Origin of the sequence: Flavobacterium sp. NPDC079362, from assembly GCF_050267765.1 — a bacterium.
In the GTDB taxonomy this organism is placed as follows: domain Bacteria; phylum Bacteroidota; class Bacteroidia; order Flavobacteriales; family Flavobacteriaceae; genus Flavobacterium; species Flavobacterium azizsancarii.
Genome location: NZ_JBNNFM010000024.1, coordinates 1 through 57,671, shown reverse-complemented (window position 1 = coordinate 57,671; position 57,671 = coordinate 1). Strand labels below are relative to the sequence as shown.

Genomic DNA, 57,671 nt, shown 5'->3' with positions numbered 1-57,671 from the left:
GACCCACCATGTCTCCATTAGCAAAATTCAAACAAACAAAATCAACTTCACCTTTATTCAATTCAGGAACAAGAGCAGCGGTAAGTTCAAAAGCACTCATTTCCGGTTGTAAATCGTAAGTGGCTACTTTAGGAGAGTTTCTTAAAATACGTGATTCGCCTTCAAAAGGAGTTTCTCTACCACCGGAGAAGAAAAACGTAACGTGCGGATATTTCTCAGTTTCGGCAATACGAATTTGTTTTTTACCTGCTTTTTCTAAAATCTCACCAAGAGTTTCAGTGATATTATCTTTATTGTAAACTACTTTTACGTTTTTGTACGTTTCGTCGTAGTTAGTAAGCGTTACATAATACAAGTTTAACTTGTGCATGTTTTGCTCGTGAAAGTCTTGTTGCGAAAGCGCTTCTGTAAGTTCACGACCTCTATCAGTTCTAAAATTAAAGAAAATCACCACATCGCCTTCAACAATTGTAGCTAATGGTTTTTCTTGTTCATCAACCATTACAATTGGAGCAATAAATTCATCAGTAACATCGTGAGCATAACTGTCAAGCATACTTGCAACTGCATTTTTAGAAGGAGTTCCAATTGCATTTACAACTAAGTCATAAGCTAATTTTACACGCTCCCAACGTTTGTCACGGTCCATTGCGTAATAACGGCCAATGATCGATGCAATTTTTACAGGAGTATCTTTAATATGTTCTTCTAAATCATGAATGTATTTAGCTCCTGATTTTGGGTCAACATCACGACCATCAGTAAAAGCATGAATAAAAACATCTTTTAAACCATATTCTTGAGAAGCGTCAATTAGTCCGCGTAAGTGAGATGTGTGAGAGTGAACACCACCATCAGAAACTAATCCTAAAAAGTGCACTTTCTTATTGTTTTCTTTAGCATAAGTAAAAGCATCAACCAGTACCTGCTCTTTTGCAAGTGTTTGATGCGCCACCGCTAAGTTTATTTTGGCTAAATCCTGATATACAATCCTTCCGGCACCAAGATTCATGTGACCCACTTCGCTGTTTCCCATTTGACCTTCAGGTAAACCAACATTTAATCCGTCAGTTCTAAGTTGTGCGCTTGGGTAATTTTGATAAAGACTGTTTATAAAAGGAACGTTTGCATTGTCTATTGCAGATACTTTAGGGTCAGGAGATTTCCCCCAACCGTCTAAAATCATAAGTATTACTTTCTTGTTCATCATTTTTAGTTTTTTACAAAGATAAGCCATTTCTAAAATTTGAAAGAATGCATTGTTACAATTATGCTTAATAAAATGAAGTGTATTAAAAAATAATAAATTGATTATAGAAGTCTTTATTTTTTAAAATTAATTCAGCACACACCGCCATTCTAATCTTGTTTTTAATCTTATTTATAGTTATTGAATATTTATTCTGGCAAGAAAATATAATCATTGATAAATAATGTTGTTGATAAAGCAGCATTTGTAGTACTCGAAAGCGAAGTGTAAATGGAAATAAAAAGAGGAAAGATTACTTAAAATAAATTTTTATTAATACCCATTATAATAAAATTATACTTTTAATCGTTACAAATATTAGTTTTTCAAATTTTTGCAGTTTTTGCTGTAATAATTCATATTCGTTATGTTTTTCTTAGGAAAATGATCAAAAACGTTTTGATTTTTATGATAAGTAAATATCTTACAAAAATATTCGTTTTTTCGTCTAAATGCTAATTAAATACTTTGATTTTGTTAAAGTTTAATCAAAAAAGCCCTGATTTACAGACATATATTTGGTCAAGTATATTTTTTTTATACTTTTGCCTTACCCAAATTTATTATTAACCTAAAGAAATTCAATGATTTACAAAATTTATCCACTATTGGTGTTTTTGCTGTTATCTTTTGGTAAAGATTCAAATAACACCCCAGACATTAAAGAAGCATCGACTAAAAGTATCGCTAAAGTAGAGAAATTTACAGTCGAAGCTAAAATCGAAAATGTTTATCATACCCTAAAGTCCAACAATTTTAATTTGCCAGAACTTAGAACTTTTTCAGAAGCCTTAAAAGGGTTTTATCTGTTGAAAGAAAGAGGAGTTGTTCAAAAAGATATTTTGACGTTAATAGACTTTAGTCTGTCATCAAACATCAAGCGTCTTTGGGTAATTGATCTCGCAACTAATACTGTTTTGTTTAATTCTTTAGTTGCTCACGGAAGAAATACCGGAGAAGAATTTGCATCTGATTTTTCAAATTCAAATTCATCTTATAAAAGCAGTTTAGGTTTTTATGCAACAGGAGAGATTTATCAGGGAAAACATGGTGCTTCATTGCGATTAGACGGTTTAGAAAGAGGTGTTAACGATCATGCCCGCGAAAGAGCTGTTGTAATACATGGTGCTGATTATGTTTCGGATTCTTTTATAAGAGACAATAAGCGATTAGGCAGAAGTCAGGGTTGTCCGGCAATTCCGGTTGAATTGACTGATGAGATAATCGAGACTATAAAAAATAAATCGTGTTTGTATATCTACCATCCATCAAGAAGTTTTGCGATGGAAGAAAAGCTAATTTCTTAATTTAGCATACAAATCCGAATCCAGATTATAAATATCAGCTCTGAAAATGAGCTGATTTTTTTTGCTCCATGCCGTCCAGTACCATTGATATAAAGCGTATTTTTTTGTAATTCTGATACTTGTCGTCTTTTTTGAAGCGATTATAGTATCAATCCTGTCTTTTGACCATTTTTCAGAATCATCTAAAATATGTTCTGCCAGTTCCAACGGATTTTCGACACGAACACATCCTGAACTTAATGATCTGTTATTTCTTCCAAAATTGTTTCTGTGGTTGGTATCATGCAAATAAACGCTATGGTTATTCGGGAAAAGAATTTTCATTAATCCCAAGGCGTTATTGTAGCCGGGACTTTGAATATAACGATAATTTCCGGGTTTGTTTTCATTCCACGAATTTGGATCAACAACATTTCCGGCAGTATCATAAATGGTAATGTTTTTATTCGCTAAATAGTTACGATTTCGTTTCATGGCCGGAACAACATCTTCTTTTAAAATTGTTGGCGGAACAGTCCATGTCGGGTTAAAAACAACAGTTCGTAACGTCGATGTTATAATAGGAGTCTTCCTTTTGCTGGTTCCCACAACAATATTTCGAACCAGAGTAGTATCCTGGCTTTCGACAACATTTAGGCTATAGTCAGGGATGTTAATGATGAAATAATTTTCGGCTAATTCATTGGTGTACCATCTCCAGCGTTCAATATTGGCAATAATTTGCTGCTTTCTTTTTTCTTTAGAATAGTTTAAGGCATTTATAGTTCCTATACCTATAACTCCATCAGAAGCTAAGCCATGTCTTTCCTGGAATTTTTTGACCGATTCGAATGTTTTTTGATCATAAATCTTCGTCAGGCTGTCTTTTGCAGGCATGTCTTGCCAATAGATAAGTCTCTTTTTTATGTTTATTAAAGCCGAATTAGTGTCTTTTAAGGTTATTTTTTCTGTGGCCTCAATAGTTTTGACGTTGTCATCCGGAAAAGTATTTATAATTTCAAGCGCCTTTAACAACTGTTTGTAAGTATATGCCTTTGATTGGATGTTGTCAACAACACTGTCTAATTTGTTTTTATTAAAAGCCTTTATAAGAACAGTATTAACATCAAACGTTTTCTCGTCCAGATCCCAATCCGTGTATAGTTTTTTAGGATTTAATTTTCCTTTATAAAGATGGTTCAGGTATTTTTCAAAATTATAAGTTAGTAATATGTCATAAGTAGCAAGGTCAATATCACTTAGGTTATTGATTCTCTCTTCGAACTTTTTTAGTTTCGAAGCCTTATAATCTTCCGGGTTTAAACCTAGTTCTTCCGCTTTTAACAGCTGAGATAAAACGTAGGTTCTCTTCTTTAGGTTGCCCCAAACTGTTGTGTTTTCAGATGAATTATAAAATTGCTTTAATGTCTCGCTCTTAAAAGTGCCTAACAGCGTAGTGTCTATTTGTACTTTTCTTTCATCAGTGAGTATGATTGCCGGTGCGGTTTTTTTAACCACAGCAGGAATAATTTTTGGCGTCTCTTTTTTACAGCCAATAAAAATGCATATTACTAATAAGAAGTAAAGTTTGTTCATTCTATAATTTTTTAAACATTAGATAGTGTTCGCCAACGTCTTTAATTTCAAATGGTTCACCTTGGGGCTGGTAATTCATCTTTTTATAAAAACCTACAGCTGTAGTTCTGGCGTTAAACCAAATCAAATCGACTTTGTTAGTTATGCAGTAGGTTTCGCAATATTTAACTAAAGTTTCTCCAAATCCTTTTTTCTGGTAGGTTTCTAAAACTGCCATCCCGCGAATCTGAGCTTGATTTTTTTCGGCAAAGATAGGATTGATTTTATCGAATAACGAAATAATTCCTGTTAAATTTTCATCATCAAATAATCCAAAATGGTGTGTTGTTTTCAGATCATCTCCTTCAAAAGTGCAACTTTCTATGGGTTTTCCTTTTCGAAGAACAGGCTGGCGGACGATATAAGTTTCTTTTGAAGGTATTTCTTTAATAATATTCATGTTTCTTGAAAAATAATTGACTCTATAACTTTTTAGTTTTAAATAAGTTATAAATAATTGTTGATTTTAATTGATTTTTTTTGCAAAAAAGCTTGTTTTTAACTTGACTTATTTTTTATATTTGCACCACGGTAATGCGAAAGTAGCTCAGTTGGTAGAGCTCCAGCCTTCCAAGCTGGTTGTCGCGAGTTCGAGCCTCGTCTTTCGCTCTAAAAAACCGGAACTTAAATGTTTCGGTTTTTTTATCAAACTAAATAATTATTGAATTTTATTTTTTTTAATGATTTAATTGTTTATATTTGCACCCGGTTAATGCGAAAGTAGCTCAGTTGGTAGAGCTCCAGCCTTCCAAGCTGGTTGTCGCGAGTTCGAGCCTCGTCTTTCGCTCTTCAAGATCCTCAAACAATTTGTTTGGGGATTTTTTGTTTTAAACCATATAAGTTATTATAAGTTTTATATAAATTGGAATTTCTGATTTTGGAATTTCCAATTTCTTTAAATGAGCTTATATAACTTATATGGTCAATAAATTATTTTAATACGCTTAAATCGCTTTCTGTTTCTAATTCTTTCGGTATTTCATTTTGCAAAAACAAACGAGCCGGTAGATTTCCTTTCAAAGTAATTTTGTTTCCTTTTACTTCAAGCCAGCTTCCTTCTCTTAAACCTAAAACCGGAATTGCGTTAAAAGCGTGAAATTCCTTGATACGCGTTTCTCTCGTTTCCCCCATATGTTTAGATTGTGAATCGGCATCTAGATAATGCGGATTTAAATTAAAAGGGATTAATCCTAATGTTTGAAAACTTGGAGGATAAATGATGGGCATGTCATTCGTAGTTTGCATTGATAAACCGCAAATGTTGCTTCCGGCGCTGGTTCCTAAATATGGAGTTCCGTTTTTTACCGTTTCCGAAAGGAGCTGCATGATATTATGTTTGTATAATTGGGTAACCAGTAAAAAAGTATTTCCTCCGCCGGTAAATATTCCTTCAGCATCTTTTATGGCGCTTTCGGCGTTTTCGAATTCATGAATTCCTTTTACAGAAATATTTATTGTAGCAAATGCCTCTGCAACTTTTTTAGTGTATTCGTCATGCGAAATACCACTAGGTCGTGCAAAAGGGATAAACAAGATGCTTTTGCAGTTTTTAAAATGCAATTGCAAAGTAGGTAACAGGTATTCTAAATAGCTGCCTTCATGAAGGGTAGAAGTGCTGGCAATGATAATGCTTTTCATAAAATTTAAACTCAGATTGTGTACGTTAAAGGTATTAAAAACTCTTTTTTCAGAGAAATTAAACAAGGTTTAATTAACATATTTTTACCAAGTCATTAATACTAAATTTGGAGTGCATTAAGATATTTTTACATTTTTAAGAACAAAACTAAATTTTTGCTATTTTGATTGATAAAGTTCTATGTGTTTTGATATTTTTCATGAGTCAGGCTGGGTGGTCTCAAAGTGAGGATCGTACTATGATAAATGGTCGGATAACCTCGAACGCATCTTATTTGGCAGGAGTTTATGTGATTAATACTCAAACAGAAGTTATGACTGCAACAGATGATTTGGGTGGTTTTTCGATCGCAGCTAAACCGGGAGAAACACTTGTTTTTTCGTCGATACAATTTAAAGAAAACAAAGTGCTGTTAACACCTGAAAATTTTTCAGATATCAATTTCACCGTAAAATTGGGTATGGTTATGCATCAATTGCAGGAAGTTGTAATTAAAAATTACAGTGGTATTAATGCTGTTTCGTTGGGTATTATTCCAAGCGGACAAAAATCATATACAGAGGCGGAGAGAAAATTACGTACAGCAACTGATTTAGATGCTCATGTAGGATTGGGAGGTTCTGCTTCGATGGATCCTTTGCTGAATATGTTCTCAGGACGTACGGCAATGTTGAAAAAAGAAGTAGCTGTCGAGAAAAAAGAGTTTTTTATGAAGCTTTTAGAGCGTATGTTTACGCTCGAGCATTTTATTGATCGATTACAAATTCCTTTAGAGTATGTAAAAGGATTTGAATATTATGCAGTCGATAATGATAAGTTTACCGCAATTTTAAATTCCAAGAATAAAACCTCGACAGAGTTTTTGTTAGCAGAATTGGCAGTAAAATATAAAGAAATAATTGCACGTGAAAATAAATAACACATTACAAATACTTTTTCTTTTGCTCATTGTTCAGGTAGGTTTTGGTCAAAATGTAGTTTCAAAACAAATTACCGGACAAATCTTTGAGCAGTCCTCTAATGTTGAAGGCGTAAATATTATTAATAATACAACACAGGTTACGGCAGTTTCAGATGTTAGCGGGATATTTTCTATTGTTGTAAAAGAAGGCGATGTGCTGGTTTTTTCGGCAGTAAATTTAGATCCTGTTAAACGCCGTATTAAAATTGAAGATATAAATTCAAGTTCTATTGTGATCAAAATGAACGCTAAAGAAATAGAATTGAAAGAGGTTGTTGTAAACGAAAATGCAAATATTACAGCTGAGAATTTGGGTGTAATTCCTTATGGTCAAAAAAAATATACAGCCGCAGAAAGAAAAGTGTATACAGCAACTTCAACTTCTGTAGATAAGTTACTTAATGCAATTTCCGGACGAACTGCAATGCTTAAAAAAGAGGTAAACGTCGAGAAAAAAGAGATGCTTTTTCGAAAAATAGAATACCTTTTTGATGAGAATTATTATACGAATAGATTGAGAATTCCGGTGGCTGATATCAAAGGATTTCAATTATATTGTGTAGATGATGCTGAATTTGCCGTATCTTTGGATACGAAAAACAAAACAATGAGTATGTTTTTAATAACAGATTTAGCAAGGAAATATCTAACAATTCTCGAAAATGAAAAATAAACTAGGAATACTCGTTGTGTGCTTATTTTGTCAAATTATACTTGGGCAAAATGGAAGGAAACCTCTACATGGTCAGGCAGTAAATAAAACTCTGGCGATCGAAAGTGGTTATGTATTGAATGTAAATGCAAATATCAGAACCTTTATTGGGACAAACGGATTATTTGATATTATGGCAAAACCTAAAGATACTTTGTTGTTTACAGGTTTGGCATTTCAGTCAAAAAAGATTGTTTTAACAGAGAAAGATTGTGCAGAAGTTCTTTTTGCAGTGTCCCTGACTTTGGTAAGCAACGAACTTAAAGAAGTTTTGGTTCATAAAGATCTAAAAGTAAAAGCACTTAGTGGCAATTCGCAAAAAATTGTTGATATGCAGTTTGAAGATGATCAGCAGTCTACGGCAAAAAATATAGCAATGTATTCTGATCAGACTATTAAATATGGAACTGATTTTGTACGTATTTTTAAAGATGTTAAAAAATTACTCTCTAAAAATGACGAAGTAAAAGAAGAGACTATATCTGATATGGCCTTTATAGAATATTCAAGAGCAAATTTCAAACCTGATTTTTTTACCAATACATTGGGGTTAAAAGAGGATGAGATCGAATTGTTTTTGATGTATTGCTCAAATGATGCAGAGTCAAAAAAGCATCTTGATCCTGAACAAAAATTTGAACTAATGGATTTTTTAATTACTAAAAATAAAGAATTCAAAAAAGTGAGTGTTTCCGGAAAATGAAAAATAGATTAATTTATCCTCTGGTAGGGATATTATTTTTATCGCTTTCTGCTTTTTCATTCCATAAATTTTATATGGGAGTTTTTCAGGTCAATTATGCCGCTGAGAAAAAAATGATTCAAATCACTGCTCGAATTTTTATCGACGATTTGAATAATGGAATGGAAAAGAAATACCATCAAAAAACATTCGTGGGAACTGATAAGGAAACTCAGGCTGATGTTGATTTGTTGAAGAGATATCTCGCTGAAAATTTTACTATAAAAATAAACGGTCAGTCAAAGCCCATTACTTTTTTATCTAAAGAAGTTGAGGCAGGAGATGTTTTGGTTTGTTATTCCAGAATAACAGACATTAGTAAGTTTAAAACAATCGAAATTTCAAATACTGTTTTGGTCGATTGGAACGCTGAACAGCAAAACATTACACATATTACAGCATTTGGAACTAAAAAGAGTGTTCTCTTTACAGAATCTTCAAGAAAAGAAGTGTTAAAGTATTAAATAATAGGTAAAAATATTGTTTTAATTATTATTTTCACAACCTGACAAAATTACCATTAAAAATTTATGAAAAAACTTTCATTATTATTGATTTTTCCTGCGATTTTAATCGCTCAGGACAAAACAGTTGCTCCAAAACAGCAAGGGAAATACGATACTAACAAATTCAGTCAAATGTATGATTTGCTAGCAACGCCTAATATGTTTCGTACAGCATCTGGAGCTCCGGGACCGGCGTATTATCAACAACAGGCAGATTATAAAATTGATATTGAATTAGATGATAAAAATTCAAAAATAAATGGTTCTGAGGTAATCACCTATTCAAACAATTCTCCGGATAGTTTAGATTATCTGTGGATTCAGTTAGATCAGAATCAGGCAAAGGCAAAGACCCAGACATCACTTGCAGAAAGTGAAAAAATTAATCAGGTTTTGCCTCTTGAAAGTTTCTCAGGTAAATATTTGAAAAAAGATTTAGAACGCGGTTTTAATATTGAATATGTTAAGGATGCAAAAGGCAACCCAATGTCTTATACAATCAACGAAACCATGATGCGTATTAATCTGGTTACTCCATTAAAGCCAGGAGAGAAAATTTCGATGGCTATAAAATGGTGGTACAATATTAATAATTACAGAAAAGAAGGTGGCGGACGTTCCGGTTATGAATCGTTTGAGAAAGACGGAAATAAATTATATGTAATTGCTCAGTTTTATCCAAGAATGGCCGTTTACAATGATGTTGAAGGCTGGCAAAATATGCAGTTCTGGGGAAGCGGAGAATTTGCATTACCATTTGGTAATTTTGATGTAAATATTACAGTTCCTGCGGATCACGTAATTGATGCTACGGGAGAACTGACAAACAGAAGTGAAGTTTTTACGCCAGAACAGGTAAAACGTTACGAACAGGCTCAGAAATCATTTGATAAACCCGTTGTAATTGTAACACAAGCTGAAGCTGAGGCAGCGGAAAAAGGTTTTTCTGATAAGAAAAAAACATGGAAATTTAGTGCTAAAAATGTACGTGATTTTGGAATTGCTTCTTCAAGAAAGTTTATTTACGATGCAATGGCCGTAAAGATTGGAAATAAAGTGGTAATGGCTGAATCTGTTTATCCAAAAGAAGCAAATCCGCTTTGGGGAGAAACTTCGACCATGACTGTGGCGCATACTTTAAGAAGTTATTCAGCTCGTACTTTCGATTATCCTTATCCAAAAGCAGTATCAGTTTCTGCAGAAGATCAGGGGATGGAATATCCAATGATTTGTTGGAATTTTGGTCGTCCTGACGAAAATGGAGTAACTAGTAAAGAGATTAAAAACGGAATGATTGGTGTGGTAATTCACGAAGTAGGACATAATTTCTTTCCAATGATTGTAAACTCAGATGAGCGTCAATGGAGCTGGATGGACGAAGGTTTAAATTCGTTTTTAGAATATCTTGCAGAACAGGAATTAGATCCAAATTTTCCTTCAAGACGTGGTCCTGCAAAAAATATTGTTCCTTATATGAGCGGAGACCAAAAGTTTTTAGAGCCAATTATGTCAAACTCTGAAACGATTCATCAATTTGGAAATAATGCCTACGGAAAACCCGCTACAGGTCTTAATATTTTAAGAGAAGTAGTAATGGGAAGAGAATTGTTTGATTATGCTTTTAAAACATATGCAAACAGATGGAAATTTAAACATCCAACTCCTGAGGATTTCTTTAGAACTATGGAAGATGCTTCGGCAGTAGATTTAGACTGGTTTTTTAGAGGCTGGTTTTATTCAACTGATTTTGTAGATATAGGAATCAAAGATGTAAAACAATACTACGTTTCTGATACTCCAACAGCTGATATTAAAGATGTAAAGGTGAGAAAAGGACGTTTTGGTTTTGAGAAAGGACCATTCGTGTATTTAGTTGCCGGAGATAATGCTGAGGTAAATGCGTCTAAGAAAAAGCCATTAAAAGTTGAAGATGTAAAGCCATTGGCGGATTATATCAATGAGACTTTTACTGCTGAGGAAAAAGCAGAAATTAAAACGCCTAAATATTTCTATGAAGTAGAATTTAACAAGCCGGGCGGAATGATTATGCCAATTATTGTTGAAATTACCTATGAAGACGGAACGAAAGATAATTATCAATATCCGGCCCAAATCTGGAGAAAAAATAATGATACAGCTAAGAAAGTTTATGCAACTTCAAAAGCAATAAAAAGCATTCAGATAGATCCAAAATTAATGACAGCAGATATTGATGTAACCAATAACTCCTGGCCAAAAGTTGAAGTGAAATCAAAATTTGATCAATAATACACTTAAAGACTCTGAAAAGAGTCTTTTTTTTTTAAGTAAATTTTAAAGTTGTCAGTTGCAAAATTTAATATCTTTGTAACACACAAAAATAAAAGATATGTTTGGTATAGGAGGAGGAGAATTAGTTTTTATACTGTTTATAGTGTTAATGCTTTTTGGTTCAGACAAAGTGCCTGAAATTGCCCGCACAATGGGTAAAGCAATGGCGCAATTAAAAAATGCAACCAACGATATTAAAAGCGAAATTCAAAAAGGAGCTGAAGCGAATGGCCTTGATGCCAATTCTCTGAATAGTATAACAGGTAATATCAATGCTCAGATTAATGATGCCAAAACGAACCTGTTAGGAGATACTACAAATCTAACTTCAAATTTGTTAGGTGATACGACCACAGAAATAGATAAAGTAAAAGAAGATATTGATTCTATCTCAGGACCTGTAAAACGCCAAATGTAATGCTCGAAAAAATAAAAGAATTAGATACCAGTCTCTTGGTATATCTTAATGGTTTAGGTTCTGAAACATACGATAAACTTTGGCTTATAATCACCAATCAGTTATATTGGACCCCATTTTTCATACTGTTGTTTTATCTTATTTATAAAAAAATAGGGGGAAAGCAAACCTTATATTTACTACTGTTTATCGCGGTTTTGATTGCTTTTACAGATCAGGCAACGAATTTGTTTAAATACACTTTTCAGCGTTTGCGTCCTTGTAATAATCCCGAAATCAATTCGTTTATTCGTGTAGTTCAAGTCAGAAAATCATATAGTTTCTTTTCAGGACATGCAGCGAATACAATGGCAGTTGCTACTTTCTTGTTTCTGGTTCTAAAACGCCATTTCAAGTATTTAGGATTCTTGTTTTTATGGCCGTTAATTTTTGCTTACAGTAGAATTTACTTAGGATTGCATTATCCGGGAGACATCCTTACAGGTTATTTCTTTGGAGCACTTTTCGGATTTTTGATTTATTTGGTTTACAGAAAACTAAAACCTCAATATTTTCCAGGGTAATTTTTAGGAGTTATTTATTGAATCGTCTTCTGCCTTAACCGGAGAGCTGGGAATTCAAAACAAAATAAAAGGCTTTAGCCAAAACGTTACGTTTTGGCTAAAGCCTTTTTTAATTCGATCTATTTACCTCTGGTTAAAGAACAATATCATTAAGTTAAAGAATGGGTAAATAGAGAAGTAACCACAAAGTTTGTCATCTCGACGAAGGAGAGATCACACTAGTATTTCCGTTCAGATATTCGCCAATCTTTGTCGAGTTTCTTGTGTGAACTGAACAAGATGATGACTAAAGCACCCGACTAACCGTCAAACCATCACGAATTGGTAATAAGACCGTCTCTACTCTGGGATCATTTTTCAAAAGCAAGTTATATTCTAAAAGTACTTTTGTACTCACATCATTGGGATGAACAGGTTCAAGGATTTTACCGCTCCATAAAACATTATCAGATAAAATGATTCCGCCCTTATTCATTTTAGGAACAATCATTTCCCAATAATTCAGATAGTTTTCTTTGTCAGCGTCTATGAAAACTAAATCAAATTTCACATCCAGATTTGGAATAATAGTAACAGCTTCTCCTAAATGCTGAAAAATTTGTTTTCCCCAAGGCGAAGCGTCAAAATATTTTCTCTGAAAATCAACCAATTCTTCTTTAATATCAATAGTATGCAATTGCCCGCTTTCTTGCATTCCTTCACACAAACACAAGGCAGCATAGCCTGTATAAGTACCAATTTCAAGAATATTCACCGGACGAATCAATTTAGACAACATACTGAGAACACGTCCCTGAAAATGTCCGCTTAACATTCTTGGCAAAAGTATTTTCTGATAAGTTTCTTTGTTTAGTTTCGCTAATAATTCCGGCTCGTTTTCAGAATGTTGTTCGATATAGTCTTCTAGTTCTTGTGATATAAAATGCATGTTGTAGTCTTCTAAATTTGATTGTAAAAATACAAAAAATATTCCTTCACTTTTTTGCATAAAAAAAAACCACCCGTTGTAACGAGTGGTTCAATTTTGAATTTTAAGAGAAATTACTTTTTCAAAGCTTCATTAACTTCTTTAGCAGTTTTTACTGTTCCGTCTTTAGCAACTTTAGCAGCATTTTCTACTTTCTCAGCGCCTTTTTTTGTAGCGTCTTTTACGTCAGTAGCCGTTTTTTTAGCAGCGTTTTCAACATCATCGGCTGCTTTTTTAGTAGCATCCTTAACGTCTTGTGCAGCACCTTCAGTTTTGGTTACCGCGCTGTCCTTGATTTCTTTAACGTCTGTTGCCAAAGTATCAACTTTGTTTCCAAGAGTTAATTCTTCTTCTGTTAATTTTGGTTCTTCTTTTTTACAAGATTGAACAGCGAATGCCAATAAAGCGATAACAGCTAAGCTTAGAATTTGTTTTTTCATGATAATTGATTTTTTTAAGGTTATTAAAATTAAAAGGTTATAAAGCTGAAAAATAAAGATACATATTTAAAAATGATTGAGCTCTTTGTAAGATTATTTTTCTTTTAAGAGCTAGGCAATTCTCGTGCCAAGTTTTTATAAACATAAAATTATAGTTTCGTTTTTTTTCTAAATCAAAAAGGTACCTCAAACTGAGGTACCTTTTCAGGGTATTAAATAAAAAAAACATGAAAATATTTTAAAAAAAAACAGAAGATTTGTAATCCTTTAGTTTTTATATAAACTAAAATTAATTACGATTTCATCTCTGACTTTTATTAAGCCGGCCATTTTAACGGGCGCTTGTAACTCAATATCAGAAAAATTTAAATCAAGTGATCCATGAATATTATTATCAGAGCCGTATAATATGAAATCTTTGTATTTAAGTGTTTTATTAGTGATTAAAAAGGTAAGGTTACATTTGTAATTTTTACCAAATGGTTTTACATCTGTGATCGTTACAGTACTGTTAGGGAATTGTTTAATTTTTACAGTTCCCTGTAAATCTTTAGTCATGATTTTGTTTCCACAATCAAATTGAGACATTTTGATTTCAGTATTAAAGATATTTTTTTTGTTTGAATTCAAAAAAAGGGTATCTCTCTTCAAAAATGTATTCGAACAATTGTATTTGCCTACTGTAGATACTCCGGTAATTTCTATTTTAACTTTATTTATTACCAAGATTGTATCTTCTGCTGAAAAAGTGGGTTTAGCACTTCCGAAAAAAAATAAAACTGCTAAACCCATAATTAAGATTGAAAATCTTGTGTTCATCTTTTTTAGAATGAAATTGTCGCTTCAAACATTAGTCCTTCAAATTTTCCTCCGTAAAAATCATTTGGCATTGAAACTCCGCCTACGTTTCCAAACTGTTGGTAGTTTTTGTAATTCTGTTGTACGTATGAAAGTTTTGCCAAAATATTTTTAGTCATAAACCAACCTGCTGCAGCTTCAAATCTGTTTACCTGAACAGCCTCAGCATCACTATTTCTTAATTTACCATCTACTAAGTTGTATTTAGCACCAACATATAAATTTTCGTGGCTTCCAAAACGGTATACTAAATCTCCAACATATTGGTTGACATTACGTGTATCATCTGTTCCTTTATAATCACCTCCTGAAGCAAATTCAAGAGTACCAAAGAATTCAAAACCTTTATATTTTACAAACGGGTTGATCATATATGATGTAGCCCAGTTGCCAAATCCCGGATTAAATCTCCCGGTATCTTTATTACTTTCAGAATCTAAAATATTACTAGCTGGGTAACCAATTGTACCGGCGTGAGTCATAACACTATAAAAACGGCTTCCTGCTCTGTCTGAAGAATATAAGTTTCCGCTTGAGTTTGCTGTATGATAATAAGATCCGGTAAGTCTGATTCTTAAATCAGTATCAACTTGTTTGTCCCAACCTAGTTTAGCCAAAATCGTAGGGCTGACAGTCGTATTTTGATCTGGAGTAATTGCAGTAGTAGGTCCAGGAATAATTTCTTGTACGTTTTGATTTAATTTAGAGTTTGTTACTCCAATCATACTTACAAAACCGCTTCTGTTATAGTAAATTTCAGCTCCCATTTCAGTAGTAAAAGCATCCATGATATTATTGCCAATAAAAGGGTTTGTGATAGTATAAGCGTTATTACTTCTTCTAAAGTGCGCATCACCATAATTGTTTTCCATTTGACCTATCTTGATGGTAGTATATTTCATAACATCTTCAAGAAGACCTTTTTTAATGAAATCTAACTTATCAATTTGTAAGTATCCACCTTGTACCCAAGTCTCATGGTGGTGTCTCGAAGCAAGATAAAGGTCTAGATTTACACGTACCCCATCTGCTAATTGTGCACCTATTGTCATATTAGCATTAGGTAAATTAAAATCGTTAGTCAGATTGTTTAATCTGTATCCGGCATTTGGTGTTCCCGTAAAATCTCCTTGGTGATTGAACGAATTTATAGCTTGAAATTGTAATGCAAATGCACCACCTATGTCAACACTAATACCTTTATATGCAGTTGTATCTTTTCTAACGTCGAATACATTGATAGCTCTTTGATCGCGAGGAACCTGGTTCTGAATATGTCCAAAGCTAAGCTGTGCATTTGCCGCAAACGTGCTTGCTAATGCTATAAATAGTAGATAGATTTTTTTCATGATAATTATATATTAAAGTTTAAATTAAATTTTAAAGTCAAATCCTGACCTGTTTTGATGGTGCCTAACATTGCGGTTGGAGATTTCATCCCAAAATCAGTAAAAGTGATTTTGTTTGTTCCCTGTATGTTCAGACCTTCTTTTGTTACAGTTGTTTTTACAGTCGTTTTAAGTACTTTGCTGACTCCGGCAATTGTATAAGTCCCGGTTAGTTCCCAAGTAGTTTCGTTTACTTTTTCGGCAGATTTAAGAACATATTTAATGCTTTTATTCTTGTCGGTTTTTAAAGTTTCATACGCTACTTTGTCCATGCTTTTTTTCTCGCTTTTAATACTTTCTGCTAAAAGAGTTATAGATAGCGATTCTATCTCAGTTAGTTTAAAGTTTGTGATTGTCAGGTTTGCAGTTCCTGTTGCTGAACTTGATTTCATTTCCCAATCATGTAATGTTGATGTACCTGAAACTGAAAATGTAGATTTACTATCTAATGTGTAATTTCTTTGTGCAGTTGCAATTGAAGTTATTCCTAAAAAAGAAACCACTAATGCCAATAGTTTTATTCTTGTCGTTTTCATAATGCTGTTGTTTTTTGTCATGTTTGTTTAAAAAAAATTATAAAATCTTAAGTCAATTTTAAGTTAGTACTAATTGTTTACCTTATTAACTTGTATCAAATTTAGAGGGATCATTAAGAGAATATTATGATATAAGTCATTGTTAAATTTTTATTAAAATTGTATTATCTAACTACATCGTTTGCATTTTTGATAAACTGCTTAAAAAGGTTAAAAACTTAGAATAGTTTTAAACAGAGTAGAATCATTTTTGAATAATTACAGATTTTCGGAACTTTTTAGTCAAAAAAAAAGCAGAAAAATTATTGCTATAATTTTTCTGCTTTTAATAAAATACCTGTTCCTTGTGTAGCTTTTACTATAAATAAGATATAGTAGTTTTCTGTTTTTATGAGGGGATTAAGTTCAATATTTAGAATAAATGATTGAAGTATTTAAATACTATTTAATAACTAAATTATTATCATTTTTGGCAGGATCATTTAAAGTAATGTTGAAAATTACAGTTAGTTCTTTTCCGGCTCTGACAACTCCAAGAGCTGCTGTTGGAGTAGACATTCCAAAATCAGCAAAAGTTATTTGGTTAGATCCTTTAAGGATAAAATTTCCATTACTGGCAATTACATTAACCTGAGTTTTGTATTCTTTGCTTGTTCCTGCAATAGTATAAGTTCCTGTTAGGTTCCAGGTTGTTTCATTTAATTTAGAAGCAGATTTTAAAACGTACTTGATATTTTTGTATGTTTTAGTTTCCATTGTAACATAGGCTACATCATCCATACTTGTTTTGCTGCTTTTTATGCTTTCTACTAATAGCGTAATAGTCAGACCGTTTATATTAATTAGTTTAGAATCATTAGCTGTCAGGTTTGCTGTTCCGCTACCTTCTGTAGATTTCATTACCCAGTCGTGTATGTTTGAAGTTCCCGAAACTTCAAAAGTTGATTTTGCTACAGTATAATTTCTTTGTGCTTGTGTGTGTAGTGAAAATGTTGTAAAAATCACCGTCAATAAAATTGATTTAATTGCTCTCATTTTGATATTGTAATAGGTTAATCAGATGAATGAAGAAGTTTATAATTCAATAGTTTTTATAGAATCATAATTTGAATTTGATTTCTGAGATCAAATTTATTGTGCAAACATTGAAAATGGAATGATAAAAATCATGTTGATGATTTTTATACAAAAATGAGGAGTAATTTGTGGTTGGATAATTTTGTGGTAAATGTATTACTTTAAATGTCTGTTTTGATAGTTAATTCTTCTTTTGTTTAATAATTAACTGCCTTGTTTTTTGTTTTTGGTGCAGAGAAGCATTTTTGGATCATTTTTTAAGATTCAATTCGCATTTAAAAAATTAATTAGTCTTTCAAAATTTTATTGGTTTGATTAAGAAAGCATCTAAAAGTCAAAAAAAATGACAAAAGTGATTAACTTTGCACTATGCAAATTGAGAAAAAAGACATACGAGCCTTATCAAAAGATCAGTTACGCGATTTTTTTGTCGAAAATAATGACAAAGCTTTTCGTGGCAATCAAGTCTATGAATGGTTATGGAGCAAGGGAGCACATAGTTTTGAGGATATGACAAATGTTGCCAAATCAACTCGTTCTATGCTCGAAGATAATTTTGTAATCAATCATATAAAGGTTGATACAATGCAACGCAGCAGTGATGGTACAGTAAAAAACGCAGTTAGGCTGCACGATGGTTTAGTGGTAGAATCTGTTTTGATTCCCACAGATACCAGAACAACAGCTTGCGTTTCAAGTCAGGTAGGTTGTAGTTTAGATTGTAATTTTTGTGCTACCTCACGTTTAAAAAGAATGCGAAATCTGGAACCGGGAGAAATCTACGATCAGGTTATTGCAATCGACAAAGAAAGTCGCTTGTACCACAATCATCCGCTTTCGAACATTGTTTTTATGGGAATGGGAGAGCCTTTGATGAATTATAACAATGTAATTAAAGCCATTGATATGATTACATCGCCTGAAGGTTTGGGGATGTCGCCAAAACGTATTATGGTATCGACTTCAGGAATACCTAAAATGATTAAAAAAATGGCCGATGATGATGTCAAATTCAAATTGGCAGTTTCTTTACATTCAGCTATAGATGAAATCCGTGCGCGTATCATGCCTTTTAGTAAAAACTTTCCGTTGGCAGATTTAAGAGAGTCATTAGAATATTGGTACAGAAAAACGAAGAATAAAATTTCATACGAATATGTAGTCTGGAAAGGAATCAACGACGATAAGGCTTCAATAGACGCTTTGGTTAAATTCTGTAAATATGTACCATGCAAAGTAAATTTAATTGAATATAACCCAATTGATGACGGAGAATTCCAGCAAGCTTCAGAAGAGTCTATTATGGCTTATATAAAAGCATTGGAAAACATTGGAGTAGTAGTTAAAGTACGCCGTAGCCGAGGTAAAGATATTGATGCTGCTTGCGGGCAATTAGCGAATAAAGAAGGATAAATTAGTATTTAGAGATCAACAAAAAAGCATTAAAAACGAGACTGGTTCTTGCTTTTAATGCTTTTTTTTGGGCAAAAAGGATATTTATTTTTTCAGGTCAATTTCTGTAGTTGTCCCATCCTTTGTTATTTTTGCAAGCGTATCACAATTGCCATCTCCGTAATCAATAACAGCAGTAGCTCCATTTTTAGTTACAGAAACGACTCCTTTTACAGCAAATGGTTTTTTGCAGGAGGCTTCAAATTCCAGTGGTGTTGTAATTTCAGTTGAAAGAACATCTCCGTTTGGGAAAGTAGTCGATCCGGTTCCGGTAACTAAATAAGCGTTGTCTTCCCAATTAAGCCAGGTATCGTAGCCGGCAACCGTCTCTTTTACCAAAGCACCTTTTCTGGTGTACACTTTTCCGTCATCAAAAGTAATAGTCATATCTATAGTTGCAGCCGAAACCGGATGTGCCGTTGCAAATAGATTAGTTGTTTTTATAGTTAGAACAATACTTTTATTTCCCTGAAGTTTTTTGCCATTATGATAAAATCCTTCAAAAGTATAGCTGATAGTCTGGCTGGAAGCAGAGAGATCATTTGCAAATGAAAGAATCATTTTTCCTTTAATGATGTTTCCATTGTCAAGCGTGCAGCCTTCAGCGCCAAAATCAACAGTTTTTGTCCATGTATTATTTGTTAGGACCGTTGTAATTTTGGCACAAGCCGGAAGAAAACTTTTTATAGTTCCGCCAGATTTAGCAGTGCTGTTTTGTTGAACATTAAATTGATCGTCGGCAATATTGGTTATATCTTCAATCGAGGCATCAATTTTAGAAGTAGCAACAATTTCGTCGTTCGAGATTGCCGTAGTTTTTACCTCGTTTGTTTTCTCATCAGAGTTACAGCTAATAAAAAAGGATAAAGCGGCTAATGGTCCAATAAATAAAAATTTTGTTTTCATAGTAAATTGTTTACGTGGTTTTACTTTTTAAATAATGAATTCAAATTAGGCTTTAAAAAAAATGATCCTGGTAGAGTTTTTTTTAATTAGTACTAAATTATTGTTATACTAACTTAAAATACACAACGTTTTTTTATTTAAAATAGTATATTTGGGATCGAAATGAATATTACCTCTCAAATAAAACAGCCTATCTTTCACGAGATGGAACTTTTTGAAAAAAAGTTCCATGAATCGATGACTTCTAAGGTGGCTTTACTGAACCGTATCACTTATTATATCGTAAACCGAAAAGGAAAACAAATGCGTCCTATGTTTGTTTTTTTGACAGCAAAAATGGTTTCCGGAGGTATTGTAAATGAGAGAACATATAGAGGAGCATCCGTAATTGAGCTTATTCATACAGCAACTTTAGTACATGATGATGTTGTAGATGACAGTAATCGCCGTCGCGGTTTTTTCTCTATTAATGCGCTTTGGAAAAATAAAATTGCCGTTTTAGTGGGAGATTATTTATTGTCTAAAGGATTATTGCTTTCTATAGATAATGGTGACTTCGATTTGCTCCGAATTATCTCAGTTGCTGTTCGCGAAATGAGTGAAGGAGAATTACTTCAAATAGAAAAAGCCCGAAGACTAGATATTACCGAGGATGTTTATTATGAAATTATCCGAAAAAAAACAGCTACACTTATTGCAGCTTGTTGTGCTCTTGGAGCAAAATCAGTAATCGAAGATGATATTCAGGTAGAAAACATGAGAATGTTTGGTGAACTTATCGGAATGGCTTTTCAAATCAAAGATGACTTATTCGATTATAGCGAAGAAGCTATAGGCAAACCAACCGGAATAGATATTAAGGAGCAAAAAATGACGCTGCCTTTGATTCATGTCTTAAATACTTGTACTCCACAAGAAAAAAAGTGGTTGATAAACTCCATAAAGAACCACAATAAAGACAAAAAACGTGTCAAAGAAGTAATTGCTTTTGTAAAAAATAATAATGGTCTGACTTACGCCGAAAACAAAATGGTTGAATTTCAACAAGAAGCGCTTTCTTTATTAAGGAATTTTCCTGATTCTGAATTTAAAGATGCCCTTATTTTGATGGTCAACTACGTTATAGAAAGAAAAAAATAATTCCACAATCAATTTTTAATATTTTTATTGTTAAATTCGATTCTAATTTAATAATGAAATATGATTATTTTACTCGTAATACTTTCAATTGTTGTCATTATAGGTATTTACCTGATAGTGCTCTATAATAGTTTTGTTTCTAAACGCAATATGCTCGAAGAAGCATTAAGCGGAATAGATGTTATTCTAAAAAAACGATTTGATTTAATTCCTAATCTTGTCGAAACCGTAAAAGGATACTTAACGCACGAAAAAGAAACACTTGCTAATATTGTAAATCTTCGTAATCAGGCTTTGAATGCTGGCAGTGAAGATGAAAAATTACAATTAGACAAAAAATTAGGGAATGCCGTGGGAACTATTTTTGCATTGGCAGAAAATTATCCTGATCTAAAAGCCAATACAAATTTTCTGAGTTTGCAGGAAGAACTAAGCGAAATAGAAACTGAAGTAGAAAGATCAAAACGATATTATAATGCAACAGTTAGAGATTATAATATTGCGGTAGAATCATTTCCCGGTAATATTGTTGCTAATTCTTTTGGTTTTCCTAAGAAAAACTTCCTTGAATTAGAAGATGAAAAACAGAGAGAAACCCCAAAAGTTCAGTTTTAAATTGTATTGTAATATGTTGTTAAGAAAAATATTCTTCGTTTTATTTTCTATATTCTTCTATCAGGCCCAAGCCCAGGAAAGAATTTTGAATTTTGATGTTAAAATTAAAATCGAAAAATCAGGTCATATTAATGTTGTCGAAAAAATCTCTATATATGCCGAAGGCATTATTTTTAGACACGGACTTTTAAGAATTTTACCATTGACCAGAAAAGATAAAGATGGTCATGAGATTGATGTGCAATACACTATAAATTCCGTAAAAAAAGATGGAAAGACTGAGTCGTATTTTACAAAAGAAGAATCAGGCGACTGGAAAATTTATATAGGAAACAAAGATCTTGAATTACAAAGTGGTATATATGATTATGAAATTAGTTATACCGCTCCATTTCAGATTGGATATTTCGATCAATATGATGAGTTGTATTGGAATGTAACAGGAAATGGCTGGAATTTGCCGATCGATAAAGCAACTTGCGAGATTTCACTTCCATCAGAAAATAATAAATTCGAGAATTTCCATTGTTATACGGGATTGTCAGGATCGACAGAATCAAATTGCATTAGTTCCTTAAATGATGATCATACTGTTGCCAGTTTTGGAACTGTACAGCTTAGTGCAAATGAAGGATTGACAGTTGCGGCATCGTTTGCTAAAGGAATTGTTGATCCGCCTACTTTTCTTCAGGAATCAGCTTCTTTTTATAAACAAATAAAAACAAATTTGTGGACCGGTATTTACGGAATAGGAATGGCACTTTTCTTCTTTTTTAGTTGGAAGAAATACGGCAAAGATCCCGCTAAAAAAGCAGTGATGCCTGAATTTATGCCGCCTTTTGATTGGTCTCCTGCGATTATAGGATATGTATATCACAGAAAAATACTTGATAAAACCTATATGGCATCATTTATAAATGCTTCAGTAAAAGGTGCGATTAGAATTTTGTCAACCACAGAAAATGGTATTTTTACAAACAAACATACCTATGAGATAGAAGTTTTAAACAGGCAATCAAGTGCTCTGAGTATAGAAGAATCAGATATAATAAGCGGTTTTACAAAAAAAGATAAAATAAAAGTAACCGACTCTAATTATAAGATTTTCGAAAAAGCATATTCTAAATGGCTTAAAACAATAAACAAACAAATAAATTTAGAAGACTATTATCAAAATAATACCCGAAAAAAATGGATTGGTTTTGCTGTTTTTTTGATTGCAGGACTTACTTATCAGTTGCTTTCTAACAATAATGGATATTATAATTATCCATTTTATGCAGGATTGATCGTTGCAGTTTCGGGATTAACTTATTGGTTTACAAAAAAAGACATAGGCGTTGGCCAGCTTGTTTTGAGAGGTATTTTGGCTTTCTTTATTTTACCTGCGGTATTATTTATCTTTTTTGCTTCGATTTCTTTTTTAAGCGCGGTACATATGATTGCTATTGGAGTTGTTTTTCTTATGTATATAATTTATGTAAAAACTTTAGGAAAGTATACAGAAAAAGGCGCAGAGGCATTACATAGATTGGAAGGATTTAAGCTCTATCTGCAAACGGCAGAAAAAGACCGAATGAACATGTTAAATCCTCCTGAACTGACACCTCAATTATTCGAGAAATTATTTCCGTATGCGATTGCATTGGGAGTCGAGATAGAGTGGGGAAAACAATTTGAAGAAGTTTTAGAATTGGCCAAATACGATCCTGCTTGGTATCAGGGCGATGATACATTCTATAGACAGCCAGCAATGTTCTTGTCCGGTTTTGGAAATTCTGTCAACAGCGCGGCAGTTAACCCTAATCCTCCTGCATCATCACGTTCTTCATCCAGTAGTTCCAGCGGAAGCAGTGGAAGCTGGAGTAGCGGAAGTTCAGGTGGGGGAAGCTCCGGAGGCGGAGGTGGAGGCGGCGGTGGCGGCGGTTGGTAAAATGTGCCAGTCACCAGTTATTTTTAAAATATCATTATCAAAGAAAACCTTGCAGTATTTAAAATAGTGCAGGTTTTTTTGTTTTCGATTGGGCCTGTTTAGATTATCTTGCTAAAAAAAAAGATAATTAGATTTTTTTTTAATTTAATAATCGGTTTCAGTTTGTTGTAAATCAGCTTTTTATTCCTGTTGTTTTAGAATGTGTATTTTTTTATTGATTTTTTTTTCCTGTCCGTGCAACCATTTTATAACTTCACTCGTCTATGCTAATAGAAGACTGTTACTAAACCAAAAACCAAAGGCTTATTAATGAAAATTATCCGTTTACATCAAGAAGAAACCGAAATTATTAAGTTGGCTGTCGACAATAATCGACAAGCACAACAGCAGATATACAGTCGGTTTTCTTCGAAAATGCTTAGTGTTTGTCGACAGTATATAAAAGACATTCAATTGGCAGAAGATGTAATGATTACGGCTTTTATGAAAGTGTTTACCAACTTAAATAAATTTGAACACAAAGGAAGTTTCGAAGGCTGGATTCGAAGAATTATGGTGAACGAGTGTATTTCGTATTTAAGAGTTCAGAAAAAAATAATATTTACCGAAGATGAAATTTATATCGAAGAAAGCTTTAATGCAATTGACAATCAGTTTTCGATAGATCAAATTCAGTTTTTAATAGATGCCTTGCCGGACGGTTATAAAATGGTTTTCAATTTATATGCTATAGAAGGATACAAACACAATGAGATTGCAAAGATGTTAGGAATCAATGAGGGAACATCGAAGTCGCAATTATCGCACGCAAGAAAAATGCTGCAAACACAGATTAATACATTAAAAAAACAAGAATATGGAACCGAATAATTTTGAAAAGGATTTCCGTGAAAAACTAAATCAACGTACTATCGAGCCAAGTGATAAGGCCTGGGATCGATTAGACGCAATGCTAAGCGTTGCTGAAGAAAAAACAAAGTCTATAGTTCGACTTCGCTCACTACAAGCTTCGAAAAAAAGATGGCTATATGTCGCAGCAAGTATCGTTGGGTTTCTATTAGTTGGCACATTCTTTTTTAATCAGAAGAAAAGTATCGTTGAAACACCAAAAAATAATATTGTAATTGAACAGCAAGTAAAAAAAGATACTGTTGCAAAACCAGTTTTAGATGTAATAGATTCTGATAAAACAGAAGTTGCAATTTCAGAAAAAGCGCCAATATCCAATCCAGCAAAAGAAGAAAAGAATCGTAATGTAAAACTAAATAAAACCATAAAAAATGAATCAAATCAAATAGCGGAGTCTTCAATCATCATCAAAAACAATCAGGAAAAACAAACAATCAATAGTAAAACTTCAGTTGCTGAAACTTCTAAAAAAGAAACAGCAGAGCAATTATTAGAAACGGCAGAAAAAACTGTAGTAGCTGAAAATTCAGTTAAGCCAAAATCAAAAATCAGGATCAATCCAAATGATCTCCTCAATCAGGTCGATGGAGAATTAGAACTTTCGTTTAGGGAAAAAGTGATTACTAAAGTAAATAAGAATTATCAAACCGTAAAAGTGGCTTTGGCAAATCGAAATCAACAGGAGTAGAGAGAATAGAAGAAAGAAATAAGAATATAGATTTTAGTTCCGGAGGAACGATTCATATTGTAGCGTCGGGTTTTAACACGATGAATATAGAATATAGAATTTGCATTTAATAATTAAATAATCATCATCAATCATCAATCATCAATCAATTTAAAAAAAAATCAATCATGAAAAATTTTACACTTTACCTTGTTATCCTCGTCTTCTTATTTGTTAGTAAGGTTCTGGGTCAGGAAACCTTTGAATCAAAAGCAAAGAAAATTGCCAATAAAATAGAAAAGGTTACAAAAGAAGAAAAGGCAGCTTTGAAAGAAGAAGTAGAAACTGTAAACGTTCAATTGTCTGAAGGGAAAATTACGCAGGAACAAGCAGATAAACGCAAAAAAGAATTAGCAGAAGCCAGAGCAATAATCATTGAGGAAAAAGTAACTGCAGCTCAAAATGAACTTAATGACTTAGTGCAGCAAAAAGTCGATGGAAAAATAAAAGAGCAGGATTCATCTCATATTTATGTTATTCGCTGGGATCCCAAAAGAGATAAGGATTCAATTCATGGAGAAAAAAGAACCACTTCGCAATTTGTATTTGCAATGGGTTTAAACAACATGATGGTAGATGGAAAACTTCAGGATGCTAATTACAGTTTTATCGGTTCGCATTTCTACGAATGGGGTTTTACCTATAACTCCAGATTAATGAAAAATGATAATTTATTGCATGCTAAATACGGGCTATCATTGATGTATAATAATATTCGCCCAACAGATAACAGAAGTTTTGTAGTAAACGGTGATCAGACAGTTTTGCAAACAAATGCGATTAATCTTGACGAATCACGTTTTAGAAATGTTTATGTCGTGTTGCCGTTACATTTAGAGTTTGATTTTTCTAAGCCACAGGTCAGTAACGGAAAGACTTATTTTAGAACACATAAAAGTTTCCGTTTCGGGATTGGTGGTTATGCAGGAATCAATGTAAAATCAAAACAAATCTTAAAATTTGATCAGGACGATCTAGATTATAAAACAACAATAAAAGGAGATTACAATGTAAAAAATTTTATTTACGGATTAAGTTCTTACGTAGGTTACAAAGCTTTGAGTTTGTATGCAAAATATGATCTAAACCCATTGTTTAAGGATAATCCTGTAAAAGAAAATAATATTTCTTTAGGATTGAGGCTTGATTTAAATTAAGAATAAAGTTAATTAGTTAGTGAAAGAAGTGCTTCGAAAGAAGCGCTTTTTTTTATTTGAAATCTCCAAATTTCAAGATTGATTTATGTACTTTTACAGACTTCAAATTTTTTAAATATTTTACGTTTTGATTTCACAAGCTACTATTGATTCTGTTTTTGAAACTGCTCGTGTAGAGGAGGTTATCGGTGATTATGTTAATTTAAAACGTGCAGGGAGTAACTTCAAAGGACTGAGTCCGTTCTCAGATGAACGCTCTCCGTCGTTTATGGTGTCACCTGCCAAAGGAATCTGGAAAGATTTTAGTACAGGAAAAGGAGGGAACTCTGTTAAATTCCTGATGGAACATTCGCAGTTTACCTATCCTGAAGCCATTCGGTATTTAGCCAAAAAATACAATATCGAGATCGAAGAGACAGAACAAACCGATGCTGAAAAAGCCATGACGGATGTTCGTGAAAGTATGTACCTGGTTTCAGAATTTGCAAAGGATTATTTTCATAAAACCCTTTTAAATTCAGAAGAAGGAAAAGCAATTGGACTTTCATATTTTAAGGAAAGAGGTTTTACTAATGAAACCATCAAAAAATTTAGTTTAGGATATTCGCCGGAAACCTGGGATGCTTTGACAAAAGAAGCTTTAGGTAAAGGTTATAAGCTCGAATTTCTGGAAAGTACCGGTTTGACAATTCCTAGAGAAGATCGCCCTTTTGACCGTTTTAAAGGTCGTGTTATGTTCCCGATAGAAAGTATGTCCGGACGTGTTTTAGGTTTTGGAGGACGTATTTTAACAAATGATAAAAAAGCGGCGAAGTACTTAAACTCGCCGGAAAGTGATATTTACCATAAAAGTAAAGTACTTTATGGTATTTTTCAGGCCAAACAATCGATCGCCAAGCAAAATAATTGTTATCTGGTAGAAGGTTATACAGACGTAATTCAATTCAATCAGGCCGGAATAGAAAATGTTGTAGCTTCATCAGGAACAGCTTTAACGCCGGATCAGATTCGTTTAATAAATCGTCTTACAAGAAATATTACAGTTCTTTTTGATGGAGATGCTGCAGGATTACGTGCTTCTGTTCGAGGAATCGATTTGATTCTGGAAGAAGGAATGAACGTGAGAGTTTGTGCTTTTCCTGACGGAGAAGATCCGGACAGTTTTGCACGAAAAACGTTTCACGATGATCTAGTTGCCTATTTAGATGAAAACAGTAAAGATTTTATACAGTTTAAGGCGTCACTTTTAATGAAAGAGGCTAAAAACGATCCTATAAAAAAAGCCGATTTGATTCGTGATATGGTCGTTAGTATCTCGAAAATTCCCGATCGTATTCAGCGTGAAATTTATACACAGGAATGTGCCAGAATTATGGATATTTCTGAGCAGGTACTTGTGAGTACTTTGGCTCAGCTTATTCAAAAAGATCTTGCTGATGTTAATAAAAAACAAAAACAGGAACAGAAACCTTTTGAAGTTTTTAGAAATCAAAGCCCGCAAAACACAGGTTATTCAGGAGGAGATCCGGAAGATCCAAGAAATGGGCCACCAGAGGATTATTATCCGGGTGAACCGGGATTTGCAGCAGAGCCAACAGAAAAAGTTGATATTTTATACCGCCTGGAGCGAAAAGTAATTGAGATTTTATTGCTTTACGGAGATAAAACAGAAGAATTTGAAGACGTACTTTTAAAAAATAATGACGAAGGCGAAGTTGTAATGGTTTCTGAAAAGAGACAGTACAAAGTTTATGAGCGTATTTATTTGAGTTTGCAGGAAGATGAGGTTGAACTGTCTAATAATTTGTTTCGTGATATCTTTACAGATTTAATTGGATTTTTTAACCAGAATGAAAAATTTAGTCTCGAACAATATTTAATGCGTTTACAGCCTGATTTTGCTCAGGAAGTAACGGATATTTTAATGGAAGATGAAAGAGTGACACTGCATGATTGGGAAGGTCAGAATATCTTTTCGAAAATGAAGCACGAAACGATTGCACAATATGTTACTGAAACTATTATGTCTATGCGTTGGTTTTTGGTTGATAAAATCATCCAGGAATTAAAAAGCTCTATAAAACCTGATAGTACAGATAATACAGAGCTTTTGTCTATGGTTGTTGATTACTCGAAATTAGTTAATTCGTTTTCAAAAAAACTAGGACGAGTAATGTCGCGATACCATTAATTTAAATAATTTCTAAAGTCTTAGCCTTATTTACTAAGTCAACTAAATTAGTAACGTTTAATTTAGTCAATAATCTTAGTTTGTAAGTACTGATCGTTTTCTCGTTCAGATTTAAGATTTTAGAGATTTCATTGTTTTTCTTACCATCACTTAAGTAACGTAATACTTCGATCTCACGATTCGAAAGTTTTCTGTACAAACGCTCACTTTTGCTTTGTTTAGCAATAAGAGCCATGTTTTTACGTACAGTTTCGTTGATGATAATTTTACCTTCATGTACTTTAATGATAGAAAGACCTAAAGTTTCAAGTTTTTCTGTTTTGTGCACATACCCGGAAACTCCTGCTTTAATTGCATTTGGAGCGTACATTTGTTCAGCGAGGTCACTAAAAATTACAATTTTTGTTTTTGGGAAATTTTTCAAAATCGACTTCACTTCGAAGATACTCGAAAGCCCTTCCAGCTCTAGATCGAGAATTAGGATGTCAATTTCCTTTGTCTGAAGGATATCTCTAACCATTGAAAAATTGCCTACGTTGGCAACAATTGAAATTTGATCGTGGTCTTTAAAATAAGACTTAACGCCAAAGTGAGTCACAGGATGATTGTCTGCAAGACATACTTTAATCATAATTTTTACCTTTTTTAGAATTGTTCATGTTTTTGGAACTGTAAAATTAATAAATAAATTCTGTAATTAATTGCAGACAAATGTTAAAATGTTTTATTTTAACGTTTTTGGTATTATACAAACCGGAATTGCGTCCATTTTATGCTTGTTGCTGGTGTTTAAACGTTTATAAATTTCAAAGACAGATTTTTCTCTCCCAGTGAAGTCAGCTGGCGTTTTTCCTGACTCCGCGGCCAACATTGCCCATTCAAGTTCGTCATAACTTGCTCCTAATTGATCTTCATCCGTGCGATTGTCTCCAAATAATCCATCGGTAGGCGCAGCTGTTAAAATTGATTCAGGAATTGTTAAAAATGCTCCAAGAGCATAAACATCCGATTTCATTAAGTCAGCAATTGGACTTAAATCGACTCCGCCATCACCATATTTAGTATAAAATCCTACGCCAAAATCTTCTACCTTGTTTCCGGTACCTGCAACTAGCAAACCATTAAGTCCCGCTAAATAATATAAAGATGTCATTCGTAAACGAGCACGTGTATTGGCTAATGATAAGCTCACTTTGGCTTCGTTATCTGTTTTTGGTACCGCAGTTTTAAAAGCTTCAAAAGTAGCTGTAAGGTCAGTTTCTACATCAGAAACATTCGGAAAACGTTTTTTTAATTGATCAATATGTTCTCTTCCTCTTGAAACTTGATTTGGAGCCTGATGAATTGGCATTTCGACACATAAAACTTTTAAACCTGTCTGAGCGCATAGTGTAGAAGTAACAGCAGAGTCAACTCCACCTGAAATTCCAATTACAAAACCGTTTACTTTTGCATTGTTAGCATAATTTTTTAACCACTCTACAATGTGGGTATTTACTTTTTCTGTCTGGATGGTACTTTTTTTAGCCATAATAGTTCAGGTTTTAAGATGTAGCGATGTATATTTGCAGAATATTTTTTAAGTATAGATTTACTTAAAATCCAGCAACACAAATCTAATTAAAATAAAATGAAAATTTATCGCTTTGCAATGGTTCTGTGCTTGTTTTTTTTGTCCTGTGAGCAAAAAACTAAAGTAGAAAAAGAAGTCGAAGAAATACCGGTTGATATTAAAGTAGAGCGTTTTGATAAAGTATTTTTTGAAACTAAACCAGAAGATTTAGCTAAAGTAAAAAAACAATATCCGTTCTTTTTTCCGGCAGGCATCGAAGATGATATATGGTTAAAAAAAATGCAGGATCCGCTTTGGAAAGAAGTATATGCAGAAGTACAGAAAAAATATTCCAATTTTGAACCTGTGCGAGAGGAGTTTAATAAGTTGTTCCAGCACGTAAAATATTATTTCCCAAAAACAAAAACTCCTAAAGTAATTACGGTAATTGGAGAAATGGATTATAATGCTAAAGCCATTTATGCAGATAGTCTGGTAATTGTAGCTTTGGAATTGTATTTGGGAAAAGAACATAAGTTTTATGAATTCCCAAATTATATTAAGCAGAATTTCGAAGAGAAACAAATTATGCCAGATGTAGTTTCTAGTTTTGCTTACAGAAATATTCCCGCTTTTCAGGATAAAAACCTGGTTTCGCAAATGATTTTTGAAGGAAAACAGCTGTACGCAAAAGATCTGCTTCTGCCTGAATATACAGATGCTGAAAAAATGGGTTATACAGCAGAACAAATAAAATGGTGTCAGGAAAATGAAGCATATATGTGGCGCTTTTTTATCGAAAATGAAATGTTGTACAGCGATGATCCAAAACTAACAACACGATTTATTGCACCTGCTCCGTTTTCTAAGTTCTATTTAGAAATCGACAATGAATCACCCGGACGAATTGGTGCGTGGCTGGGATGGCAAATGGTGCGATCATACATGAAGAATAATACTAATGTAACCTTGCCGGAATTATTAAAAGTAAATGCAAAAGAAATTTTTGAAAAATCAAAATATAAACCTAAGAAGTAATGTCAGATACAATAAACTCAGAAATTAGATTCAATATAGAATTAGATGAAAACCGTGTGCCGGAAAAATTAACTTGGAGCGCACAAGACGGTGGTGTTCAGGCTGAAGAAGCAAAAGCAATTATGTTGTCTATTTGGGATAGTAAAGCCAAAGAAACGATGCGTATTGATTTGTGGACAAAAGATATGCCGGTTGATGAAATGAAGATTTTCTTTCATCAGACACTCGTAGCAATGTCGGATACTTTTAAACGTGCAACAGATGACGAAAAAATGTCAGATACAATGAAAGATTTCTGTGATTATTTTGCGGAAAAACTGGAACTAACGAAATAGTTAAATTCCAATTTTTGAAATTTTAAATTCCAACACAGGAAAGAAATTCTAATAAAATAAAAAATCCCAAATTCCAATTAAAACTTGGAATTTGGGATTTTTTTTATTTTTCACATTCTGATAAACCTCAGAAATTGAAAATTGGAATTTTTTTATTGGAATTTAAAATTGCGAGTTATTTTTAAAAACCTCCTGATTAACTTCGTCAATATAGTTTAAAACTTCGTCTTTTCCTGTTTGTTCTGTAGCAGAAGTCACGAAATAATGAGGCATTTCTTCCCAGTTATTGGCAAACATCTGTTTTTTGTATGCTGCAATATGCGAGTCGATTTTTGTCTTGCTGATTTTGTCTGCTTTGGTAAAAATGATGCAAAACGGAATTTCGCTTTCTCCCATATATGACATAAATTCAATGTCTATGGATTGTGCTTCATGACGAATATCAATCAAAACAAAAGCGCAAACTAGTTGTTCTCTGGTTTCAAAGTAATCTGTAATGAATTGCTGAAAAACAGATTTCGTTTTTTTAGATACTTTAGCGTATCCGTAACCAGGTAAATCGACCAAAAACCAATTGTTGTTAATCTTAAAGTGATTAATTAACTGTGTCTTTCCAGGTCTTCCTGAAGTTTTAGCTAAATTTTTATGATTGGTAAGCATATTGATCAAAGAGGACTTGCCTACATTTGATCTTCCGATAAAAGCATATTCCGGCAAAAAATCCTGTGGACATTTTGCAACTTCAGAATTACTGATTATAAATTCGGCGGTATTAATTTTCATGTTTTTTGTGTTTAAGACCTCCTTAAAGTCGAAAGTTTAGTGCTATAAATTTTTTTTAACGAGCCATTCTTCAAGAATTGCATTGAATTCCTGAGGATGTTCCATCATAGCAGCGTGTCCACATTTGTCTATCCAGTATAAAGTTGAATTAGGCAATAATTTATCAAATTCTTCGGCCACATTGGGTGGAGTTACAGCATCGTTTTTACCCCAGATAATACAGGTTTCAACTGTCATTTTTGGTAAATCTTTCGCCATATTATGACGAATGGCGCTTTTTGCAATTGTTAGGGTTTTGATCAGTTTGATACGATCGTTAACCGTTGCGTATACCTCGTCAATAAGTTCCGGAGTTGCAATTTTAGGGTCATAAAATACATCTTCAGCTTTCTTTCTGATGTATTCATAATCTCCTCTTTTTGGGTAACTGTCTCCCATAGCGCTTTCATAAAGACCTGAGCTTCCGGTAATTACTAATCCTGCTACTTTTTCAGGGTATAACTTAGTGTGGTAAAGAGCAATATGTCCTCCAAGGGAGTTGCCTAGTAAAATAACTTTGTCAAAGCCTTTAAAAGTGATAAAGTCTTTCACGTATTTAGCAAAGCTTTTTACGTTGGTTTTTAAAATACTTTGGGTGTATATTGGCAAATCCGGGATAACAACTTTGTATCCTTTCGTTGGGAAATATTCTGCTACAGCATCAAAGTTACTAAGGCCTCCCATTAAGCCATGTAAAATAACGATAGGAGTTCCTTCTCCAGCTTCATAATAGCTGTATTTGCCTTCTTTTTTGTAGTGTTTGTCCATTTAATTTAATGCCAATTTCAATTGGGACAAATATAGGGTTTAATAAATAAAAATGGATTTTTGCTACCGTTTTTTAACTAGATAATTTTAGTAGAATATGTAAGTGTTTAAAAATCAGCTTTTATAGGGTGTTTTGGTGTGTTTCCTAAATGTTAAGAAAACTGCATAATAACTAATTTTTTAAGAAATATTATGCATTATTTTTTTGATGTCGAAATGTTATTGACTATTCGTTAATTATAAGTTAAAGTATTGATTGTCCATAAATTAAGCCGGGTGGTAGGAAAGTGGTTAAACTTATTAACAAAGTGGTATTTAGTGGTAAAATGTGGTAATATTTTTTATATTTTTGCTGTGTAACATATTAATGTAATTTTCTTGAACACAATTGTTGGAACATATGAGTGTAAAGTCGATGCTAAAGGGAGGCTAATGATGCCTGCACCCTTGAAAAAGCAATTGGCTTCTTCTCTTCAGGACGGATTCGTTTTGAAGCGCTCTGTTTTTCAGCCGTGTTTAGAATTATATCCAATGGAAGAATGGAACTTGATGATGCAAAAAATCAACAAGCTGAATCGTTTTGTAAAAAAGAACAATGATTTCATTCGAAGATTTACTGCTGGAGTTAAAGTAGTAGAGATTGATGCATTGGGAAGGTTATTGGTTCCAAAGGACTTGGTAGCTTTTTCAGGTATTTCTAAAGATGTGGTTTTTTCATCTGCGGTTAATATTGTGGAGATTTGGGATAAAGATTTATATGAAAAATCAATAAGCGGCGAAGATATGGATTTTGCAGATTTAGCCGAAGAAGTAATGGGAAATATTAATGACGACGACAATGGAATATCATAATCCGGTTTTGCTTCATCCTACAGTTGATGGTTTAAATATTAAACCAGATGGCGTTTATGTAGATGTTACGTTTGGTGGCGGTGGTCATTCAAAAGAGATTTTGAAACGATTAGGGCCAAACGGAAAATTATTTGCTTTTGATCAGGACGAAGATGCATTGGCAAATGCGTTACCAGATGAAAGGTTTATCTTAATTAATGAGAACTTTAGGTTTATAAAAAGATTTCTTCGTTTTCATGGTGTTAAAAGTGTTGATGGAATTTTGGCTGATTTAGGTGTTTCATCGCATCAGTTTGATGTTCCGGAAAGAGGGTTCTCGACAAGATTTGATGCCGAACTCGATATGCGGATGAGTCAGAAAAATGATTTAAATGCTTACCGTGTGGTTAACGAATATGAAGAACAGGATTTACGTCGTGTTTTTTTTGATTATGGGGAGTTGAAGAATGCACCGGTTTTAGCAAGAACAATTGTAGAGGCAAGAGAACATCTGCCAATAAAAACTACAGATGAATTAAAAGATGTTCTGGCAAAATATTTACCGGAAAGAGTGCGTAATAAAATATTGGCTCAGATCTATCAGGCAATTCGTATCGAGGTAAATCAGGAAATGGATGTTTTAAAAGAATTTATCGAGCAATCTCTTGAAATTCTAAATCCGGGCGGAAGATTTTCTGTTATCTCTTATCATTCGTTAGAGGATAGATTGGTAAAAAGATTTATTAAAAACGGAATGTTTGAAGGTGAGCCGGAACGTGATTTCTTCGGAAATTTTTCTGTTCCTTTTAAAACGATAGGAAAGTTGATTGTTCCGGATGATGCCGAGATCAAAATCAACAACAGAGCAAGAAGTGCAAAGCTCAGAATTGCTGAGAAGATATAATATATATAGGTAGAAAATGAAAGGTGGAGTATTTGGCATATTAAAAGCAAGATTTTTATTAAACGATGACGCGGTAAAGAACTGGCGTTTTATTGTTTTTATCATTTTACTTGCTATTCTGATGATTGCCAATACACAACGATACGAACAAAAGGTTTTTGAAATTGCAAAGCTGAATAATGAAGTAAAAGAATTGCGATCTGAATTTGTAGATCGTCGTTCAGAATTAATGAAGTTGAAGATGGAATCAACAATATCGGATAAAATGCTTGAAAAACAGATTTTTCCGTCAACGGTTCCTCCGGTTAAAATAGAAGTAAAAAAAGAAGAAGAAAAAGGTTTCTTTAAAAGAATATGGCAGTAGACGATAAAAATATATCCTACAGAATTTACCTCGTAGCAGTTTTCATCTTTGTGATGGCAATTGCTATTGTTGTTAAGTTAACCAATATTCAATGGGTTGAAGGAGATTATTATAGAAAACTGGCAAAACAGCGTACGGTTAGAAATTTTGTAATTCCGGCAAACAAAGGAAACATCTATTCTGCTGACGGAAGTTTATTGGCAACATCAATTCCTAATTACGAGATTCGTTTTGATGCGAAAGCGCCAAAAACAGAAACTTTTGAAAAATATGTAAAAGCATTATCAGATTCACTGGCAACAGTTTTAGATAAAACAGGAAGTTATTTCGAAAAAGATCTAAGAAAAGCGAGAGCTAATAAAAATAGATATTATCTGATCGCGCGTAATTTGAGTTATACTGAATATGTAAAAATAAAAGGTTTTCCATTATTTAATTTAGGAGCTTTTAAAGGTGGGATTATAATTGAACAGGAAACTGTTAGAAAACATCCGATAGGAAAAATTGCCGAAAGAACAATTGGTTATGATCGTATCGATCCTGCAACAGGAGTAGAGGTTGGTAAAGGAATTGAATGGGCTTTTAAAAATTATCTGAATGGAAAAGACGGTAAGATTTTAAAGCAAAAAATTGCAAAAGGACAATGGAAACCTATTCGTGATGTCAATGAAGTTGACCCACAAGATGGTTTTGATGTTATCTCGACAATCGATGTTTTTATTCAGGATATTGCGCACCATGCCTTATTGAAACAGTTAGAAGAATACGAAGCAGATCACGGTTGTGTGGTAGTTATGGAGACAGAAACAGGTCATGTAAAAGCGATTTCAAATTTAGGAAGAGCAGAAGACGGATCGTACTATGAAACTACAAATTATGCTGTAGCAGAGTCTCATGAGCCAGGATCTACTTTTAAATTAGTTGATTTAATGGCGATTTTAGAAGATAAAGTTGCAGATACAAGTACTGTTTTTGACAGTCATGGAGGAGAAGTGAGATATTATGGTCGTGCTGTTCGTGATTCGCATAGAGGAGGTTACGGTAAAATTTCGTTAGCACGTGGTTTTGAACTTTCGTCTAATACAGTAATGGTTCAGGCGGTTTATGATAATTATAAAAGCAATCCATCAAAATTCGTCAATCATATTAATAGTTACGGCTTAAATAAAACACTGGGATTGCATTTTCAAGGAGAAGGAAGACCTTACATACCACAACCTGGAGACAAGCATTGGTCAGGAGTTTCATTGCCATGGATGGCTTTTGGTTACGGAGTTTCGGTTACGCCAATGCAAACGCTGGCATTGTATAACTCAATTGCCAATAATGGAGTAATGGTAAAGCCTCAATTTGTTTCAGAAATTAAAGAGTGGAACAAAACCATCAAAAAGTTTGATGTTGAAGTGATTAATCCAAAGGTGTGTTCTCCTGAAACTATCAAAAAAATTAGAGCAGTATTGCTTAATGTGGTAAAAAAAGGAACTGGTTCTAAGTTGTATTCGAAAGATTTTTCGATGGCAGGAAAAACAGGAACAGCGCAGGTAAACTATGGTGGTAAAGAAGGAAAGTCAGCATTGTATTATGCATCTTCTTTTGTTGGGTATTTCCCGGCAGATCATCCTAAATATTCTTGTATTGTAGTGGTTCATAAGCCAAATACATCAAAAAATAATTATTACGGAGCAGATGTTGCAGGGCCGGTTTTTAAAAGAATTGCCCAAAAAATATTTACAGATGCGCCTTCGACAAATAAAATTAAGCAACTGGATTCTAAAATTTCAAAGCAAGAAATCAGTTACGATAAGTATGATATAGAATCCAGAAAAAAATCAAATCAGATTCCGGATTTAAAAGGAATGCCGGGAATGGATGCAATCGCTTTACTGGAAAACTTAGGTTTGAAAGTAAGAGTTAATGGAGTAGGAAAAGTAAAAAAACAGTCATTACAGGCTGGAGAAAATATTAGTAAAAACACAACAATAGTATTAGAATTATCGTGAAAATACTGAAAGACATATTATATAAAGTAGCTATTGAGTCTGTAACGGGTTCGACGGAAATTGATGTACATAAAATTGAGTTTGATTCAAGAAAGATTGAAGCGAATGATGTTTTTGTAGCAATTCGCGGATCGCTTTCTGATGGTCACGATTATATAGAAAAAGCAATTCAATTAGGAGCTGTTGCGATTATTTGTGATGCATTGCCGGAAAATATTGAAAAAGGAGTCACTTATATTAAAGTAAAAGATACGAATACTGCTTTGGCTTTTATGGCAGCTAATTATTTTGGAAATCCTTCTGAAAAATTAAAATTAGTTGGTGTTACAGGTACAAACGGAAAAACAACAATTGCTTCATTATTGTTTCAGTTGTTTCAAAAAGCAGGTTTTAAAGTTGGTTTGTTGTCAACCGTGAAAATAATGGTGGATGAAACAGAATATAAAGCAACACATACAACTCCGGATTCGATTACAATCAATCATTATTTAAATGAAATGATCGAAGCAGGTGTTACACATTGTTTTATGGAAGTGAGTTCTCATGGAATTCACCAAAAACGTACAGAAGCGTTGCATTTTGTGGGCGGGGTTTTTACGAATCTATCGCACGATCATTTAGATTATCACCCAACTTTTGCAGAATACAGAGATGTAAAAAAGTCATTTTTTGATTCATTGCCAAAAACAGCTTTTGCTTTATCAAATATCGATGATAAAAACGGGCCTGTGATGTTGCAGAATACAGTTGCGAGAAAATTCACTTATGCATTAAAGTCTTATGCTGATTTTAAAGCAATAATATTAGAAAGTCAATTATCAGGATTACTATTAAAAGTGAATGATAATGAAGTTTGGGTAAAATTGATAGGGACTTTTAATGCTTATAACGTTTTAGCGATTTACGGTACTGCTGTAGAGTTAGGAATGGATAGTCTTGAAGCATTGCGATTACTGTCTGATTTAGAGAGTGTTTCAGGTCGTTTTCAATACATTGTTTCGGCTGGTAATATTACAGCGATTGTAGATTATGCACATACTCCGGATGCTCTTGATAATGTTTTGAAAACAATAGGCGATATCCGTACTAAAAATGAGCAACTAATTACAGTTGTAGGTTGTGGCGGAAACAGAGATAAAACGAAAAGGCCAATTATGGCTAAAATTGCTACAGATCTTAGTGATAAAGCAATTTTAACTTCGGATAATCCGAGAAATGAAGATCCTGAAGTGATTTTGGATGAAATGGAAAAAGGGGTCGAAGCGCATAATTATAAAAAACTATTGAGAATTACCGATAGAAAACAAGCGATTAAAACAGCTTGTCAATTGGCTCAGCCAAATGATATTGTTTTAATTGCCGGTAAAGGTCATGAAACGTATCAGGAAATAAATGGTGTTCGCCATCATTTTGATGATATGGAAACAGTAAAAGAAATTTTAGATCAACTAAATAAATAATTAATCAATTTTAATTCTAAAATACCACACGACAAAATTGGAATTTGGAATTTCAAGATTGGAATTTAAAATATAAAATATATGCTATACTATTTATTTGAGTATTTAGACAAAACAATGGATGTCCCAGGGACAGGTGTTTTTCAGTACATCACCTTTAGATCGGCTTTGGCATTGATGCTTTCTTTGCTTTTGTCAACGATTTACGGAAAAAGAATTATAAACTTTTTGCGTAAACAACAAGTTGGCGAAACTGTTCGTGAGTTAGGTCTGGCTGGTCAAAATGAAAAAGCGGGAACTCCAACAATGGGAGGATTAATTATCATTTTTGCTACACTGGTACCGGTTTTGTTGTTTGCTCGTTTGCACAATATTTATATAGTATTGCTTATTGTAACTACTCTTTGGATGGGGACAATTGGTTTTGTAGACGATTATATCAAGATATTCAAAAAAGATAAACAAGGGCTTAAAGGAATTTTTAAAGTTATAGGACAAGTTGGTTTGGGAATTATAGTTGGAGCGGTTCTTTATTTTAATCCTGCAGTAACAGTAAGAACAGATACCGGTAGAACAGATGTTTTTAGAACTGCGACAAATACAGCTGTTGTTTTGCCTGCACCAATAGAAGAAAAATCAACTGCAACAACGATTCCTTTCGTAAAAAACAATGAATTTGATTATGCTGAATTATTAGCGTGGACTGGTGAAGGATATGAAAAATGGGCTTGGTTGATTTTTATTCCGGTTGTGATATTTATTATTACTGCAGTTTCTAACGGAGCTAATTTAACGGATGGAATTGACGGGCTTGCCGCAGGAACTTCGGCAGTTTCGGTACTGGCACTCGGGATATTTACGTTTGTTTCAGGGAATATTATTTTTTCTAATTATCTAAATATTATGTACATCCCTAATTCTGGGGAAATGACTGTTTTTATATCTGCATTTGTGGGAGCTCTAATTGGGTTTCTGTGGTACAATTCTTATCCGGCATCTGTTTTTATGGGAGATACAGGAAGTTTGACTATTGGAGGAATCATTGCGGTTTTAGCTATTGCCGTTCGTAAAGAATTATTGATTCCCTTATTGTGTGGAATCTTTTTGGTAGAGAATTTTTCAGTGGTTTTACAAGTAAGTTACTTTAAATATACCAAAAAGCGTTTTGGAGAAGGGCGAAGAATTTTTCTAATGTCGCCATTGCATCATCATTACCAAAAGAAAGGATATCATGAGAGTAAAATTGTAACCCGTTTTTGGATCGTTGCAATCATGTTAGCCATATTATCAATTGTTACTTTAAAACTTAGATAGATGAAGAGATTGGTAGTACTTGGCGGAGGAGAAAGTGGCGTTGGAACGGCTATTCTCGGAAAGAAACAAGGATACGAAGTTTTTGTATCTGACTTTGGAAAAATAAAGGAGAGTTATAAAGAAGTTCTTATCATTAATAAAATTGCTTGGGAAGAAGAAAAACATACTGAAGACCTGATTTTAAACGCCGACGTGGTGATGAAAAGTCCCGGAATTCCTGAGAAATCTCCCATAGTACAAAAGCTTATCGCTGCCGGAATCAAAGTGATTTCAGAAATCGAATTTGCTAAACCTTTTACTGAAGCTCTGACAATTGGGATTACCGGAAGCAACGGTAAAACGACCACAACGATGTTGACACATCATTTGTTAAAATCTGCTGGTTTGAATGTGGGCTTGGGAGGAAATATTGGAAAGAGTTTTGCCTGGCAGGTAGCCGAAAATAAATTCGATGCATATGTCCTTGAATTAAGCAGTTTTCAGCTCGACGGAATTATAGATTACAGGCCGGATATTGCCATTATTACAAATATTAGTCCGGATCATTTAGATCGATACGAATATAAATATCAAAAATACATCGATTCAAAGTTTCGAATAACAATGAATCAGACCGAAAGCGATTATCTTATTTACGATGCAGATGATGAGGCAATTGCAGAATGGTTAAAGAACAACACAACAAAAGCAAAATTAATTCCTTTTTCGTTAACGAAACAATTTGATGAAGGGGCTTCTATAAATAACAACAAAATGGAAATAAAGATCAACCAAGAAGAGTTTACAATGGAAACAGAATACATTGCGTTAGAAGGAAAACATAACATGAAAAACGCAATGGCAGCAAGCTCTGTAGCAAAGTTGATGCAAATTAGAAATGCAACAATTCGTGAAAGTTTATCTAATTTTCAAGGTGTTGAACACCGCTTAGAAAAAGTATTAAAAATTCAGAATGTTCAATATATCAATGATTCAAAAGCAACAAATGTAAACGCAACTTTCTTTGCTTTAGACAGCATGAATGTTCCTACGGTTTGGATTGTTGGAGGAGTTGATAAAGGAAATGATTATAACGAATTGATGTCATTAGTTCGTGAAAAAGTAAAAGCAATTATTTGCCTGGGAGTTGATAATCATAAAATTATTAATGCTTTTGGTAATGTTGTTGATATCATGGTAGAAGTTAATAATATGAACGATGCTGTAAAAACGGCACAACGTTTAACAGAAAAAGGAGATGCTGTTTTATTATCTCCAGCCTGCGCAAGTTTCGATTTATTCGAAAGCTACGAAGACAGAGGAAAGCAATTTAAGCAAGCTGTACATAACTTGTAGAAAAAAAGTTTCAAGTTCAGGTTTCACGTGAGGAAAAACTGAAACCTGAAATAAGAAAAACCTGAAACAAAAAGATTATGAAAGAACTCGTAAACAAACTTAAAGGAGATAGGGTAATATGGTCATTCGTGGCTTTATTGGCGTTGTTTTCGTTTATGCCTGTTTTTAGTGCGAGTAGTAATTTGGCATATATAGGTCACGGAACCGGAAATACATTGGGTTATTTGGTAAAACATCTGGCTCATATTTGTATTGGTTTTTTGATTATTTATTGGGTGCACAGAGTTCCGTATCATTATTTCAGGGCGATTTCGAAAGTAGCGCTTCCGGTAGTTTGGGTTTTATTGGCCTATACGCTTTTAAAAGGAACTGTAATAGCCGGTGCAAATGCAAGTCGTTGGATTCAAGTACCATTTATAGGTATTACATTTCAAACTTCTACTCTGGCAGCTAGTATATTGTTTATTTATGTAGCACGTTATTTGTCGAAAGCAAGAGATGAAAATGAGCCGTTTCAAACATCATTAATACAACTTTGGTTACCGGTTTTTATAACATTGGCGCTTATTTTACCAGCGAACTTCTCAACCACCGCGTTGATATTCTCAATGGTAATTATGTTAACATTTATAGGCAGGTATCCATTAAAATATATTGGTTTTATCATAGGTTCAGGAATTGCAATGCTTTTGTTTTTCCTTTTGATAGCCAAAGCCTTTCCTGATTCAAGATTCTTTAGCAGGGTGTCAACTTGGGAAAGTCGTATTATGAACTTTACCACTGATAAACCGGATGAAGATGATTATCAAATAGAGAAAGCTAAAATCGCAATAGCGTCAGGGCAGTTTGGTGGAGTTGGACCTGGAAAAAGTGTACAGAAAAACTTTTTGCCACAATCGTCTTCTGATTTTATTTATGCGATTATTGTCGAAGAATATGGTTTGGTTGGCGGAGTAGCAATTTTGGTCTTGTATTTATTGTTATTGTTCAGATTTGTAATTGCATCGCATAAAGCCAATACGCTATTTGGGAAGTTAGTCGTCGTCGGGCTCGGTTTTCCTATGATATTTCAGGCGATGATCAATATGGCAGTTGCAGTAGAATTATTGCCGGTAACAGGGCAGACACTCCCGTTGATCAGTAGTGGAGGTAGTTCGATCTGGATGACCTGTTTCTCTCTCGGAATCATTATTAGTGTGACCAAAAAAGACGAAGAAATCGCTGAAGAGCTAGAAGAAAAAGAAAGAAGAAAAGAAGCACTTCAAAGATTAATTGACAAAGAGCTAGCCGAAGAAGATTTGATTGGTGATGAAAAGCAAGAGGTGTATGAAGAAGAAGGAATGTATTCTATTGAGGATAATTCCAGAAATCCGATGAATGCAGTATTAAATAAATAAGATTAAAAAGAATAATTTTTAAAGCGAATAACTTTTAAAAATATGACAAATTATAAATTCATATTAAGTGGTGGTGGAACAGGAGGGCATATCTATCCTGCAATCGCTATTGCTAATGAATTAAAAGCACAATTTCCTGATGCTGAATTTCTTTTTGTTGGTGCCAAAGATAAAATGGAGATGCAAAAAGTACCTCAGGCGGGTTATGAAATAAAAGGTCTTTGGATTGCTGGTTTACAGAGAAAATTAACCTTGCAAAACTTGATGTTTCCGTTAAAATTGGCAACAAGTTTGCTGGAGTCGCGTAGAATTATCAGACAATTTAAGCCAAATGTAGTTATAGGTACAGGTGGTTTTGCTAGCGGACCGTTGTTACAGGCAGCTGGAGGAGCGGGAATACCAACTGTGATTCAGGAGCAAAATTCATTCCCGGGAATAACGAATAAGCTATTGAGTAAAAAAGCTAATGCAATTTGTGTGGCTTACCAGAATCTGGAAAGATTTTTTCCTAAAGAAAAGATTATTTTAACCGGAAATCCGGTTCGTCAGGATCTGATAGATATTGAGAGTAAACGTGATGAAGCAATTGCTTTTTACGGTTTAGATCCTAATAAAAAAACATTGTTGGTTTTAGGCGGGAGCTTAGGAGCAAGAAGAGTTAATCAGTTAATTGAGAAAGAACTGCAAAATATGCTTTCGCAGGATATTCAGGTAATCTGGCAATGCGGTAAATTATATTTTGAAGAATATAAAAAACACAATCAGCAGAACGTAAGAGTAGTTGATTTTATCGAAAGAATGGATTTTGTATATGCTGCAGCCGATGTGATTATTTCTCGTGCAGGAGCATCATCAGTTTCAGAATTATGTATTGTTGGGAAACCGGTAATTTTTATTCCATCACCAAATGTAGCCGAAGATCATCAGACTAAAAATGCTCAGGCGATAGTGGATGCAAAAGGAGCTATTTTGTTGAAAGAATCAGAATTAGACACTCAGTTTAGTATTGTTTTTGAAGCTTTACTGAAAGATCAGGGAAAGCAAAAACAATTAAGTGATAATATTAAAAAGCTGGCAATGCCAAATGCGGTGAAAGTAATTGTAGATCAGATTAGAAAGTTGTTATAATATAACTTTATCTGATAATTATAGAACATAATAAAAAATTTAGAACGCTATTTTTAAGCGTTTTGAGTTATTAAAGTAAGAAAAATACAAAGGCTTAATTACTAGTTTCTTATATAAGAAAGTAATCTGTAAATAGCTCAAAAACAAATAGAAATGAATTTAGATCAAATACAAAACGTTTATTTTATAGGCATTGGAGGCATCGGAATGAGTGCACTGGCCCGTTATTTTAAAAATATCGGGAAACAGGTTTCGGGTTACGATAAAACACCATCAATGCTGACGAGTGAATTAATTGAAAGTGGTATTGATATTCATTTTGAAGATAACATAAATCTGATTCCTGCTAATTATTTTGTTGAAAATACACTGGTAATTTTTACTCCGGCTGTACCAAAAACACATTCAGAGTGGAATTATTTTATCGAAAGAAATTACGAGATTAAAAAGCGTGCCGAAGTTTTAGGAATTATAACAAAAGACACTTTTAGTTTTGCAGTTGCCGGTACACACGGAAAAACTACAACCTCAAGTATTTTAGGTCATATTTTATATGAAAGTGGAGCTGATGTTACGGCTTTTGTTGGTGGAATTGTTGAGAATTACAATTCTAACTTAATTGGAAGCGGAAAGACTGTGACAGTTGTAGAAGCTGACGAATTCGATCGTTCGTTTTTGCATTTACATCCCAATATTGCCTGTATTACGTCAATGGATGCAGATCATTTGGATATTTACGGAACAAGTGAGGCAATTGAGGCTTCGTTTGTTGAATTTGCCAATAAAGTAGAAGATAAAACTAAGCTGTTTATAACAAAAGAGTTACCACTTGAAGGAGTACAATGTGCTATAAATGAAGATGCTGTATATAAGGCTTTTAATGTTCGTATAGAAGATGGGAGTTATGTTTTTGATGTTCAGACACCATCAGAGATCATGAAAGATCTGCATTTTGGTTTGCCCGGAAAGCACAATTTAATGAATGGATTGATGGCTATTGCGATGGCGAAGACTTTTGGCACCCCGACCGACTTGATTGCAAAAGCCATTGCTTCATTCAACGGAATCAGAAGACGTTTTTCGTATCAGATTAAGTCTGATAAATTAGTTTATATAGATGATTATGCACATCATCCAACAGAGATAAATGCGGTACATCAGGCAGTTACTGAGTTGTATCCCGGACTTAAGGTACTGGCAATTTTTCAGCCTCATTTGTTCAGCAGAACAAGAGATTTTGTTGATGGATTTGCAGAAAGCCTGTCTCAGTTTGATGAAGTATTTTTAATGGATATTTACCCGGCACGCGAATTACCGATGGATGGGATTACATCAGAGTGGTTGTTGGGAAAAATGACAAATTCGAATAAGAAAATTGTTGCAAAAAGTGATTTATTAGCGGAGATCAAAGCCAGTGATGCGCCAATAATTGTAACAATAGGAGCTGGTGATATTGGAGAGATGGTTCCGTCAATCAAAAAAATGCTAAATGAAAATATTTAATTGGACAAATATTAGATTAATTCTCATTTTAGGACTCGTTTTATTTTTATATTCTTTCGCTAAACATCGAAATGGTGACCGAAAATTAAAAAAATCTGTTGTTGTTTTTGTAGGGGAAAATACGCTTTTTGTGAAACCGGAAACGGTTAATAAATTGTTGATAGAAAATAAAAAAGACGCTTCCAGTATCCGAAAAGATGAACTAGATTTGAATAAGATTGAGAAAACCCTTGATACGCAAGAGATGATTGAAAAATCAAATGTTTTTGTAAGTATCGATGGTGTTCTAAAAGCAGTAGTAAAACAGAAGACACCAATAGCGAGAGTTTATGATGGTGATGCCTCTTTTTATATTGACTATGAGGGTAATAAGATGCCTTTGTCAGACAATTATACTGCGAGAGTTCCGCTTGTTTCCGGGGCAATAAATGAAAAAAATAACGAAGATTTAGCGGCGCTATTTCGCACAATTTATGACGATGCGTTTTTGAGAAAAAACATCATTGCAATTCAAATTATGCCTAATGGAAGCTTAAAAATGTTTAATAGAAATTATAATTACTTCATCGATTTTGGCAGAACGATGAATGTTGATGAGAAATTTAATAACTATAAAGCCTTTTTTCAGAAAGCGGTTTTAGATAGTTCGTTATATAAATACAATAAAATTGACCTTAGGTTTACGGAACAAGTAGTTTGCACAAAATAATAGAAAATGGAAAAAGATAACATTGCAGTAGGTCTAGATATTGGAACGACAAAGATAGTTGCCATGATCGGCAAGAAGAATGAGTATGGTAAGTTGGAAATTTTGGGTATTGGGAAATCCAAAAGTTTAGGAGTTGCGCGAGGAGTTGTAAACAACATCACGCAAACTATCCAATCGATTCAACAAGCAATACTTGAAGCCGAAAATAATTCAGGTTATAAAATAAAAGATGTCGTTGTAGGGATCGCAGGACAACACATTAGAAGTATACAGCATACAGATTACATCAGCCGTAATAATCCGGAAGAAGTAATTGGAGAAAAAGATATTCAGCTTTTGATCGACCAGGTAAATAAACTGGCGATGTTACCGGGAGAAGAAATTATTCACGTTCTGCCACAAGAATTTAAAATCGACGGGCAGTCTGAGATAAAAGAACCAATCGGAATGTACGGTGGAAGATTAGAATCTAGTTTTCATGTAGTAGTTGGGCAGGCATCATCGATCAGAAATGTGGGAAGATGTATTCAGAGTTCAGGAATCGAATTGTCAGGATTGACATTAGAACCATTAGCTTCTGCAGATGCCGTTTTGAGTCAGGAAGAAAAAGAAGCAGGAGTAGCTTTGATTGATATTGGTGGAGGAACAACAGATTTAGCCATTTTTAAAGATGGTATTATTCGTCATACTGCAGTGATACCTTTTGGAGGAAACGTAATTACAGACGATATTAAAGAAGGTTGTTCAATTATCGAAAAACAAGCAGAGCTTTTAAAAATAAAATTCGGATCGGCTTGGCCGGGAGAAAATAAAGACAACGAGATTGTTTCTATTCCCGGATTAAGAGGAAGAGAGCCAAAAGAGATTTCGCTTAAAAACTTATCTAAAATTATTCATGCCCGAGTGGTAGAAATTGTAGAGCAGGTTTTTGCAGAAATTAAAGCTTATGGACATGAAGATCCCCGTAAAAAATTAATTGCAGGAATTGTTCTTACAGGTGGTGGTGCTCAGCTTAAACATATTAAGCAATTAGTAGAATACATTACTGGTATGGATACCAGAATTGGATATCCAAACGAGCATTTAGCAGGCAATTCAAGCGAAGAAATTTCTAGTCCGTTGTTTGCAACAGCAGTTGGTTTGGTAATGAACAGTATCGAAAACAGTACACAAAGTGCTGTGAGAATGGAGATTGTAAACGAACAGACAAAGGTAGTATACAGAAATGTTCCGCCTCCGGTACAACAACCTGTACAGCAACGATACGAAGTTGAAGAAAACTACGTTGAAAGAGTAGAAACTATTGAAGAAACAAGAGAAGTTGTTAGGAATAATGTATCTAAGGAAGAATCTACGGAAACTAAAATTAGAAGATCATTTTTTGATAGATATGTCGACAAAATCAAAGATTTTTTAGACAACGCAGAATAATAATAAGAGAAAAGGAATTACTATTGGCCCCAAGTCAAGAAGTAAAAAATGTATTAAATAAGAATTTCAAAAACCAAAAAGATGATGAGCAACTCAGAATTTGGAAGTATTTCATTTGATTTACCAAAAAACCAATCAAATGTTATCAAAGTAATAGGTGTAGGTGGAGGTGGTAGTAATGCTATCAACCATATGTTTAAACAAGGTATTAAAGGCGTTGATTTCATCGTTTGTAATACTGATTCACAGGCACTGCAGAATAGTTCTGTACCTAATAAAATTCAGTTAGGTATGAACCTTACAGAAGGTCTTGGAGCAGGAGCAAATCCTGATGTAGGACAGCAATCTGCTATTGAGAGTATCGCCGATATCGAAAAAATGTTAGACCGTGGTACTAAGATGGTGTTTATTACCGCTGGTATGGGTGGTGGAACAGGTACTGGTGCAGCTCCGGTAATTGCACAATTGGCAAAAGAAAGAGAAATCCTTACTGTAGGTATCGTAACTATTCCTTTTCAGTTTGAAGGAAAAGTGCGTCAGGAACAAGCGCTTTTAGGAATCGAAAAATTGCGTAAGCAAGTCGATTCGTTAATTGTAATTAATAATAATAAGTTAAGAGAAGTATACGGAAATCTTGGTTTTAAAGCAGGATTCTCTAAAGCGGATGAAGTTTTGGCAACAGCCTCAAGAGGTATTGCTGAAGTAATTACGCACCACTATACTCAAAATATCGATTTACGTGATGCTAAAACTGTTTTATCAAACAGCGGAACAGCTATCATGGGATCTTCTGTTGCTGCGGGTGAGAACAGAGCGAAAGATGCTATCGTTTCAGCATTGGATTCTCCGTTGTTAAACGACAACAAGATTACAGGAGCCAAAAACGTATTGTTGCTTATCGTTTCTGGATCAAACGAAATTACATTGGATGAGATTGGAGAAATCAATGATCACATTCAGGTAGAAGCAGGTCATAATGCTAATATTATCATGGGAGTTGGTGAAGACGAAACTCTTGGTGATGCTATTGCCGTGACTATTATTGCAACAGGTTTTGATGTTGAACAACAAAATGAAATTGTAAATACAGAACCTAAAAAAATCATTCATACGTTAGAAGATGAACAAAGAAGCGTTCATAATTTAACGAATAAATCGGTTACTTCTTTTGATGTAAATGCTGAAACACCTACTGCAAAATCAGAAGAGAAAATTGTTTTTGATTTAATGGATGATGATGAAGATATCGTAACTCCATTTACACCTACACAAGTTGCTCCAGTTGTAGTTGCTCCAATTGCAGTTACACCGGTTGAAGTTACTCCCGTTGCTCCGTCAATGAATCAGGATGAATTAGTAGTAATGTCTGAGTTTATTAAAAACCTGGATGTAACATTCGAAATTGTTTCGCCTATTACAGATATTGATTTTACGATTTCATCTCCGGAAGCGCAAATTGTTCAGGAAGTAAAACCTGTTCAACAAGTTCAGCAAAGAACTTTTGAAAGAGAAGAACAAACCACTTTTTCTTTTGACTTACCTCTTTTCAGATCAGAGCCTGAAGTTAAAAAAGAACCGGTTGCTCAGCAAGAGAATAAAATTTTATTCGAATTATCGAATGAAACCCGTAATATCAAAGTAAATGATCCAGTACAATTTGTACCGGTAACTGAACTTTCAGATAAAGGGATTATCAAATATTCGTTAGAAGAATATATGGAGGTAGAGAATGACTTAGTGGCATCAAAACCTGCTGATAAAGTGGTAGAAGAAGTAATTCCTGCGGAATTAAATATCACCATGAAACAAAAAGTTGATTTTGCCAGTGAAGGAAACTTTACAACAGTTTCAGAAGTTTCTCCGATGGAATTAACAATCGAAGAAACATTAAGATTAAGAGCTGAAGAAAGAAGAAAGAAACTAAAAGAATTTAATTATAAATTCCATAATAATGTTTCAAGAATTGACGAGTTAGAAAAAGAGCCGGCTTACAAAAGATTAGGTATCGATTTGTCTAATTCTCAATCAAATAATAACAATTCTAGAATATCAGTTGGAACAGATAGTAACAACGATTTGCAATTGCGTTCAAATAATTCATTTTTGCACGACAACGTAGATTAATTTTAGGATAATAATAAATACAGATAGCCCGAAAATTGGATTTAATTTTCGGGTTATTTTTTTTATCTTCGCACAGAATTTAAAATTTGACTTTAAAAGTATTTATATTTAAGAAATATTGTCACCCTGAGCGAAGTCGAAGGTTAATTACCTAAAATGGCTTCGACTTCGCTCAGCCTGACAAATGATTGGTGTTTTACTATAAGTCAAGAGCACGATTTCAATTATTCATGTCAATTATAGGTTTTACCTATTTAAATAAAAAATAAGATGAGTTTACAAACATTAATCATGGACGACATTAAAACCGCCATGAGAGCAAAAGATACAGTAGCATTAGAAGCATTAAGAGCAATTAAATCTGAAATGTTATTAGCTGCTACAGCTTCAGGTTCTAAAGAAGAATTAACAGAAGACGATGAAGTTAAATTACTTCAAAGACTAGTTAAAACCCGTAAAGAAAGTGCAAGAATTTTTACAGAACAAAATCGTCCTGATTTGGCTGAGCCAGAATTAGCGCAAATTGCTGTAATCGAGAAATTTCTTCCTGCACAATTAAGCGAAGCAGAAGTAGAAGCTGTAATTGCAAAAATTATTGCAGAAACAGGTGCGTCTGGAATTGGATCAATGGGAAAAGTTATGGGATTAGCGTCTGCTCAACTAGGCGGAACTGCTGAAGGAAAAACAATTTCTACTATTGTTAAGAAGTTACTAGTTTAAAGTCCAAAATATAAATTCCAAATTCCAATTGTAAAGTGGGTATTTGGAATTTAAAAGATTGAAAATTTATTTTTTTGACCACGTAGTTCAACTGGATAGAATATCAGATTTCGGCTCTGAGGGTTGGGGGTTCGAACCCCTCCGTGGTCACAAAAGAAAAAACCTATTTCGAGATGAAATAGGTTTTTTTATGTCTTTTTTTTTAATTGTTTGGTAAATTGTGTTTGTATAAAGAATAGTAGTTCTGAGTTTCTTCACTCTTATCTATCACTTTCACTTTTCCATTCGTGTTCAATGTTTGTCATTAGTAATGCGTTATCAAAAGTTACAGATCCTTTTGGAAAAATTTCTTCATTTTCAAAAAAGCTGGATTTTACTTTCATTACGTCAAGAGGTCTGACTTCCCAGTTATATGCTTTCAATCTTAATCCATCAAATTTGTCTTTATTGGGCGAATATCCAAGGTCGCCATTTTCAAAAAATGTGGAAGCATTACTTAATGTTTCAAAAATTGATTTATCACTAAATAATTTTGTTTCTGTGGCATCAATCAATATTTCAGTATTATCTGAGCTCTTAAAATTAATATGATAATTTCCGTTTTTTTCGACCACATTAAATTTTGCATGATAATGTTTGCCCGGAAATATTCTTCCGCCAACAAGTGTGTTTAACTTTAACGAAGTATCTCTTCGCGGAATATAAACGCCTGATTTTATCTCACCATTTTCGTCCCATTCAACAGCAATACGATGAGCGCCGTTTTCTGAGTTTACTCCAATAAAGTTAGGAAATCCTTTTGGTTTTATGTTTTTTAGTCTTATTAGGCAAATTCCAACTATGGCTTTGTCTTTGTATATTTTTGGTCTATAAGGAAACGGAATTATCTTTTCTACAGATTTTGGGTCAGCTGTAAAGTTGATTAAAATTCTTCTTTCGATATATCCGTGTAGGGTTGGAATTTTCATTTCGGTATCAGTTTTACTAAAGAGCATAACTCACTTCTATCTGCCGTAAAATAGCTTTTATCAGATCAATTGGAAAGATTTAAGGAACTGTTTTTGTTTTTTTAAGACTAATATATAACTATTTTTACCAGGCAACTAGTTTTATTGATACAAGTTGCAGATCATTTTTTTTACTAACAAGAGATTCTAAAATTACATTTATAGGATTTTAAATGTTCCAATCAAATTATATTGTTTTGATCTATTGTATCTCAAAATTATTTTAAAAAGAATAATTCGATAACGGTTATCTCACGACATTTTTACGACATTTGATGTATTGCTAATTTAAAACTAATTTTTATTATAAAGAAGCAATGGTTTCGGTGTAGAAATCTGTAATAGTTTTTATGCAATATTTGTTAAGCTTGCGCAACTGTGTATTGAAAACGAAGAATAGCGTTTAAGTTAAAATTACGAATGAAAGAAGAACAAACAAATCAAGAAGACTGTACGATTCAGGAATGCACCACAGATTATATCAATCAATGTGGAGGTTCGCCTATGTATAATATTTTTCTTTTGGAAGGAAGTGGAAAAATAAGTGTAGATCTGACAGAATATGTTTTTGAAGGTAAAATAGCCCTATTTACGACTCCATATCAAATTATTTATTTTAGTACAGAAAAGCCAATTACAACAAGAAGACTTCAGTTTCATGGTGACTTTTATTGCATAGAATACCATAAAAAAGAAGTGGCTTGCAATGGTCTTTTATTTAATAATATATACCAGCAGCCTTATATAAATCTTGAACCGGAAGATTATATAGAACTGGATTATATTTTAGGAAAACTGATTGTTGAAATAGAAAATGCGGATACTTATTCTAAATCTGTAGTAAAAGCTTATCTGCAATTGATTCTTGCATTATGCAGCAAAATTAAGTCAAAAGATCTTGTTATTGAAGAGGAGAAGAATATACATCATCCGTTAATGAAATTTAAAACCTTACTTGAAAATAATTTTTATAAAGAAAGACAGCCTTCTTTTTACGCTGCTCAAATGGGGATTTCGCCCAATAATTTTTCGAAATTATGCAAACAGCATTTTCTGAAAACACCATCTGAATTAATTCATGAAAGGGTTATACTTGAATCTAAAAAAATGATTCATCTTAGCTACAAGAGTATGAAAGAAATAGCTGCTGAATTAAATTTTGATGATGAGAATTATTTCAGCCGATATTTTAAAAAGCATACAAAAATTACCCCTACAGCTTTTCGTGAAAATGTTGGGATATCTATTGTAGCAGATTTGTCCAGATAATATCCCTATTTGTCCATTGTAACCAGAAGCAGATGCAAGTAATTTTGTTGTAAATATTAAAACAACAAGAAGATGAGTATCTTAGAAACGTTAGCAAAATTACAAAGTCAATTTTTTAATTTAATGCGAATCGCCATTTGTATCGTAATGGTATGGATTGGGGGGCTTAAGTTCTTTCAATATGAAGCAGACGGAATCGTTCCTTTTGTAGCAAATAGTCCTTTAATGAGTTTCTTTTATAGTAATAATTCAAATGAATATAAAGACCATAAAAATAAAGAAGGTGAAGTAGTGCTGAAGAACATTGAATGGAATAAACAAAACGGAACTTATACTTTTTCATATGTGTTAGGAACGGTAATTATAGGGATTGGATTGCTTACTTTTTTGGGTATATTTAATAATCGTTTAGGACTTCTTGGCGGATTACTCACAGCGGGAATGGCAATAGTTACGCTTACTTTTCTAATTACTACTCCTGAAGTCTGGGTTCCCAATTTAGGTGGAGATATAACAACACCAAATTTTGGTTTTCCTTATCTTTCAGGTGCCGGAAGATTGGTTATAAAAGATATTATTATGATGGCAGGAGGTTTAATTGTCGCTTCTGACTGTGCTAAAAAGCTCTTGAAATATTGAAACAAAAAGGCTGAAAAGCGAAGAAAAATGTATCAAAGTCAAAATACAAAGTTTTAAAAGTGAATAAAATCAAATTAATCCGATATTTTTTTGCCCTGCTTATAATTGGTTCAATGGTTGGTGCATCAGAATGGTTTGGCCAGAAAGAAATACTGTTTCCTGAAATGGCCGCATTAGTACTAGGTCTGTGGGTTATTGATAAAAAAATATGGAGAGTGAGCAGATCAATGCTTGTCGTGTTGATGACAGTTTGTGCTTTTTTTGGAGTTTTACTGGTTCGTTATTCTTCGTTTCCTGTTTTAATCAATATTGCAATTTCATTTGCATTTACTTCGCTTTGTCTTATTTTGACACGTACCACATTAATTCCCATAACGTCAGCTGCGATGTTGCCGGTTTTATTAGGAACAGATTCATTTGTTTATCCTGCTTCTGTTTTTGTGATGAGCCTTTTAGTTGTTTCCGGACAGTGGCTTCTGGAGAAAAATGCATTGCGCCAGGTTATTGCTTTTGATAAAAAAAAGGGATATTACAAACATAGTATAAAGCATTGGGCCAGATTATTTTTTTGGTTAATCCTCATAGCTGCAATTCCGGCATATACAGGGAGATTATTATTTATTGTGCCGCCATTGATCGTTATGTTTATAGAATTTAGTTCGTCATCGTCAGGGTTTCGCAATCGTCCATTACAAGTTTATATGGTCGTTATAATTGCTGCCATTTTAGGAACATTTTTTCAGTATTATGTCCATACAATATTACGTCTGCCTCTGGTATATACGGTACTATTATTATTTGTCAGCCTTTTTTCTCTTTTTGAAATTGTCAGGAAACCATTTGCTCCAGCTTGTGCCATTGCCCTTGTTCCCATGATTATTCCTCAGGAAAATATACTTTTATATCCCGTTCAGGTGGCGGTGGGAGCAGCGATTTTTTTGTTTGTCTCCATGTTTTTTTTCCTGAAATGTTACAATTGGAAACGTGAGCATCTATTAGTTTGTTTTGTACCCGGTTTTATAAGATCCGGAATGCAGCGACCCAACCGCAGACAAAGAAAAAAAGAGTATCCGGAATGAATTTATAATTATTGCTGTAAAAGTTTCTGAAGGTCCAGTTCAGCAATAATTTGTTTTTTCATTGTAGTATGAATATAATCTTTAGCTTCAGCATAAGAAATATTGTATTTGCGCAGGATATCCTGTAAATGCTCAGGAAAACCAGCCAGTACTTTATCATAATAAAGATCCAGTTCACCTTCGTCAGGCATTTCAAATTGTAAACGTATCTGAAATCGTCGCAATAAAGCAGTATCAATAGAATGATAATGGTTTGTTGCACAAATAAGCAAACTATCAGACGGGAAATAATCTATCAATTGAATGATCGTATTAACAAGGCGTCTCATTTCTCCCACATCCTTATCGTCGCTGTCACGGCTTTTTCCGATCTGGTCAAATTCATCTAAAAATAATACAGCCTTTTCTCTGATAGCCTTTTCGAATATAGCTTTTACATTTTTTGATGTTTCGCCAATTCGCGCGTTAATTAAAGTACTCAGATTCATGATTACGATATTCTTGTTCAAAGCAGCAGCAATAGCTTTTGCCGTCGTCGTTTTACCGCAGCCAGAGTGACCATGAAATAATATTTTATTGTCTACTTTAAGATTGTATTTTTTTAATTCCTCAATGTATTCGTGCTCCTTAATAGTTTGCAGCAACGCAGCTTTGTTCTCGTCACTAAAAAGTAAGTCATCTAATGCTATTTTTTCGGTATCGTTTACAGTCAGCTCGTATAGATTCATTTCAGTTTTATTTGATGCAAAATTAAAGTTTATTCTGCAATATTCTCATTCCATATTTCTTTTCCTAAAAAATCGGTTTCCAAAAACCGACGAACCAATCCTGACCATGTCTGAACCTTCGGCAATTGCCAGTTCTAAATCCTGAGACATTCCCATAGAAAGCTTTAATGGTTGCATGTTTTCAATTCCTTCGGCATAAATCTCATCCCTTATTTGTCGTAATAAACGTAGGGATGGCTGCATTTTTTCTTTTTCAACATCTAATAAACCAATTGTCATCAACCCTTTAATATTCAAAGTTTCGTATTTTTTTACTTCCCTTATGAAAGAAATTACTTCATCAGGACGAAGTCCAAATTTACTTTCCTCAAAAGAAGTATTGACCTGAATAAAAACATCGAGGTTCCTGTTTTCTTTTTGCAATTGCCTGTCTAGTTCCTGCGCAAGATTTAACCGGTCTAAAGACTGAATACATGAAACATATTTCAGGACATCTTTTATTTTATTAGTTTGCAAATGGCCAATAAAATGACGTTCTGTATTTAATTCTTTTAATCCGAAATCTTTATCCCGTAATTCCTGCATTTTGTTTTCGCCAATTAAAGTTTCCCCCGCTTCAATCGCAATTCTTATTTTTTCGAAAGGAACAGTTTTAGTGGCTAACAGCAATTGTATATCAGACACATTTCTGCCGGAAAGTTCACAGGCATTTTTAATGCGATTGTGAACCTCTTTTAAATTCGAAATTATTAACTCTTTCATTCTGCAAAACTAAGAGTTGCTCAAAACGTGAGCGTGATCCAGTTTTAAGTATAAGCAATAGTCCAGTTTAGGAATTGTGCAGGTATCATCCCGGATTATTTTCCTGATACAATTTTTGACCAATTACCCCTTTATCCCCCAAAGCGCGACCTTTTATTAGCCATGCAATTCCAAAAGCAAAAAGAGAAAGCGCCTCAAAAATCAAAGTCGAATAAGGAAACAATTTTAATATTTCGAAAGTTGGGATCATTATGATGCATACTATAATCGAATAACCGCAAACCCTGTAAATATTGTTTTCGTTCAGGATACTTTTAGGAGTTTTTGTTTCATTTTCCTGCCCAATAGTAAAAACATTAATTGCCAATAAAGCCAATATTAAAAACAAAAGAGCAGCAAAACCATAATGAAGCCAGCCAAGCCATTTTTCAGGATATGGAATTAAAGTATAAATTTTGGCCTTGAAATCATCTGGATTTGTGGGAAACAAAGCCACACCCAAAGCCATAATTCCTGCTATATTGGTTAATAAATTGTCGTTCTTCAGGATCGAAGCATTTCCGAAACCTTTGTACCGAATCAGAAATAAGCCAACGGCACACAAAGTTCCGGTAAAAATTTCCCGCAAATTAGTATAGTAATAATGGCTAATAGAAAACTGAAGTGGAGTTTGAAAAAAAGGAACCAGAGAAAACACCACTAAAAGTATCGGAAGACTTATACCCAGATAACCAATGGCACGTCTGATTCTTCTGTAGGTAAAAATATCGTAGTTTTCAATCTCAATCTCATTATCTGCCCCTGTCTTCATATTTTATGCTGTTTAATAACGCTTAATAAAAGTAAGGCGTAATTGTTTAACTCAAAAAAGTTATAATAGCCTGTCCGTTTTTCTCCGCCTCAGCATAAACGTGCTGTAAGCGTTTAAAATAAAAATCAACATATTCAAACGTTTCAGAATCCCAAATAGAAGGATAAACATCAATTTCAGTCATCTTTTCCGGATTATATCTTTGTTTGAGCTCTTCGGTTGTAAAAACTGAGATTTTACTGTTAAGTTCTTTTACCTGTTTAGGTGTTAGGTAATGACCGGGACCATAACCCAAATCCTGTCCTTCATCTATAATTTGCCCGCTAAAGAGAACCTGAACAAGCGGATTATTGGCATTTTGAATATTATCACCTGTTAATAAAAAAATAATAGCATCCCATGCTTTGTCTATATCTTTCAGGTTAAAATCTTTGTCGGCATCAGGACTATAAATCCTTTCTTCAAGAAGAGTACTGTCGTTTAAATAAGTTTTTAGTTCAGTAGGTGTAACACGAAGTAAATTGGCAATCATTCCCATACGGCTTAAAGTAAGTTTGGTTAATTAAATAGATTCAGGGTTTTATAGTGTGTTTGTCTTTTTATAAATTTACGGGTGTTTTTTTTATTTCTTCGAAAATAAATTTTCAACAACCCAAGCCGGACCAATCATCAGAAACTGGAGATCTTTTAAGAAAGAAGGTTTTTTGCCCTCAATATTATGTCCGTAGAATTGTCCGATCCATGCGATTATAAAAATACCAATAGAGAAGATCCATAAAGGTACAATTTGCCCGATATAATAATTTACCACAAGACAAATAGCTGATAAAACAGCAATTTTAATAGCCATAGAAACAGATAACCGAATATAAAAAATGAGTACAAAAATGAGTACTACGACGGCCCAATTTTCGATAACAGGCGCATTTAATTTTAATGTATTGGCAATAATACCACTCGGGATACTCATTAATAATCCCACTATAGAAAAGTAAATTGCCGGAACACATACATAATGTATGGCCTTATTTTTTGGGTTTTGATGACTTACGGCATATTCTGCAAACCATTGCTCTAATGTTCTCATCTTTTTGGTTTTAAGGTTAGTTACGTAAATCTAATGAAATTTCTTTTTGGTTGATCGATAGCAGATAAAAAACTAAATTGAATTGAAAATTTTTGAAGCATAATAAAAAACACACAAATAAAACTATTATTTGTGTGTTTTCGTTGTGTGCCCAGCATGGGCGATAACTCTAGGGTGTAAGTCCCGAACACGCCTTTACAGTGGGAAGTGTTAGCTGAATGCAAGGGTGTCCATCGC

Annotated in this window: 55 protein-coding genes, 3 tRNA genes and 1 pseudogene (1 of these 59 running past the window's edge); 38 read left to right on the top strand and 21 right to left on the bottom strand. The window is 33.7% G+C overall.

Annotated features, from left to right (window positions below):
* On the bottom strand, positions 1-1,207 hold the 5' portion of the coding sequence (gpmI, locus tag ACQKCJ_RS18130) for a 2,3-bisphosphoglycerate-independent phosphoglycerate mutase (RefSeq protein WP_271336567.1). The gene continues 311 nt to the left of window position 1, outside the view; the window shows 1,207 of its 1,518 coding nt (coding positions 1-1,207); it begins with the start codon at positions 1,205-1,207; the stop codon falls past the left edge of the window.
* Between the two features lie 626 nt (positions 1,208-1,833).
* On the opposite strand from gpmI, the gene ACQKCJ_RS18125 reads away from it, so the two are divergent.
* A complete protein-coding gene (locus ACQKCJ_RS18125) occupies positions 1,834-2,556 on the top strand; it encodes a murein L,D-transpeptidase catalytic domain family protein (protein WP_271336555.1) in 723 nt (240 codons plus the stop codon).
* On the opposite strand, the gene ACQKCJ_RS18120 is transcribed toward ACQKCJ_RS18125, so the two are convergent.
* Both ACQKCJ_RS18120 and ACQKCJ_RS18115 read right to left on the bottom strand, forming a co-directional pair.
* The gene (locus ACQKCJ_RS18120; RefSeq protein ID WP_427402604.1) at positions 2,545-4,131 is read right to left on the bottom strand and encodes a L,D-transpeptidase family protein; all 1,587 of its coding nucleotides are present in this window, start codon (positions 4,129-4,131) and stop codon (positions 2,545-2,547) included. The two genes, ACQKCJ_RS18125 and ACQKCJ_RS18120, sit on opposite strands and share 12 nt — an antisense overlap.
* A gap of 1 nt (position 4,132) precedes the next feature.
* Positions 4,133-4,570 carry a GNAT family N-acetyltransferase gene (locus ACQKCJ_RS18115; protein WP_271336553.1) on the bottom strand — a complete coding sequence of 146 codons (438 nt, stop codon included), beginning with the start codon at positions 4,568-4,570 and terminating at the stop codon, positions 4,133-4,135.
* A gap of 136 nt (positions 4,571-4,706) precedes the next feature.
* On the opposite strand from ACQKCJ_RS18115, the gene ACQKCJ_RS18110 reads away from it, so the two are divergent.
* Together ACQKCJ_RS18110 and ACQKCJ_RS18105 are read left to right on the top strand one after the other, a co-directional pair.
* Positions 4,707-4,779 (top strand) — tRNA-Gly (locus ACQKCJ_RS18110).
* A 105-nt stretch (positions 4,780-4,884) separates the two neighbouring features.
* Positions 4,885-4,957 (top strand) — tRNA-Gly (locus tag ACQKCJ_RS18105).
* A gap of 143 nt (positions 4,958-5,100) precedes the next feature.
* On the opposite strand, the gene pepE is transcribed toward ACQKCJ_RS18105, so the two are convergent.
* Positions 5,101-5,808 (bottom strand): dipeptidase PepE, encoded by a 708-nt coding sequence (gene pepE, locus ACQKCJ_RS18100; protein WP_271336552.1) that lies wholly within the window; start codon positions 5,806-5,808, stop codon positions 5,101-5,103.
* A 164-nt stretch (positions 5,809-5,972) separates the two neighbouring features.
* On the opposite strand from pepE, the gene ACQKCJ_RS18095 reads away from it, so the two are divergent.
* The 7 genes from ACQKCJ_RS18095 (at position 5,973) to ACQKCJ_RS18065 (ending at position 12,021) form a co-directional block, all read left to right on the top strand.
* Positions 5,973-6,728: a carboxypeptidase-like regulatory domain-containing protein gene (locus ACQKCJ_RS18095; protein ID WP_427402603.1), complete on the top strand. Its 756-nt coding sequence runs from the start codon at positions 5,973-5,975 to the stop codon at positions 6,726-6,728.
* On the top strand, positions 6,715-7,443 hold the full coding sequence (locus tag ACQKCJ_RS18090) for a carboxypeptidase-like regulatory domain-containing protein (protein ID WP_427402602.1): 729 nt from the start codon (positions 6,715-6,717) through the stop codon (positions 7,441-7,443). Before ACQKCJ_RS18095 ends, ACQKCJ_RS18090 begins: the two co-directional genes overlap by 14 nt.
* Complete coding sequence (locus ACQKCJ_RS18085) at positions 7,433-8,185, top strand: hypothetical protein (RefSeq protein ID WP_427402601.1); 753 nt, start codon at positions 7,433-7,435, stop codon at positions 8,183-8,185. Before ACQKCJ_RS18090 ends, ACQKCJ_RS18085 begins: the two co-directional genes overlap by 11 nt.
* Positions 8,182-8,688, top strand: coding sequence for a DUF6702 family protein (locus ACQKCJ_RS18080; protein ID WP_271336548.1), 507 nt, complete (start codon positions 8,182-8,184; stop codon positions 8,686-8,688). Before ACQKCJ_RS18085 ends, ACQKCJ_RS18080 begins: the two co-directional genes overlap by 4 nt.
* Before the next feature lie 66 nt (positions 8,689-8,754).
* Positions 8,755-10,998: a M1 family metallopeptidase gene (locus tag ACQKCJ_RS18075; RefSeq protein WP_271336547.1), complete on the top strand. Its 2,244-nt coding sequence runs from the start codon at positions 8,755-8,757 to the stop codon at positions 10,996-10,998.
* Between the two features lie 100 nt (positions 10,999-11,098).
* Positions 11,099-11,458: a Sec-independent protein translocase subunit TatA/TatB gene (locus ACQKCJ_RS18070; RefSeq protein ID WP_427402600.1), complete on the top strand. Its 360-nt coding sequence runs from the start codon at positions 11,099-11,101 to the stop codon at positions 11,456-11,458.
* Positions 11,458-12,021: a phosphatase PAP2 family protein gene (locus ACQKCJ_RS18065; protein WP_271336545.1), complete on the top strand. Its 564-nt coding sequence runs from the start codon at positions 11,458-11,460 to the stop codon at positions 12,019-12,021. Before ACQKCJ_RS18070 ends, ACQKCJ_RS18065 begins: the two co-directional genes overlap by 1 nt.
* 286 nt (positions 12,022-12,307) lie before the next feature.
* Here ACQKCJ_RS18065 and ACQKCJ_RS18060 read toward each other — a convergent pair whose 3' ends face one another.
* The 6 genes from ACQKCJ_RS18060 to ACQKCJ_RS18035 all read right to left on the bottom strand — a co-directional run bounded on the left by ACQKCJ_RS18060 (position 12,308) and on the right by ACQKCJ_RS18035 (position 17,245).
* The gene (locus ACQKCJ_RS18060) at positions 12,308-12,949 is read right to left on the bottom strand and encodes an O-methyltransferase (RefSeq protein ID WP_427402599.1); all 642 of its coding nucleotides are present in this window, start codon (positions 12,947-12,949) and stop codon (positions 12,308-12,310) included.
* 113 nt (positions 12,950-13,062) lie between these two features.
* On the bottom strand, positions 13,063-13,428 hold the full coding sequence (locus tag ACQKCJ_RS18055; protein WP_271336543.1) for a hypothetical protein: 366 nt from the start codon (positions 13,426-13,428) through the stop codon (positions 13,063-13,065).
* Between the two features lie 267 nt (positions 13,429-13,695).
* The gene (locus ACQKCJ_RS18050) at positions 13,696-14,247 is read right to left on the bottom strand and encodes a hypothetical protein (protein WP_271336542.1); all 552 of its coding nucleotides are present in this window, start codon (positions 14,245-14,247) and stop codon (positions 13,696-13,698) included.
* 5 nt (positions 14,248-14,252) lie between these two features.
* Complete coding sequence (locus tag ACQKCJ_RS18045) at positions 14,253-15,635, bottom strand: hypothetical protein (protein WP_271336541.1); 1,383 nt, start codon at positions 15,633-15,635, stop codon at positions 14,253-14,255.
* A gap of 5 nt (positions 15,636-15,640) precedes the next feature.
* On the bottom strand, positions 15,641-16,210 hold the full coding sequence (locus ACQKCJ_RS18040; protein ID WP_271336540.1) for a YceI family protein: 570 nt from the start codon (positions 16,208-16,210) through the stop codon (positions 15,641-15,643).
* Between the two features lie 441 nt (positions 16,211-16,651).
* Positions 16,652-17,245, bottom strand: coding sequence for a YceI family protein (locus ACQKCJ_RS18035; RefSeq protein WP_427402598.1), 594 nt, complete (start codon positions 17,243-17,245; stop codon positions 16,652-16,654).
* A 411-nt stretch (positions 17,246-17,656) separates the two neighbouring features.
* On the opposite strand from ACQKCJ_RS18035, the gene rlmN reads away from it, so the two are divergent.
* Entirely contained in the window at positions 17,657-18,700 is a 1,044-nt protein-coding gene (gene rlmN / locus ACQKCJ_RS18030) for a 23S rRNA (adenine(2503)-C(2))-methyltransferase RlmN (RefSeq protein ID WP_271336538.1), read from the top strand.
* An 84-nt stretch (positions 18,701-18,784) separates the two neighbouring features.
* Here rlmN and ACQKCJ_RS18025 read toward each other — a convergent pair whose 3' ends face one another.
* Complete coding sequence (locus ACQKCJ_RS18025) at positions 18,785-19,645, bottom strand: hypothetical protein (RefSeq protein ID WP_427402597.1); 861 nt, start codon at positions 19,643-19,645, stop codon at positions 18,785-18,787.
* A gap of 162 nt (positions 19,646-19,807) precedes the next feature.
* On the opposite strand from ACQKCJ_RS18025, the gene ACQKCJ_RS18020 reads away from it, so the two are divergent.
* The 7 genes from ACQKCJ_RS18020 to dnaG all read left to right on the top strand — a co-directional run bounded on the left by ACQKCJ_RS18020 (position 19,808) and on the right by dnaG (position 28,317).
* A complete protein-coding gene (locus ACQKCJ_RS18020; RefSeq protein ID WP_271336536.1) occupies positions 19,808-20,785 on the top strand; it encodes a polyprenyl synthetase family protein in 978 nt (325 codons plus the stop codon).
* Positions 20,786-20,845: 60 nt separating this feature from the next.
* Complete coding sequence (locus ACQKCJ_RS18015; RefSeq protein ID WP_271336535.1) at positions 20,846-21,400, top strand: LemA family protein; 555 nt, start codon at positions 20,846-20,848, stop codon at positions 21,398-21,400.
* 13 nt (positions 21,401-21,413) lie between these two features.
* Complete coding sequence (locus tag ACQKCJ_RS18010) at positions 21,414-23,333, top strand: DUF2207 domain-containing protein (protein ID WP_427402596.1); 1,920 nt, start codon at positions 21,414-21,416, stop codon at positions 23,331-23,333.
* Between the two features lie 309 nt (positions 23,334-23,642).
* Positions 23,643-24,203 (top strand): RNA polymerase sigma factor, encoded by a 561-nt coding sequence (locus ACQKCJ_RS18005; protein WP_427402595.1) that lies wholly within the window; start codon positions 23,643-23,645, stop codon positions 24,201-24,203.
* Positions 24,190-24,930, top strand: a complete 741-nt coding sequence (locus ACQKCJ_RS18000) for a hypothetical protein (protein WP_427402594.1) — start codon at positions 24,190-24,192, stop codon at positions 24,928-24,930. Before ACQKCJ_RS18005 ends, ACQKCJ_RS18000 begins: the two co-directional genes overlap by 14 nt.
* Before the next feature lie 167 nt (positions 24,931-25,097).
* Positions 25,098-26,126 carry a hypothetical protein gene (locus ACQKCJ_RS17995; RefSeq protein WP_427402593.1) on the top strand — a complete coding sequence of 343 codons (1,029 nt, stop codon included), beginning with the start codon at positions 25,098-25,100 and terminating at the stop codon, positions 26,124-26,126.
* A 127-nt stretch (positions 26,127-26,253) separates the two neighbouring features.
* Entirely contained in the window at positions 26,254-28,317 is a 2,064-nt protein-coding gene (dnaG, locus tag ACQKCJ_RS17990; protein ID WP_427402592.1) for a DNA primase, read from the top strand.
* A gap of 1 nt (position 28,318) precedes the next feature.
* On the opposite strand, the gene ACQKCJ_RS17985 is transcribed toward dnaG, so the two are convergent.
* Positions 28,319-28,948, bottom strand: coding sequence for a response regulator transcription factor (locus tag ACQKCJ_RS17985; protein ID WP_026730588.1), 630 nt, complete (start codon positions 28,946-28,948; stop codon positions 28,319-28,321).
* 93 nt (positions 28,949-29,041) lie between these two features.
* On the bottom strand, positions 29,042-29,848 hold the full coding sequence (gene nadE / locus ACQKCJ_RS17980; RefSeq protein ID WP_271336528.1) for an NAD(+) synthase: 807 nt from the start codon (positions 29,846-29,848) through the stop codon (positions 29,042-29,044).
* Positions 29,849-29,947: 99 nt separating this feature from the next.
* Here nadE and gldB point away from each other — a divergent pair, with 99 nt between their 5' ends.
* Together gldB and gldC are read left to right on the top strand one after the other, a co-directional pair.
* Entirely contained in the window at positions 29,948-30,907 is a 960-nt protein-coding gene (gene gldB, locus ACQKCJ_RS17975; RefSeq protein ID WP_271336527.1) for a gliding motility lipoprotein GldB, read from the top strand.
* Positions 30,907-31,242 carry a gliding motility protein GldC gene (gene gldC, locus ACQKCJ_RS17970; protein WP_029273283.1) on the top strand — a complete coding sequence of 112 codons (336 nt, stop codon included), beginning with the start codon at positions 30,907-30,909 and terminating at the stop codon, positions 31,240-31,242. The genes gldB and gldC overlap by 1 nt, the downstream gene beginning before the upstream one ends.
* Before the next feature lie 162 nt (positions 31,243-31,404).
* Here the strand turns inward: gldC and yihA are convergent, their stop codons facing one another.
* Both yihA and ACQKCJ_RS17960 read right to left on the bottom strand, forming a co-directional pair.
* Positions 31,405-32,025 (bottom strand): ribosome biogenesis GTP-binding protein YihA/YsxC, encoded by a 621-nt coding sequence (gene yihA / locus ACQKCJ_RS17965; RefSeq protein WP_271336526.1) that lies wholly within the window; start codon positions 32,023-32,025, stop codon positions 31,405-31,407.
* Positions 32,026-32,067: 42 nt separating this feature from the next.
* Positions 32,068-32,832, bottom strand: coding sequence for an alpha/beta fold hydrolase (locus ACQKCJ_RS17960; protein ID WP_271336525.1), 765 nt, complete (start codon positions 32,830-32,832; stop codon positions 32,068-32,070).
* 378 nt (positions 32,833-33,210) lie between these two features.
* On the opposite strand from ACQKCJ_RS17960, the gene mraZ reads away from it, so the two are divergent.
* The 15 genes from mraZ to ACQKCJ_RS17885 all read left to right on the top strand — a co-directional run bounded on the left by mraZ (position 33,211) and on the right by ACQKCJ_RS17885 (position 50,202).
* On the top strand, positions 33,211-33,684 hold the full coding sequence (gene mraZ, locus ACQKCJ_RS17955; RefSeq protein ID WP_271336524.1) for a division/cell wall cluster transcriptional repressor MraZ: 474 nt from the start codon (positions 33,211-33,213) through the stop codon (positions 33,682-33,684).
* A complete protein-coding gene (gene rsmH, locus ACQKCJ_RS17950; protein WP_427402591.1) occupies positions 33,659-34,567 on the top strand; it encodes a 16S rRNA (cytosine(1402)-N(4))-methyltransferase RsmH in 909 nt (302 codons plus the stop codon). The genes mraZ and rsmH overlap by 26 nt, the downstream gene beginning before the upstream one ends.
* Before the next feature lie 16 nt (positions 34,568-34,583).
* Complete coding sequence (locus tag ACQKCJ_RS17945; RefSeq protein ID WP_271336522.1) at positions 34,584-34,931, top strand: FtsL-like putative cell division protein; 348 nt, start codon at positions 34,584-34,586, stop codon at positions 34,929-34,931.
* The gene (locus ACQKCJ_RS17940; protein ID WP_271336521.1) at positions 34,922-36,931 is read left to right on the top strand and encodes a penicillin-binding protein; all 2,010 of its coding nucleotides are present in this window, start codon (positions 34,922-34,924) and stop codon (positions 36,929-36,931) included. Before ACQKCJ_RS17945 ends, ACQKCJ_RS17940 begins: the two co-directional genes overlap by 10 nt.
* Entirely contained in the window at positions 36,928-38,391 is a 1,464-nt protein-coding gene (locus ACQKCJ_RS17935; protein ID WP_427402590.1) for a UDP-N-acetylmuramoyl-L-alanyl-D-glutamate--2,6-diaminopimelate ligase, read from the top strand. The genes ACQKCJ_RS17940 and ACQKCJ_RS17935 overlap by 4 nt, the downstream gene beginning before the upstream one ends.
* Positions 38,392-38,472: 81 nt before the next feature.
* On the top strand, positions 38,473-39,705 hold the full coding sequence (gene mraY / locus ACQKCJ_RS17930) for a phospho-N-acetylmuramoyl-pentapeptide-transferase (RefSeq protein ID WP_271336519.1): 1,233 nt from the start codon (positions 38,473-38,475) through the stop codon (positions 39,703-39,705).
* A complete protein-coding gene (gene murD / locus ACQKCJ_RS17925) occupies positions 39,706-41,040 on the top strand; it encodes a UDP-N-acetylmuramoyl-L-alanine--D-glutamate ligase (protein WP_271336518.1) in 1,335 nt (444 codons plus the stop codon).
* 77 nt (positions 41,041-41,117) lie between these two features.
* Complete coding sequence (locus tag ACQKCJ_RS17920; protein ID WP_271336516.1) at positions 41,118-42,437, top strand: FtsW/RodA/SpoVE family cell cycle protein; 1,320 nt, start codon at positions 41,118-41,120, stop codon at positions 42,435-42,437.
* A gap of 42 nt (positions 42,438-42,479) precedes the next feature.
* A complete protein-coding gene (gene murG / locus ACQKCJ_RS17915; RefSeq protein WP_271336515.1) occupies positions 42,480-43,565 on the top strand; it encodes an undecaprenyldiphospho-muramoylpentapeptide beta-N-acetylglucosaminyltransferase in 1,086 nt (361 codons plus the stop codon).
* Between the two features lie 153 nt (positions 43,566-43,718).
* Complete coding sequence (murC, locus tag ACQKCJ_RS17910; RefSeq protein WP_271336514.1) at positions 43,719-45,068, top strand: UDP-N-acetylmuramate--L-alanine ligase; 1,350 nt, start codon at positions 43,719-43,721, stop codon at positions 45,066-45,068.
* A complete protein-coding gene (locus ACQKCJ_RS17905; RefSeq protein WP_271336513.1) occupies positions 45,055-45,777 on the top strand; it encodes a cell division protein FtsQ/DivIB in 723 nt (240 codons plus the stop codon). Before murC ends, ACQKCJ_RS17905 begins: the two co-directional genes overlap by 14 nt.
* A gap of 6 nt (positions 45,778-45,783) precedes the next feature.
* Positions 45,784-47,208 carry a cell division protein FtsA gene (ftsA, locus tag ACQKCJ_RS17900; protein ID WP_271336512.1) on the top strand — a complete coding sequence of 475 codons (1,425 nt, stop codon included), beginning with the start codon at positions 45,784-45,786 and terminating at the stop codon, positions 47,206-47,208.
* Between the two features lie 81 nt (positions 47,209-47,289).
* Positions 47,290-49,332: a cell division protein FtsZ gene (ftsZ, locus tag ACQKCJ_RS17895; RefSeq protein ID WP_271336511.1), complete on the top strand. Its 2,043-nt coding sequence runs from the start codon at positions 47,290-47,292 to the stop codon at positions 49,330-49,332.
* A gap of 270 nt (positions 49,333-49,602) precedes the next feature.
* Entirely contained in the window at positions 49,603-50,052 is a 450-nt protein-coding gene (locus ACQKCJ_RS17890; protein WP_271336510.1) for a GatB/YqeY domain-containing protein, read from the top strand.
* Positions 50,053-50,128: 76 nt separating this feature from the next.
* A tRNA-Arg gene (locus tag ACQKCJ_RS17885) sits at positions 50,129-50,202 on the top strand.
* A gap of 110 nt (positions 50,203-50,312) precedes the next feature.
* On the opposite strand, the gene ACQKCJ_RS17880 is transcribed toward ACQKCJ_RS17885, so the two are convergent.
* Positions 50,313-51,020, bottom strand: coding sequence for a DUF2071 domain-containing protein (locus ACQKCJ_RS17880; RefSeq protein WP_427402589.1), 708 nt, complete (start codon positions 51,018-51,020; stop codon positions 50,313-50,315).
* 459 nt (positions 51,021-51,479) lie between these two features.
* Between ACQKCJ_RS17880 and ACQKCJ_RS17875 the strand changes: the two genes are divergently transcribed.
* The 3 genes from ACQKCJ_RS17875 (at position 51,480) to ACQKCJ_RS17865 (ending at position 54,046) form a co-directional block, all read left to right on the top strand.
* Positions 51,480-52,328, top strand: a complete 849-nt coding sequence (locus ACQKCJ_RS17875) for a helix-turn-helix domain-containing protein (protein ID WP_427402588.1) — start codon at positions 51,480-51,482, stop codon at positions 52,326-52,328.
* A 72-nt stretch (positions 52,329-52,400) separates the two neighbouring features.
* Positions 52,401-52,967 (top strand): DUF417 family protein, encoded by a 567-nt coding sequence (locus ACQKCJ_RS17870; protein WP_271336507.1) that lies wholly within the window; start codon positions 52,401-52,403, stop codon positions 52,965-52,967.
* A 59-nt stretch (positions 52,968-53,026) separates the two neighbouring features.
* Positions 53,027-54,046, top strand: a complete 1,020-nt coding sequence (locus ACQKCJ_RS17865; protein ID WP_271336506.1) for a hypothetical protein — start codon at positions 53,027-53,029, stop codon at positions 54,044-54,046.
* Between the two features lie 8 nt (positions 54,047-54,054).
* On the opposite strand, the gene ACQKCJ_RS17860 is transcribed toward ACQKCJ_RS17865, so the two are convergent.
* From ACQKCJ_RS17860 to ACQKCJ_RS17840, 5 genes and pseudogenes are all read right to left on the bottom strand, one after another.
* Complete coding sequence (locus ACQKCJ_RS17860; RefSeq protein WP_427402587.1) at positions 54,055-54,774, bottom strand: AAA family ATPase; 720 nt, start codon at positions 54,772-54,774, stop codon at positions 54,055-54,057.
* A 29-nt stretch (positions 54,775-54,803) separates the two neighbouring features.
* Positions 54,804-55,536 (bottom strand): annotated as a pseudogene (locus tag ACQKCJ_RS17855) (YggS family pyridoxal phosphate-dependent enzyme).
* An 85-nt stretch (positions 55,537-55,621) separates the two neighbouring features.
* Positions 55,622-56,347, bottom strand: a complete 726-nt coding sequence (locus ACQKCJ_RS17850; protein WP_271336503.1) for a hypothetical protein — start codon at positions 56,345-56,347, stop codon at positions 55,622-55,624.
* A gap of 46 nt (positions 56,348-56,393) precedes the next feature.
* Positions 56,394-56,879, bottom strand: coding sequence for a YfbM family protein (locus tag ACQKCJ_RS17845; protein WP_271336502.1), 486 nt, complete (start codon positions 56,877-56,879; stop codon positions 56,394-56,396).
* A gap of 90 nt (positions 56,880-56,969) precedes the next feature.
* A complete protein-coding gene (locus ACQKCJ_RS17840) occupies positions 56,970-57,434 on the bottom strand; it encodes a DUF962 domain-containing protein (RefSeq protein ID WP_427402586.1) in 465 nt (154 codons plus the stop codon).
* Between the last annotated feature and the right edge of the window lie 237 nt (positions 57,435-57,671).

Bases quoted from the DNA above. Each gene is read 5' to 3' on its own strand.
- ACQKCJ_RS18125 (WP_271336555.1), top strand. From the start codon at position 1,834: ATGATTTACAAAATTTATCCACTATTGGTGTTTTTGCTGTTATCTTTT.
- ACQKCJ_RS18120 (WP_427402604.1), bottom strand. From the start codon at position 4,131: ATGAACAAACTTTACTTCTTATTAGTAATATGCATTTTTATTGGCTGT.
- ACQKCJ_RS18115 (WP_271336553.1), bottom strand. From the start codon at position 4,570: ATGAATATTATTAAAGAAATACCTTCAAAAGAAACTTATATCGTCCGC.
- pepE (WP_271336552.1), bottom strand. From the start codon at position 5,808: ATGAAAAGCATTATCATTGCCAGCACTTCTACCCTTCATGAAGGCAGC.
- ACQKCJ_RS18085 (WP_427402601.1), top strand. From the start codon at position 7,433: ATGAAAAATAAACTAGGAATACTCGTTGTGTGCTTATTTTGTCAAATT.
- ACQKCJ_RS18080 (WP_271336548.1), top strand. From the start codon at position 8,182: ATGAAAAATAGATTAATTTATCCTCTGGTAGGGATATTATTTTTATCG.
- ACQKCJ_RS18075 (WP_271336547.1), top strand. From the start codon at position 8,755: ATGAAAAAACTTTCATTATTATTGATTTTTCCTGCGATTTTAATCGCT.
- ACQKCJ_RS18070 (WP_427402600.1), top strand. From the start codon at position 11,099: ATGTTTGGTATAGGAGGAGGAGAATTAGTTTTTATACTGTTTATAGTG.
- ACQKCJ_RS18065 (WP_271336545.1), top strand. From the start codon at position 11,458: ATGCTCGAAAAAATAAAAGAATTAGATACCAGTCTCTTGGTATATCTT.
- ACQKCJ_RS18060 (WP_427402599.1), bottom strand. From the start codon at position 12,949: ATGCATTTTATATCACAAGAACTAGAAGACTATATCGAACAACATTCT.
- ACQKCJ_RS18055 (WP_271336543.1), bottom strand. From the start codon at position 13,428: ATGAAAAAACAAATTCTAAGCTTAGCTGTTATCGCTTTATTGGCATTC.
- ACQKCJ_RS18050 (WP_271336542.1), bottom strand. From the start codon at position 14,247: ATGAACACAAGATTTTCAATCTTAATTATGGGTTTAGCAGTTTTATTT.
- ACQKCJ_RS18045 (WP_271336541.1), bottom strand. From the start codon at position 15,635: ATGAAAAAAATCTATCTACTATTTATAGCATTAGCAAGCACGTTTGCG.
- ACQKCJ_RS18040 (WP_271336540.1), bottom strand. From the start codon at position 16,210: ATGAAAACGACAAGAATAAAACTATTGGCATTAGTGGTTTCTTTTTTA.
- ACQKCJ_RS18035 (WP_427402598.1), bottom strand. From the start codon at position 17,245: ATGAGAGCAATTAAATCAATTTTATTGACGGTGATTTTTACAACATTT.
- rlmN (WP_271336538.1), top strand. From the start codon at position 17,657: ATGCAAATTGAGAAAAAAGACATACGAGCCTTATCAAAAGATCAGTTA.
- ACQKCJ_RS18025 (WP_427402597.1), bottom strand. From the start codon at position 19,645: ATGAAAACAAAATTTTTATTTATTGGACCATTAGCCGCTTTATCCTTT.
- ACQKCJ_RS18020 (WP_271336536.1), top strand. From the start codon at position 19,808: ATGAATATTACCTCTCAAATAAAACAGCCTATCTTTCACGAGATGGAA.
- ACQKCJ_RS18015 (WP_271336535.1), top strand. From the start codon at position 20,846: ATGATTATTTTACTCGTAATACTTTCAATTGTTGTCATTATAGGTATT.
- ACQKCJ_RS18010 (WP_427402596.1), top strand. From the start codon at position 21,414: ATGTTGTTAAGAAAAATATTCTTCGTTTTATTTTCTATATTCTTCTAT.
- ACQKCJ_RS18005 (WP_427402595.1), top strand. From the start codon at position 23,643: ATGAAAATTATCCGTTTACATCAAGAAGAAACCGAAATTATTAAGTTG.
- ACQKCJ_RS18000 (WP_427402594.1), top strand. From the start codon at position 24,190: ATGGAACCGAATAATTTTGAAAAGGATTTCCGTGAAAAACTAAATCAA.
- ACQKCJ_RS17995 (WP_427402593.1), top strand. From the start codon at position 25,098: ATGAAAAATTTTACACTTTACCTTGTTATCCTCGTCTTCTTATTTGTT.
- ACQKCJ_RS17985 (WP_026730588.1), bottom strand. From the start codon at position 28,948: ATGATTAAAGTATGTCTTGCAGACAATCATCCTGTGACTCACTTTGGC.
- nadE (WP_271336528.1), bottom strand. From the start codon at position 29,848: ATGGCTAAAAAAAGTACCATCCAGACAGAAAAAGTAAATACCCACATT.
- gldB (WP_271336527.1), top strand. From the start codon at position 29,948: ATGAAAATTTATCGCTTTGCAATGGTTCTGTGCTTGTTTTTTTTGTCC.
- gldC (WP_029273283.1), top strand. From the start codon at position 30,907: ATGTCAGATACAATAAACTCAGAAATTAGATTCAATATAGAATTAGAT.
- yihA (WP_271336526.1), bottom strand. From the start codon at position 32,025: ATGAAAATTAATACCGCCGAATTTATAATCAGTAATTCTGAAGTTGCA.
- ACQKCJ_RS17960 (WP_271336525.1), bottom strand. From the start codon at position 32,832: ATGGACAAACACTACAAAAAAGAAGGCAAATACAGCTATTATGAAGCT.
- rsmH (WP_427402591.1), top strand. From the start codon at position 33,659: ATGACGACGACAATGGAATATCATAATCCGGTTTTGCTTCATCCTACA.
- ACQKCJ_RS17945 (WP_271336522.1), top strand. From the start codon at position 34,584: ATGAAAGGTGGAGTATTTGGCATATTAAAAGCAAGATTTTTATTAAAC.
- ACQKCJ_RS17940 (WP_271336521.1), top strand. From the start codon at position 34,922: ATGGCAGTAGACGATAAAAATATATCCTACAGAATTTACCTCGTAGCA.
- mraY (WP_271336519.1), top strand. From the start codon at position 38,473: ATGCTATACTATTTATTTGAGTATTTAGACAAAACAATGGATGTCCCA.
- murD (WP_271336518.1), top strand. From the start codon at position 39,706: ATGAAGAGATTGGTAGTACTTGGCGGAGGAGAAAGTGGCGTTGGAACG.
- ACQKCJ_RS17920 (WP_271336516.1), top strand. From the start codon at position 41,118: ATGAAAGAACTCGTAAACAAACTTAAAGGAGATAGGGTAATATGGTCA.
- murG (WP_271336515.1), top strand. From the start codon at position 42,480: ATGACAAATTATAAATTCATATTAAGTGGTGGTGGAACAGGAGGGCAT.
- murC (WP_271336514.1), top strand. From the start codon at position 43,719: ATGAATTTAGATCAAATACAAAACGTTTATTTTATAGGCATTGGAGGC.
- ACQKCJ_RS17905 (WP_271336513.1), top strand. From the start codon at position 45,055: ATGAAAATATTTAATTGGACAAATATTAGATTAATTCTCATTTTAGGA.
- ftsA (WP_271336512.1), top strand. From the start codon at position 45,784: ATGGAAAAAGATAACATTGCAGTAGGTCTAGATATTGGAACGACAAAG.
- ftsZ (WP_271336511.1), top strand. From the start codon at position 47,290: ATGATGAGCAACTCAGAATTTGGAAGTATTTCATTTGATTTACCAAAA.
- ACQKCJ_RS17890 (WP_271336510.1), top strand. From the start codon at position 49,603: ATGAGTTTACAAACATTAATCATGGACGACATTAAAACCGCCATGAGA.
- ACQKCJ_RS17880 (WP_427402589.1), bottom strand. From the start codon at position 51,020: ATGAAAATTCCAACCCTACACGGATATATCGAAAGAAGAATTTTAATC.
- ACQKCJ_RS17875 (WP_427402588.1), top strand. From the start codon at position 51,480: ATGAAAGAAGAACAAACAAATCAAGAAGACTGTACGATTCAGGAATGC.
- ACQKCJ_RS17870 (WP_271336507.1), top strand. From the start codon at position 52,401: ATGAGTATCTTAGAAACGTTAGCAAAATTACAAAGTCAATTTTTTAAT.
- ACQKCJ_RS17860 (WP_427402587.1), bottom strand. From the start codon at position 54,774: ATGAATCTATACGAGCTGACTGTAAACGATACCGAAAAAATAGCATTA.
- ACQKCJ_RS17850 (WP_271336503.1), bottom strand. From the start codon at position 56,347: ATGAAGACAGGGGCAGATAATGAGATTGAGATTGAAAACTACGATATT.
- ACQKCJ_RS17845 (WP_271336502.1), bottom strand. From the start codon at position 56,879: ATGATTGCCAATTTACTTCGTGTTACACCTACTGAACTAAAAACTTAT.
- ACQKCJ_RS17840 (WP_427402586.1), bottom strand. From the start codon at position 57,434: ATGAGAACATTAGAGCAATGGTTTGCAGAATATGCCGTAAGTCATCAA.